Source organism: Priestia abyssalis, assembly GCF_002019595.1.
In the GTDB taxonomy this organism is placed as follows: Bacteria; Bacillota; Bacilli; order Bacillales; family Bacillaceae_H; genus Bacillus_BA; species Bacillus_BA abyssalis.
This window is the reverse complement of sequence record NZ_KV917369.1, coordinates 1,477,788-1,535,458: the sequence shown is the minus strand read 5'-3', so window position 1 is coordinate 1,535,458 and position 57,671 is coordinate 1,477,788. Positions and strand designations below refer to the sequence as shown.

Sequence of the window (57,671 nt, the reverse complement as noted above, 5' to 3'; positions counted from 1 at the left end):
CCAGATCTGTCGACAAGTGAACTTTCAGTGTGCCCCCATCTTTCATGGCCTCGATTCCATTTTTTAGCACATTGAGCAGCACTTGATTTAATTCATTTTTACTCCCTTTTACATATGCCTTTTGTCGAACGTCCAAGTCTATTTTAATATTGTTCGTAAGCAGCGCATAAGAGGACAATAGTTCTACAAGATTTGTCAAACATGATGTACAATCTATCTTCTCATTATGCTCCATATCAGGGCGGGCCAAGGAAAGATAATCGTTAATGATGAGCTCGGCCCGACTTATTTCACTGATCATTAGTTGTACATATCCTTTCTCGTCTTCGGATAAATTTTCCTTTTGTTGAAAAATTTGCAAAAAACCTTTTACGACCGTCATCGGGTTTCGGATTTCATGTGCTACAGAGGCAGCCAATTGTCCGATCGCATTCATTTTTTCAGCACGCTGCAGTTCTTTTTGCAGCTTTGTGCGTTCAATAATCATTTCCATCTCATCAATTGCTTTTTCAATTCCTTTTAACGGCTCTTTCGGCTTCACTTTTTCACCGAAGTGTTCCGTCGTTGCCGCTACTTGATCAAACAATATTTGCAATTTTTTCGTCATCTCGTTAAATTGCCAACTAATATCTCCAATTTCAGATTTATCGATTTGTCTCATGCGCACTTGGAAATTCCCCTTGCTTACCTGCTGTATTCCATTCAATAACTCTTTAAGGGGGGCCATTAGCTTTCTCAATCCCCAATCCTGGAAAAAAATAATAATGGTGAACAGCAGGATACAGCCGACAACAAGAGAGGCAATAAGCTTTCGCTGATACGTAGCTAACAAACTTGCATCGATGTCAATAGTAAATACGGCGGCTACTTTATTGCTTTCTTCCATTATGGGCACATATCCGGTAATCCATGTTCCAAATTGGTCCGTATATACTTTTGAATAGACAGGTTTCTTTAATGTAATGACTCTATTGTAAGCACCCATATACTCGGGGGGAGCTTCATAGATTCCCGTTTTTCCAAGCTCTTTTTCTACTCGTTCATTACCCGTAACTAGAACTCTTACACTTTCTCTGCTTGTCTGTTCAGCTGATAGTATAGACGCCATTAAATAGGAAGATTGATCTGTATTGATCATCTGAATGGATTTCTTTAATCGTTTAATGTAAGGGTCTGATTGGCTTAGAGCCTGCTCCGCCATTTTTATATCCTCGATAGATAGAGTGTTTTTCCATAAATTTGCCGTTCCTACCGCCTGATTGGATAGCACATCTTGAATGGCGTTCCTTTGGGTTTGATAACTGATATAGGCTGTCCCAAGGCCAACCAAAATAACGATGAAAGTGGAAAATAATACGGTTTTGTTAAATACACTTAAGTTTCGTAAATAAGTTCTCATTTCTCCCACCACTCAATCTCCTATATCTCTTCTCATTTTAAAATTATATCATATTCCCTAAAATTAGAAATATTTAACTATGTGAATACTCTCACCACTTACCTTACGGCTGAAGTAGGGGGACTCTGGGCAAAACTTTGATAGAGAAAAGCAAAGAGAGGTTGATCAAAGAAGGCCAACTAAGATTAACACTCATCTTTAGCATCCACAACAAAAAATCCCCTTGAACTAAGGAGATTTTCTTATTCCGCATAATACATAAAGCCAATAGCCCTATCCCTTGCAAAAAGGACTAAATCCATACAAAAAGAAGCCGGAAAGAAGATATAAGCAACATGTCTTCTTTCCAGCTTCTAAAATAAACCATCTATATCGGCCTTTAAACGAAGACCGATTGTACTATGCATTATGTTTTAAAATATCTTCTTTAAAAACCAGTTCATATTGTTTCCATTTCAATACTCGCTTTAAGTATTCTTTGAAAGAATATACTTTTTTCGGGTTCTGATTGTTGTAAATTTTGTTTATAAATGCCTCAAGCCGAATAGAAATCATGAATCGATAAGGGTTATCGTCCTCCAATACCGGAATTTCAATCACTTTTACCTTCTGTTCATTTAAATGTTTGAATTCTAGGCTTTTGAATAACAAGATATCAATCCTCTTTTTCACCCGTTTCTTTTATTATACCTCTATTCTAGGCTCGAATGTTGTCTTTTTATGTTAAGATTATATATTTTTTCACAAAAATCCTTGAACATAGGCAAAGAGCGCCTTGTTCAAGGATTTACGCCTTACGATTGGGTATTTAGATAAGCAAATGAAATAGATTGCTGTCTTTGTTAACTTCTGTAAACGGAAACCCTTTTTTGTTCAATCGCTCAATAAGCGAGAAGTAGTCTTCTTTATTTTTTAATTCAATACCGACTAAAGCCGGTCCGCTGTCTTTATTATTTTTCTTCGTATACTCAAATCGGCTGATATCATCATTTGGACCAAGAACCTCATCTAAAAATTCCCTTAATGCACCTGCACGTTGTGGGAAGTTTACAATAAAGTAATGCTGCAATCCCTCATAAATCATCGAGCGTTCTTTAATTTCCTGCATACGGCCAATGTCATTATTTCCCCCGCTAATAATGCAAACAACAGTTTTGCCTTTAATTTCATTCGCATATGCATCTAATGCAGCGATAGGCAATGCTCCCGCGGGTTCTGCCACAATGGCATTTTCATTATACAAAGATAATATCGTTGTACATACTTTTCCTTCTGGTACTACAACAATATCATCAACAATTTCTTTGCTGATTTCATACGTAATCGATCCAACCTTTTTAACGGCTGCCCCGTCCACAAAAGGGTCAATTTTCTGCAGCGGTACCACTTCGCCTTGCATAATCGATTCTTTCATACTCGGAGCTCCTTTAGGCTCCACTCCGATTAACTTTGTTTGAGGAGAAACACTTTTGATATATGTTCCAACACCGGAGATCAGCCCCCCGCCGCCAATGCTGGCAAAAACATAATCGATTTCCTCTTCACAATCATTCAGCATCTCAACCGCTACCGTCCCTTGTCCCGCAATGACGTCAACATCATCAAATGGATGAATGAATGTTCGGTTTTCCGCGTTACTGCACTCAATGGCTTTGTCATAGGAATCATCAAATGTATCCCCGATCAACACAATCTCCACATTCTCTTTTCCGAGAAATTGAACTTGATTGACTTTTTGTCTCGGTGTGGTGCTTGGCATAAAGATTTTCCCTTGAATGTTTAACTGTCGGCATGCATATGCCACTCCTTGGGCGTGATTCCCTGCACTTGCACACGCAATTCCGTTTACAAGTTCAGCTTCGCTTAGCTTTTTAATTCTATTATACGCACCGCGCAATTTGAATGAACGAACAGCCTGTAAATCTTCTCTTTTTAAGTAAACGTTACACTCATATCTTTCAGATAATAGATTATTTCGCTGTAAAGGAGTATGAATAACGACATCTTTAATCATTTGATTTGCAATCAAAATGTCCTCTAAATGAACTGCTTTTACTTTGTTTTCAACTTGTTGTCCCATATTCAACTTCCTTCCTCTGTTTTCCCTTATGATTTGTACATTATATCACGAAATAACATTCAATTAATTATTTTTTCTAATTTTTTAAACAATTATAAAGATATTTCAATCATTTTATCACTTGTTAGAGCGGGATAGAACTGTAGAATTAAGTAAAAAAAGAACGGCTCCATTAACATGAAACATCGTTTTTTGTTAATCGAGCTGTTCTTTTATTTAAGCGAGCTTTTCTCTAAATTCTGAATGATGGTTTCCCTGATAAAATGGGATAATTCTTTTCCATCCGTTTTTTCTTCTATATGTTTTACAAAAGGTTGGCCAACCATAACTTCTACATGGGCAGGCGTAAACCCAAACTTATTTTGTTCCATGATTTTATATGTACCATTAATCGTGACAGGAACAATCGGGACTTTCGCATCCAGTGCCATTCGCAAACCGCCAGCCTTAAATTCACCAACAGCTCCTCCCTTGCTTCTTGTTCCCTCTGGAAAAATGACAAGGGAATGTCCCTCTTTTAACGCTTTGGTACCCTCTTTAATGGATTGGACAGCCTGACGGCGATTGCTTCGATCAATGAAAATGCAATTCATGACTTCCATCCATTTTGGTACAAGCGGAATTTTCTTTACCTCTACTTTTGAAATAAACCCAAATGGCTTTTCAATTGAGCTCATCAGCACAGGAATATCAAAATTTCCTTGATGATTACTCACAAATAAAACCGGTCCCTCTGGCAAATTCTCTGCCCCTTTGACCGTCACGGTCGAACCGGTTAAGTTGACTAAATCTCGCGCCCACCGTTTCGGCACCTCATGGATTTTACGATCTCTTTCAGCTGTACTCATTGAACTCGGCAATGATTTGACTTTGCGTAAAGAAGGCAGACTGTATACTAAAAAACCGAAAAAATACATAAACCAATAAATAGAGCGTATCATGCCGTTCCTCCGAATTTCTTATATTCATCCCCAAACATGATCGGACATGAATAAGCAGCTATTCATGTCCGATACGTTCTTTGTCTCTATAAAAAGTGATTATTGCACCCGCTCATAGACAGTAAAAAAGTATGTGTAAGGGTTTTTCTCGTCTTTAATTCCTTCTGTCTTAGAAATCATGTTCCACTCACGCTCGTCCACGCTAGGAAAATACGCATCTCCCTCGAATTGTTCCTGAATTTCCGTCAAGTAAAGGCGATCCGCATGTGCCAATGTTTGCTCATATAAATGGGCTCCGCCGATAATAAATATTTCCTTTGAATCTTCATCCAAATGAAGAAGCTCCTCTATGGAATGGACAATAGATGCTCCCTCCACCTTGTAATCTTGCTGACTCGTCACAATGACATTCTCACGGCCGGGAAGAGGCTTGCCAATCGACTCGAACGTCTTCCTGCCCATGACGATGGCATGCCCCATTGTGATTTTTTTAAAATAGGCAAGATCTGCGGGCAAACGCCACGGCAAGTCATTATTTCTCCCAATTAAACGATTGTTATCCATCGCCGCAATCAATGAAATCATACGCTCACTTCTCCTTTAATGTGAGGATGTGCCTCATAATTGACGAGCTCAAAATCTTCAAACTTGAAATCAAAAATCGATTTCACGTCCGGGTTCATTTTCATTTGCGGCAACTCTTTTGGCTCGCGCGTCAATTGCAGTTTCACCTGTTCCACATGATTCGAGTAAATGTGCACATCGCCAAACGTATGAACAAACTCACCCGGCTCTAAATCACATACTTGTGCAATCATCATCGTTAATAACGCATATGATGCAATGTTGAATGGCACTCCTAAAAACACGTCAGCTGACATCATCTTCGATTAAGTTCGCTACACTTAACCCGCCTAACTTGGCTGCCCTATGTCACCATAGGGATGAGACTATATCACGATCTCTTTTAGAGACCCCTTGCATTTCGAATCCCCATCGCTTGGATTCTACTCCCATTATGGGATAGTCGTTCGGCATTTATTTATTCTTTGTATTAATGACTTTGTAAACTTCCGACTTATATTTCATTACATCACCTACAAAGAATAAAATTTAGCACGGGATTGTCTTTGAGAAAGAGTTTCCCCGTTTAGCAAGGTTTTCGATACAGATTTCTCTGTAAAGGCGCTCATTATTAACGCTGGTAAAGCTGACAAGAAAGTTTTCCATCTGCCACGTAAAACTGGAATAAACAGTGACATGGCGGCAATGCCATATTATCGACATCCGCTACATTCCATGCACTGACAATATGACGGCGGGAATCGGGATTGTTTTTAATCTGCTCAATCAAGTTGGACATCTGGTCAACATGGCCCCCATTCGCCGTCGGCCACGAGCGCCATTGGTATCCGTACACAGGGCCTAATTCGCCATTCTCATCAGCCCATTCGTTCCAAATCCGGACACCGTTATCCTGTAAGTATTTTACATTCGTATCTCCTTGCAAAAACCAAAGCAGCTCATGAATAATGCTTTTCAAATGGAGTTTTTTCGTCGTCACAACCGGAAAACCATCCTGTAAATTAAAGCGCATTTGATGACCGAATGTACTAATGGTCCCTGTTCCGGTCCGGTCTTCTTTCTTTGTTCCGTTCTCTAATACATGCTTGCATAACTCTAAGTACTGCTTCAACACACACACATCCTTTAATTAACGTTCTTTTCTATTTTAAACGAGATTACTTTTTTGGCATAGGGGGTGATTGTATATTTAAAACAGCTCATCCTTCCCGAGTGAGGGGAATATAGAACAATACCTTTTTCACCAAAATATAGTAGATATTTGTCCATATAATCAAGCTATATAAGTGAGGCAAATTGAAAAAAGCTCCTTAATAAATAGAAAAAAGACCTAAAAAGGCCTTTTTTAATTGAATACGATTGTCTTATTTTGATGAACGATGATTCGGTCTTCCAAATGCCATTTGACTGCTCTTGCCAATACGCTTCGTTCAATGGAACGGCCAATTTTCTTCAAGGATTCTACATCGTCACGATGGTTTACACGCTCAATCCCCTGCTCAATGATCGGTCCCTGGTCAAGCTCGTCCGTTACGTAATGTGATGTCGCTCCAATCAGCTTCACTCCGCGCTCATAGGCCCGCTCATAAGGTTTTGCTCCTACGAACGCCGGAAGGAACGAGTGATGAATATTAATGATGCGGCTTGGATGTGCAGCTACAAAGTTTGGCGTTAAAATTTGCATATAACGGGCCAGCACAATTAAATCGATTTTATAATCTTTTAACAACTGAAGCTGTTTAAGCTCCACCTCTTGGCGATTTTCTTTACTAGCCGGGATATAATGGAATGGAATGCCCAGCGATTCGACGACTTCACGTGAATCCTCATGATTACTGATTACTAGGGCAATATCTGTCATTAAATCCCCGCTTTGCCATTCCCAGAGCAGCTCCAGTAAACAATGAGGCTCCTTTGAAACAAAAATTGCTGTGCGCTTTACTTGATATCCATATGTGAAGTTCCATTGCATCTCGAATTTTTGAGCAATTTCTTGAAAATCGGCTTCCAACTTCTCTTCACGTTCTTTTAATTGTTCACATTCGAACTCCACCCGAATAAAAAATGTTCCGCCCTCAGGATTCGTAGAATATTGGTTTGATTCCACAATGTTGGCTTCATGTTCAAATAGAAATTGGGACACGGCAGCGACAATTCCCGGCTGGTCGGGACAGCTAATTAACAGACGGCCGCGGTTTTGGTAATTTTCTTGAAATGATTTGATTTTGTCTTGTATGAATGTGTTCATGAAGAAACTCCTCTTTTTTTCACTTAGTTTTCTGACTATTAAAATATTATAATCCATCCACTATCATTTTCAACCCTTCCTCTATACTTATAACAAAATAAGAGGATAAAGAAAAGACAGGATCCCTGCCTTTTCTTTATCCTCTCAAAAGATTTTTTTACGATCGCGTTCTTCTTTTAATATTTCGACCGCCTCACGGAAACGCTGTGAATGAATGACTTCTCTCTCCCTCAAAAACCGTAACCCATCATTTAAATCCGGATCATCAGACATATCGATAATCCATTGGTAAGTGGCCCTCGCTTTCTCTTCGGCCGCTATATCTTCATAAAGATCAGCAATCGGATCACCTTTTGCTTGAATATATGTAGCTGTAAATGGAACGCCGCCGGCATTTTGATAGAACAAGGCTGAATCATGATTGACATAGTGAGGTGCCAACCCCGCTTCTTTTAATTGTTCCGGTGTCGCATCTTTTGTGAGCTTGTAAATCATCGTTGCAATCATTTCAAGGTGAGCGAACTCCTCTGTTCCAATATCTGTAAGAAGACCCACTACTTTATCGGGAATCGTATAGCGCTGATTAAGATAGCGCAAGGCGGCGGCTAATTCGCCATCCGCTCCTCCGTATTGTTCAATTAAATATTTAGCGAGCGTCGGATTACATGTGCTTACCTTTACGGGATATTGAAGCTTCTTCTCATAAATCCACATAATATTCTCCCCTTCCTTCTATATTTGCCATGGCCATGGACTCGTTCCCCAGCTCCAATTAGCATCCGTATAACTGTTTCCATATTGCTGCAAAGGGCCAAATTTAGACTCGAAATCCCGCTTAAGCTGCATGCTCTGCTGTGCAAATTCATTAAATTGCTGCAAAGCCTGGTAATCATCAGGGTGCGTGTCTAAATAAAGAGTCAATTCCACCAGAACAAAATCAACAGCTTGAATTTCTTCTAAACGTTGATAATACTCATCAGGCAGCTGTTTCACACCTCATCCCTCCCTTTCCCTTTATACGGATTTTCGTAGAAATCATAAAAAGCGGGCCACAGCGTTCCTTTCATTAATGCCTCTTTCGGTGAAAACTGCTGTAAATTCGGAGGCTGGAATCCTATATAAAGCTGTGGAGGAGTCGAATAAAACTTGATTCCGATCGGTGGACATGGATCAAATCGACTGTGAAACGGTTTGTAAGCCTTCATTCGAGTAAACGTTTTTTTCTGTTTATCCGGCACGTGAAACACCCCTTTAAATAAAATAGACATTTATCCCGCATTAACGGGCAGCCAATCATGATGCAAAGCTTCACCAATCACAATGAAAATCAGATGTACAACCGTTTATTTTCATGGGAGTAAGACCTTGATTGACGGAAGATTCCTTTATATCACCTTATTCGTGGGAGGGTTGTCCACATACCAAAAAAGAGGGACCGAAAACGCTTGTGCATTTTCGGTCCCTCTTTTTTTCATATTTTATTCACATACGATGCAAAAGTTTTTTTGGCTGCTCCAGCACTTTTTGAAGAAAACGGTACGTATCAGGAGCCTTCTCTTTTAATTGATTTCTTGTTAGCTGACTCAAATAAAACATTGCGAACGTTTCAGCAAAGTATTCCTCTGGATACATCAGAAAGTAACCTTTGCCTGGAAAAAGCCTCTCTCTCTCATTTTGCCAGGCATTCAAAAAATCAGGGTGGGACCGGATTTCGTTTAATACGTATTTATCGATTGTATGAGCAGTCTCGTGAAGCTCCAAGTTTACCGAACCATGCCCTTTCCCTTTAGCACTGCTTCCAATTTTCACATAGACGATTTCTGACCCGCCTGCCCCCGGTACACCGTCCCATGTTGGTCCATTTTCGCTATACCCTCTCGGCTTGACACCTTTCAGGTGGGAGAAAGCGTATTGATCCGTCAACTTTCCAGTAAATAATTTAATGCGAAGCTGCTTTTCTGCCATAACCTTAAGAATAGACGGGTTGATTGCCGAAAGCGCTGTAACCATATTCATTGCTTCTTTCGCCTGAAATGCCTCTTTCGGCACATAGACAATTTCTCCCAATAAAGAAGCATTTTCACTTCGCTGAAACACAATTTCCCGAAAAATCGGACTTTCTTTTAAAGGAAATCCATCTTGTTCATACGAAGAGTACGTGACCGCAGGCAATAATAATAGAAGCAGCAATGAAAACAGCACGTATCTCTTTTTCATGATATACTTCCTCTCTTACTCTATCATTTTTATTATTGTATCATAGTAAATTAAAAGTAAGAGATTGTAATATTTAGAAAAAGAGGATGACTCAAAAGGACCAAAAAACAGCCCTTTTGAGTCATCCTCCTGAAAGGCCCCGTCATGAAAATCCATTAAAACCAGGGGATTTTGTGACGGGGCCTTTCGTAAACATCAGTTTTTATGATCGGTACGAAACTTATGGGACAGCTCCATGCTCCATTCTTTGTGGATCTTTAGTTCAGCCATTTTGGCGGTGTGTTTACATCCCAGTAAATGTTACCTAAAGGATAATGTTTTTGGAATTGATCCTCCCATGTATGATAATGGAAATTAAACCAATAACCGTCTTGGGGCGGATGATCTCGCCGTACATGAAAACGAAGCAAATCCTGGCCTGTTTCCTGGTTATAGACATGGAAAATCTTCTCGCCATATCCTCCTGCTGGCTTTTCACTAATCTGTAAATGGCGAAATTGTTCTTCTGGCCATTGGATGACTAAATCTGCAAGAACTCGTTCAATCTCTGGTAAAATGGCATCTTTAAATTCATCTTCTATGACCGGGGCAATTTTGGATCCGAATTTTTCCATTGACTGACGCTCCGCCTGTTCCATGGCAAAATGAACAAACGTCTCGGCGTCATAAACCGTTTCTTCCTGTCCATCCTCTTGTTCAGCTTCCAAGGCTTGTACAACGATAGGATGCGGATCATGTGGACGTATGTATCCTTCTTTTGATGATTTATCAGCTTTTACTTCATCAATGTATAAGTAACTGGGCGGCGTCACAAGCCCGAATGTACAAACCGTGATTAACGTAATTAACGTTTTTCGTAACCATTTTGGCATATGGTTTCATCCTTTCTAACCTATCTATCTTTGCCTCTATCATATTCTTATTTTCTTTAATGTTATATTAACACGCTTACATATTTTCAAGCCTTAAATTGATAAAATGTTCACAAACGTTCACAAATTTCTTTCCAGGTACAGCTGACACAAGATTTGCACTCTATCTCTCCCGTGCTATTCTGTTACGTCCCTTCTCTTTCATATTCCGAATTGCCTTTAAAAAAAAGAAGAAAAAAGCATATAAGGAAACTTGTTTTCTGCTTATATATATAGACGAGCTTAACGTAAAAAGGTTTCAAGCTTTTTTAAAATTTTAGAATAAAGACGACTTCTTTTGTGTACAGTTTAAATAGAAGAAAGACGGCCTGAAAGGAAGTGAATGAAAGCAGTGTCTACTGTTTATGTAGTTTCCAGTCTAGTATTGCTTATTTATTTCATTTTTTTAACCGTTACGGACTAGAAAAGCGGGATACATCATTTCTATACAAAAAACACTGCCGGTTTGGCAGTGTTCTTGTGCGCTCGTTATGCTTGATCTGTTTGAGGTTTTTTCATACGTGAAGAATCTTTCATGACAGCACCTGTTTCTGTAGTCGTTGTTCCTTGTCCCTGTACATTCGGTGCATTTAACTTTGATTTAGAATGATCTTTTTTCTGTCCAGCCATGTTGTCACCTCCGCTGTTAGCATTCCCTTCTCTTAGGAAAACTATGAAGGATAGCAATGGCCATATTAATCAAGTTCCATGACGCCAAAATGAAATTTAGCCGTTTTACGCCGATATACATTAAATCCGAATTGCTCAAAGCGCGGACTTTGCCAATGATCCTTTAAAACAATTCGTTTTTTGGCCACTCGCTTTGCTTCTTTTAAAACAGTCTCCGTTAACGTAGAATAAAGAGCCACTTGTCTTAATCCTTTAATTCCATTTGACTCTTCAATTTTTTCAGGGAACATCGGGTCAAAATAAACGACGTCAAAACTTTTATCCGGACAGCAGTATAAATACGTCTCATAATTCTGATTGACAATTTGAATGCGCTTCATCGCTTCATTCATTTCCGGTAAAGCCGTTTCCCATTCCAGCAGTCCTTGTTTTACAAGATACGCTAGAAAACGGTTTCCCTCAAGCCCGATGACTCTCCCCTCTTTTCCCGTTACAAGACTGGCAATAATACTGTCAGACGCCAAACCTAACGTACAATCGAGCATGCTCATACCGCTTGTTAATTCAGTTGCTTCTAAAAAGGGGTCTCCTTCTCCACTTACGATGCGTTTTGCACGGAACATCGCAGAGTTCGGGTGAAAGAACACAGGCTCCGTGCCGCCCTTTGCATGAATTTCCAATCGATTTTTCCCCACTACAAGAACGTCTGCTTCTACACGCTCCTGAATATCTTTAATAGCCTCTTTATTTCGCTCTATATAAGGTATATGCAATTCTTGAGCAACATTCCGTGCCTTTTCCATCATTTCTTTGTTCGTTCGTCCCGCTGTTGTGACAATCATATTTTCCCTCCTTAATGTCCGACCCTCACAGGTGTATGCGATGTAGAGGAAGTTACACAACGTTATGGTCAGACTTTCCGTCGCATAGAAAAAACCAGCACGGTGCTGAGTTTTTTTGACATGGTTTTATCATTTCCCGACAGAAAAATCCCACCTCAAGAAGTGTGCAGGGCGCAGCCCCATGAGTAGGTGGAAGATGAATGTCGGTAAGCGATAGCTTAAATCTTTGAATGAATCGAACAAACGTGCCATCTTATTTCTGTAGGTTGTTCTTTGAAAACTGAAGATATGAGGTTCTGGCAGGAAACGTCTTCCAGGTAAAATCTTCAACGTTCTAATCGCCTCCACATGCGCCCAAATGGCGAAAACCAAGCTAAAGTGGTGAGTCAACGTACAAGATATGAAAAGCTTTCACCGTAGGGACTACGGGCAGAGCCTGCTCCATAACTGGTAGATACACTTGTGTTCGCAGGAATCCCCCACTTCAAGCGTTAGCTAAGTGAGAGGTAGTTCAATTTCCAGTACTAAAGTATACTGTTTTCCTTGTAAAAAGTCCATGAACAGTATGTGACGTTCTTTTATGTAACTATTTTTTCTCTTTACCTTTCTGTTCTTCCATCTTGAATAGACCCGCAAAGGTAAAGACGTTGGCAGGGGCGTTCTTTGCCCCTGCCAACGTCTTTATGTGGATTCATATATTAGCAATGTTGATCGAATGCCGTCATAATGTTTTCAAAAATGGTTTCAATCGGCTGTCCTTCGATATCGTGTCGAGGAATGAAATGAACAACTTCTTTCCCTTTCAATAAAGCCATTGATGGTGAAGATGGCTCTATTCCTGTGAAATACTCACGCATTTTAGCTGTTGCCTCTTTATCTTGACCAGCGAAAACTGTCACGATATGATCCGGCTTTTTTTCTGTATGCAAAACAGCATGTGTCGCTGATGGACGAGCTAACCCAGCCGCACAGCCGCATACGGAGTTCACAACGACAAATGTAGTACCTTCTACACTTTCCATGAATTCTTCCACTTCTTCAGCCGTTGTTAACTCTTTAAATCCACCGCGTGTTAATTCCTCACGCATCGGCTTAACTAATTGACGCATGTATTCTTCATATGCCATTGACATAATCTGCATTCCTCCTATTTCCTTTGACGGTAAAAGCATACTACAAATCCATAAAATAATGCAACGATCTACTACTGTTTTCGAACCCTTTTCTAAATCGATCTATATATAGTCCATTCGACTCAAATCAACAGAAACAAACATATTTTGTCAAATCTCACTAGGATTATAGTAGAAAATATACTATGATTTGAGTATAAAAGGTTGTTCAAAAAGTCCGGGAAAAATGACCGTCGAATTTCGGCGTCAGCTTGTCTCTCCGCTACTCACGTATTAACAGCATACGCTCCGTTGCTCCAGACGGCGCTTCCTTGAACTTCTCGGTCCTTTTTGTCCTCCTTTTTGAACACATATTATAAGATATTTAACATTAGAGAGGATTTTTTCCAATGAAACGGGTCATTAGACCAAAAAAGCCTTTTTATGCAGTCTTAGGAACTATGATTTTAGTGACATTTTTTATTTTGTCTCCCAATAGCAGAAACGGAAACTCAAAAGAACAATTGTTTATCCACGCTTCTTCTTTGCCGCTGAAACAGATGTCTGAAGTCGAACAACTAAAAAAAGAGATTAATAGTATGCGGCAACAGACGTTTTTGTCTATTACTTTAGATGCTCATGAACACTATATTCAAAAACCCGTTTATCTTACATTCGATGACGGTCCCACAAAGGATACACCTTATATTTTAGATATCTTAAAACAATTCAATGTAAAAGCAACTTTCTTTATGCTGGACGGTCAGATGAAACGGTTTCCTGACATCACGAAACGTGTCGTAGAAGAAGGACATGCCGTCGGCTGTCACGGTGTTTCACATGATATTCGTAAAATATATGCCCATGATAGATCCGCTTTACAGGAAATGCAGCAGTGCAGCGAAACATTAAAGGCCTTTACAAATGTAGACAGCTCGCTTATCCGTGTTCCTTTCGGGAGTGTACCTTATTTAAAAGAACCGCATCGATCTCAATTGAAACAGGCTCGCTTTCAACTATGGGACTGGAACGTGGACAGTGAAGATTGGAACTCAAAAACCCCCGCTCAAGTCATTCATAATGTCTTGCCTGCGTTGAATCGTTTAGAACGCGAAGGAAGAACACCCATTATCCTATTTCATGATAAAGAAGTCACAGTTCACTCGTTAAACGAGATTCTGACGTTCACTCAACAATCCGGCTACCAGCCTATTCTCATCTCAGAAGCCATGCGGCCAATGGAATTTCGTGTCCGTTGAGGAAAACCCAAAAGGCGAAAATCAGTCCTTTTGGGTTTTCCTCATGGAAGGCCCCCTTGAAAATCCAGCAAATCAAAGATTTTGTTACGGGGCCTTCCACTAAAAATTAGTTGTGTTAATCTATTATAGCCTTATGGATCAGCTTCTTCTTTTACTTTCTTGACTCCGTCATCTGTTTCCACACGGAACCTTTCGCTTCTTCTCCGCCTTCAATTCTCGCAATTGCCATTTTAACTTGCAGGCTCACTTCAAACTCAGAATCATGTTCTGCTTCTTTTAAAGCAGGTAAAGCGGTCTTATCTCCGACTTCATATAAATACATTGCTGCTCGCCATCTGACTAGTTTGTTTTTATCCTTCAACGCTTCACACATCTCTGGAATTGCTTCCTCATACCCCAAATCCGACAGGCAATCACCAGCGGTACGGCGAACCGTTACCGATTTGTCTTTTAGGGCTTTATATAAATAAGGAAGGACCTCTTTCGTTTCCAGCATCCCTAAATAAACGGTAGCTAATCGTCTGATTGAAGCTTTTTCGTCATGAAGGGCTTTTTCCAATACCGGTAAGTCGTTAACCGCCGGATTCATTTGTTCTAAATGGGCATATCGCTTTGACCAATCCTCTTCGTCTAACATCTCCGGCGTTACATCATATGATTGACGGGGCTGAATGTTTTTTTCGCCTTCTTTTTCCTGTTTCGCTGCGTTCACAAGCCGATCCAAACGATCTTGCGGATACGCAGCAGCAAGTTCATCGACTACTTCCTGGCCAATATCTTTTAAGTCGCCGTAACGCACGCCTTGCTCTTTCCACTTACGCTCTAATACTACATTATCGGACAAGGCTTGCATCTCGACGATCGCTTTTTTAAAACGCTCTGGCAGTCCGAACCGCTCCTCCGTTAAATCATCGGTCAATTTTACCTGCATCGGAATGTTTTTGAACATTTGCACAAACACCTTCACTTCACCAAAATGATCGTTCACTGTGTTTGGCTCGCCGTTCGTTTCAGAAAGTTCTTCTCCGAATGTGGAGCGTACTTGCGGTAAAATTTGTTTCCAGTCATATTTGGCATTGCGCTCTACCGCTAAAAAATCAGCGACGTGGTAAACGCCTTTTACGCCTTCAATCTTTAAAATATCTTGAATGACGGGAGGAGCTCCCTCGGCGTTTTTTTCATTATAATTGTTGCTTTTACCGCCGGATAATTCTTCGTCTAAATTAATTTTCATTGTATTTGGACTCGGAGTCGGCTCAATGGATTTAATTTTCATGCTGACGTCTCCTTTTCTCTTATGATTAATAAATTGTAGCATATATCAAAATTTCAAGTCTAACACGGTGATTAAAGAAAAGCGCAAACACCCTGTCCAGCCCCTTCATACGCTACAAGCTGGAACTGAACATCTCTGCATTTAAAACCTTGCCTATTAAAAAAGGATGTCCGCTCACAACAAAAGCATGTTGATTTCGGACATCCGTAAAACACGAAAGATAGGGATGTTAACTTATGGATCAGCTCTGCATTTCTTCCACAATTTCAGACAATTCTGCCCAGCGATCCATCATTTTGTTCAATTCTTCATTCGTTTGTTCTTGTTCAAGCGTTAAGTTATGCGCTTTTTCATAGTTGCTTCCCGATGCTTCGATATCGGCAGCAATTTGTTCGAGCTTTTCCTCCAGCGCCGCGATTTTGTCTTCGATTTCATCCCACTCACGCTGCTCATTATAAGACAATTTTCGTTTTTTCGGCTTGTCTGCCTGCTGTGGTTTCTCTTCCTTCACTTTTGGCATCGCTTCGGTTTTTGCCTGCTTTTGAAGCCTATCTTCCAAATAATCGGTATAGGCGCCAAAATACGTCGAGACCGCGCCATTCCCCTCAAACACCAACAAATAATCCGCTACTTTATCCAAAAAGTACCGATCATGTGAAACCGTCAATACAACACCCGGAAATTCCTCCAAATAATCTTCCAATACCGTTAACGTCTGCGTATCCAGATCATTCGTCGGCTCATCCAGTAAAAGAACGTTCGGCGCCGTCATCAACAATTTCAATAGATAGAGACGTCGTTTTTCTCCCCCTGACAGTTTACGAAGCGGTGTCCCATGTGTATGAGACGGAAACAGAAAACGTTCAAGCATTTGTGAGGCCGACAACGTTTTCCCATCTGTTGTATGAATGACTTCCGCCGATTCTTTAATGTAGTCAATCATGCGCTGGTTCAAATTCATGTCATCATTTTCTTGTGTGTAGTACGCGATTTTAACCGTCTGCCCTGTCTCGACCTCCCCGCTGTCCGGATGGATGCGGCCTGCAATCATGTTCAACAGGGTTGATTTTCCGCTGCCATTGGAGCCGACAATCCCAATACGGTCACTTTTTTTCACGATATGGGTAAAGTCTCTTAAAATGACCTTCTCATCATAAGATTTATATACTTCTTTAAACTCGAACACTTGCTTTCCTAATCGGCTTCCTGCCAGACTCATATCTAACTTTTCAGATTGGGATTTATCAAGCTTCGTTTCTAATTGTTCAAAGCGCTGAATTCTCGCTTTTTGCTTTGTGGTTCGCGCCTTGGCTCCGCGGCGGATCCATGCGAGTTCATTTCGGTATAAGTTGTGCAGCTTCGATTGGGTCGCTTGCTCTTGCTCCTCCCGGATTGCTTTCGCTTCCAAAAAAGCACCATAATTCCCTGTATAACTGTACAATGTTCCTTTATCCAGCTCGAAAATGCGATTGGTCACCGCGTCCAAGAAATAACGGTCATGCGTCACAAGAAGAAGCGCTCCTTGATAGCGTGCCAGATATTCCTCCAGCCATTTGACCGTTTCATAATCAAGGTGGTTCGTCGGTTCATCCAAAATGAGCAAATCCGGTGTTTCAATTAATACTTGGGCAAGTGCTACCCTCTTTTTCTGACCGCCGGATAGCTCCCCCATCTTTTGGCGCATGTTCGTAATGCCAAGCTTTGTTAAAACCGCCTGGGCACTTGAATTGGTTTCCCATGCATTCATAACATCCATTTTTTGCTGGAGTTTATATAATCTCTCTTGATATTCTTCATTTACAGAATCTTGTTCCAGATCATATAAAGCAAACTCATAATCTTTTAATAACCTGAGCAGAGGGGTGTCCCCGCTGAATACTTGCTCGATCACCGCAAGATTTTCATCGAATTCCGGCTGTTGTGACAAGTAGCTGACGTGATAATCTTTTGAATGAGTTATGTCACCCGAATCGGCAAATTCCAATCCCGCGATGATTTTTAAGAGAGTAGTTTTACCGGTTCCGTTCACCCCGATTAAACCGGCGCGTTCCTGGTCCGAAATCGTAAACGTAATATTTTGAAAAAGCTCTTTTTCACCGTATGTTTTCGTCACGTTTTCTACCGTTAACATCTTCATTGCCAACCATTCCATTCTTTCATAAATTGTTGTAAAAAATGCTCCATGTATTCATGGCGTTCTCCCGCCAGTCGCTTAGCTGTATTCGTATTCATCAAGTCCTTAAGCTTCAATAGCTTTTCATAAAAATGATGAACCGCCGTACTTTTCCCCTGTCGGTATTCTTGTTCGGTCATCGTTTCCCGTACTGATACATCTTTGTCATACATTAAATGCCCTTTTGCACCGGCATACATGAATGTGCGAGCAATTCCAATTGCCCCAATTGCATCGAGACGATCCGCATCTTGAACGATTTTCCCTTCGAGTGTACTCATTGGAAGGCGGTTTCCTCCTTTAAAAGACATTGTCGAAATAATATGTATGACTTGTTCTGTCACTCTAAAAGCGATTCCTTGTGCGTTCAGCCATTCCTCCAGCTCCTGATAGGCGGCTTCCACGTCCTCGACCACTTTATCGTCTACTACATCATGAAGCAAAGCTGCGAGTTCAATGATAAGGGAATCTCCGCCTTCTTGCCTCGCTATATAAAGGGCATTATCCCGCACTCTTCGTATATGTTCCCAGTCATGGCCGCTATGATCATGAGCAAGTTTCTCTTTTACCCATTTTTCCGTTTGCCATATGATTTCATGATTCATGCTCAAACCTCATTCTCTTTTTAAAGTTCAACGTTATTGTATCATGAAAGAATCATTTATTGGAGACATAGCGGATAATGGTTTGGCCGCTGGCAGCCAGCAATTTAAAAAGAGACAGGACTCTGTCTCTTTTAAATCAATGCTTCAATTTCCTTTTCCAGGTCAGCCGGTGAAGTCTGGGGAGCAAAACGTTTTACGACTTCTCCCTCTTTATCCACTAAAAACTTCGTGAAATTCCATTTGATTCCTTTTGACCCAAGGAGACCCGGAGCTTCGCTTGCTAAATGTGTAAATAACGGATCCGCATGGTCGCCCTTGACATCTACTTTGGCAAACATCGGGAAGGTCACCCCATAGTTCAGCTCACAAAAAGATTCAATTTCTTGCTCGGAACCCGGCTCTTGCCCTCCAAATTGATTGCAAGGAAAGCCCAATATTTCCACGCCCCGGTCTTTATACTTTTCATACAATTCTTGAAGACCTTTATATTGCGGCGTGAATCCGCACTTGCTTGCCGTATTGACCATGACGAGTACTTTTCCTCTATATTGCTCCAGAGACACTTCTTCTCCTTTAATCGTCTTAACAGAATATGAATAGACGCTCATCTTTTCTTGCTCCTTCCATGAGCAAACATACCGAAAAACATCCGCCCGGCTGCATACTTGCTCCTTTTCCTCTATTGTAAATGGCTTTGACGAAAAAGCAAAAAAGAACGCTCTTAGGCGTCACTTATCTGTATTCATTCTTTTATTCCATATTAACAGACATTAAGATCCACACAGATAGAAGTTTCCTTTATCCATGTCCATGATTAAATTTCTGAATCGTCTCCAACATATAATCAACCATTTCAATGATGTCATCTACTTGGTCTTCATAAATATAGCGGTTAAACTTAATCTTCATTTCATTTTTATACTCATTTGTTCCGATAAGATGACTGACTCGCTGTTCAATCATTCTATCTGCTCCCCAAATGGCCCTCAGTTGTTTCTCATAATTCGCATATTGTATGTCGGTAAACTTACTCATTTGCGATAAAACAAAATCAATTTCAATTAAACACCCCGGTTTTACTTGTTTGTTTCCGGATAATTCAGCATGGATATGATCGATATGGGTTGTTAATAGTAAGGAAGCCACTATCGCACTCGTTTGTTGAAAAGAAATGCGGTATACACGAGAAAAGCGCGCAAGATCGACGTAATCTTCACGATTTACGACCGACACATGCCCCTCTAAATCAAGGTCATACACTTCCCCTTCAATCACTACTTTTAAATTATCAAACACAATGGGATCAAACATTTTTATCGTTCCTTTTCCTTTTCTTCTATGTATGAAGCATAATCAAACAGCTAATCATTTGCAAATTCTTCAATCGGCACATCAAAAAAGAATCAATTTTCCAAATAAACATGATTGCTTAATTTTCTGTATATTTTTATAATGGATATATTATTTTACACGCTACGTATAGAAGGAGGTTTTTCTAGTGCCCATTAATATCCCGCGCGAACTGCCTGCCAAAACCATTTTAGAAAATGAGCGGATTTTCGTCATGGATGATCTTCGAGCCGTTTCTCAAGATATCCGTCCATTGAATATTGTGATTCTTAACTTAATGCCTGAAAAAGAAAAAACGGAAACACAATTGCTGAGATTACTAGGAAACTCGCCTCTTCAGGTGAATATTACATTGTTATATCCAGCAACACATGAAACAAAAACGACAAGTCAAATCCATCTTGATCAGTTTTACAAAACCTTCAATGAGATTAGACATCGCAAGTATGACGGCATGATCATTACAGGCGCACCTGTCGAACAGCTGCCTTTTGAACATGTCGACTATTGGCCCGAGCTATCCGAAATCATGGATTGGTCAAAAACGAATGTGACCTCTACTTTACATATTTGCTGGGGAGCACAGGCCGGCCTGTACCATCATTTCGGAATTGAAAAATATGATTTACCCGAAAAATGTTCCGGAGTTTTTCGCCATCACTTGCTTGATGAACCGATTAAACTGTTGCGCGGATTGGATGATCAGTTTTGCTCTCCTCATTCACGTCATACGGATATCCATAAGGAAGCAATCGAACAGCATCCTGACTTGATGCTGCTGTCACATTCCGATGAAGCGGGTGTATACCTTGTCATGTCAAAAGATGAGAGGTTCATCTTCATTACAGGACATCCGGAGTATGATGCTGAAACATTGCAGCAAGAGTATATCCGCGATATCCAAAGAGGCATGGATGCGCAGGCACCTGTACATTATTTTCCTGAAAATGACCCCAACAATAAGCCAATCAAAACATGGCGCTCCCATGCGTACTTATTGTTTATGAACTGGTTGAACTATTACGTTTATCAAGAAACTCCTTACGTTTGGGAGTGAGAGGACCGCTGCAATCCCGCAACAAATTCTTCACCCTAAAAAACCTTTAAACACCGAAGCCTTACTGCCCGATAGAACGAGATAAAAATGCGACCACACCTCATCTATCAAGGTGTGGTCTTTTTTGTTTATATAGTTTGTCCATGTAATTCAAAGAATAAAAACCATTAAATGAAACTTATTTCTTTTGCAGCATAAACACCCACATGAACGTCAATGATTGCTGCAGTTCTTTTGGCAAACTCCCCAGCAGCTTCTCATTGACTCCACGTTTATAAACGCCGTGGCCATCCCTAACTGTCCATCCGTTTTCCATTGCCAGCTGCTCAAACTCCCACGGCATCATCGTGTTCATGATGACCTTTTCTGCATAAAGACGGCGGTAGCTGTTCACACGAGGATGTGCAGTGGGACCTAATATGCCCACACAGGCATGTCCTTTATCTTTTACGATTCGCTTTAATTCATTCAAAGCATCAATCGGTTTTTCCGTCCATTCCAATGAGTTGATGGCCATGACCGCATCTGCGGACTTTTCTTCTAACGGAAGGTTCGTCAAATCTCCTTGTACAAACGTTAAGGAATCTAGATCAGTTCTTGCCTTCGCCTTTTCAATCATCTCATTCGATAAATCGACGCCTGTGACACGATAACCTTTCTTTGCCAATAAATAAGACCCGAGGCCGTCGCCGCATCCTGCATCCACAATAAAACTTCCTTTTTCTATGTATGGTTCCAAAAACGGAATAATTGTTTTTCTGCTTCCTTCTATCCACATTTCCTCGCTGTTTTTATTCCAAAAGCCCGCTCGGTCATCCCATTGTTTCCTTGCTTCTTCATGCCACTCGAAATTGCTCATTGTCTATCTCTCCTTTCCATGTAGTGTATTCGCCTCAGTCCCTCTAAATCCTTTTCATGCATAATTTAAGGCGGAGAATCTCAACCTAACGTTGAAAAGGAGGGATCACTCTTTATGGATACAAAAGAAACATTTATTGCCGTTCGAAAAAATGCTGACGGTGATTTGAAGGAATTTAAAACATCATCAGGACGCATTTTAACGTACGAAGAAGCTCTCCAGCAAGTACAGTCGGGAATGATTGAAGGTGTCAATACGTTTACCGGCAAAGACGGTGAAACGTATATTCGCAGCAATCCTGACAGTGATCGCTCAAACAATTTAGATTCTTTGCCAACCTTCGAAGAGGAGTGAGTTCATCATGACGAAAAAATATAACCGCGGAAGCCAGAATCAAAGCAACCCGAAATTACAGCATCAACTAGTAGAGATGGGTGCGGAAATCACAAGCGGGGACAACAGCAAGGGCAACAAGCACAACAAAGATCAAAACGATAAAACTGAACTAAGAGGGTGACGAAAAGGTTTAAAAAACCTTTTCGTCACCCTCCTGAAGGACCCGTCATCACGATCCAATAAAATGAAGGATTTTCAGTGACGGGTCCTTTCAGAAAAAAATGTTGTTGCATATTCAAGGCATAGGGAACAGCCATTTGAAAAGATTGCCACTAAGATGTAAGAAAGCGGCAAAGTATCTTTATGATTCATTTCCATTGTAAAGAAGAAAAAATATGGACCGTCAACTGATGAATGGGCCTATTTCACTCATAATATTGGTACCGAACAGATAAAATCCTCCCAATACAACGAGCAGTAATAAGTAGGCAGCCAAACCGAGCCATTTTTCTTTTGTCGTTGTTAAATAATATGTTTTTAGCTTTTCAACTTTTTTCTCTCTCTCTTCAATCTCTTTTTGGATATGGCTTAGCTCTTCATAATCTTTATCCCATTCGTCCTCGTTCTCCAATACACGGACCAATCGCTGATACTGTTCTTTCTGGAACTGCAAAAGCGCTTTTTCTTTTTTCTTGTCATCCTGGAGGAAAGGAAAATAAAAGGATTTCGTCTCTTCAGATTTGAGTAGAACCTGCTTTCCTTTTAATCGATAAGCAGTTGCCATTCGTTCTTTGTATTCGCTCCACTCGGCAGAACGAATCGGTTCATATACACTTTTATTCTCTTCCATCGATCCATAAACCGATTGCGCCTCTTCCAAAATGGACAGCTCTCCTTTTGTGACGGAAAGTTCATAGTTTTCCCGTACGCGCTGCCACCATGTAATAAGCCCGATGATAAAAATCAATACCAAAATCGCGCTCGGATCGATAATCATGAGCGGAATCAAAGCAAGAAGTCCAACAAACCATATTTTCGTAGACAACACGGTGACAATCCGGCCTCCATCAAGCGGAGAAACAGGGAGAAGGTTAAACAAGTTCAACAATGCCCCCAATCCGACGACCATTCCCCAAAAAGGATCGTGTGTCCATAAATACAGGGGGACCGCAGGCAAAAAGGACAATAAACCAAACAGCGGCCCTCCATACGCAATGTACGCTTCATCTTTTGCATTTTTCGGCAATTCCTTCATGCCAATTACCGCTCCCATGAACGGAATAAATACAGCTGGAGAAGTTGCGATGCCTTTTCTCTTCGCCGCAACCAAGTGACCCATCTCATGAACGAATAAAAGATAAATGAGGGCTATCCCGAATTTCCAACCGTAAAGCATGGCATATGCACCAAAAGATATGAGCATCGAAACTAAAGTTGATAGCTTCGCAAACTTAAAGAGTGCAAGAACCCACTTCAGCTTGCTCGCCAATAATAGCAAAAGCGCGATAATTCCCGCAGTATTCTTTTTTAACACAGTCATATTCTATGCTTCCTTTCTATGTATTTCTTGATTACTTTACGAACGAACGGGCTGGAAAGTTTCATAAAAAAAGCTGGGATTGAAGGTGCACCATACACTCTTCAATCCCAGCTTCCTTCATTTTCGCTTACGTTGAAAAATCAAAATAGTTACGCTTCAATAAACGCGGCGCAGCCATAAGGGCTTCATGCGTCACACTTTTTCCGAGCTTTGTTGTATCGATTAAAAACAGCTGGTCCTCAATTTCTTTGACCGTTTCATCCGTTTGATACGTCATTCCGCATTCCAAACAATGAATGGATGGTGTGTCCTGAATTTCAATCGCTTTCGTTCCGTCCGGAAGCTCCCAATAAACCGTGCTGCTCGTTTCACGCGCCGTATCAGATTCGCACCATTGACAAGTCACCATTATTCCTCCTTCGCTCCTGCTGTTTCGTACTTACTCATTTGCGCCTGGAATTTTTTCTCTTTTAATTCATCGCGTTTGTCGCGCTTATCCTTTAAAGAGCTGTGCTCCGGATTTTGAGTATATGTTTTACGGCGATCTAAACGCTTCAAGCCTTCCGGAGTAAGATTGAATTTCGTATCGTCGATAATAGAAAGGACACCATTGCTTTCAAATTTTTCAAATACTTCTGGATACACCTTTTTGTAGTAGTCTTCCGCGCTGCCCGGCTGATAATTTTGCGGCTCCGGATAAGAGGTAATCACACCTTCAAAGTTACGCAGTACAACCTTATTTGCACTTTGAGAAATGATGTAGTTAGGTTGTAACGGAATTTTACCGCCCCCTCCAGGCGCATCGACAATGAACGTCGGCACAGCGTAGCCGGATGTGTGACCGCGAAGTCCTTCCATGATTTCCAATCCTTTGCTGATTGGTGCGCGGAAATGGCCAATTCCTTCCGATAAATCACATTGGTAAATGTAATATGGACGAACGCGAATTTTGACAAGATCATGCATAAGCTGTTTCATGATTGGTACACTGTCATTGATACCCGCTAAAATAACCGCCTGGTTACCGACCGGTACACCCGCATTTGCCAGCATTTCACATGCGCGTTTTGATTCTTCGGTAATTTCGATGGATGTATTGAAATGCGTATTCAACCAAACTGGATGGTACTTTTTCAAGATGTTACAAAGGTTTTCGGTAATACGCTGCGGGAACACGACAGGTGCTCTCGTACCGATGCGGATAATTTCCACATGCGGAATTTCACGCAAGTTCTTTAAGATATATTCTAAAATATTGTCATTAATAAGGAGACCGTCTCCTCCAGAAATTAAGACGTCGCGAATTTGCGGGTTAGAAGCGATGTAGTTGATCGCCGTGTCCAGTTGTTTTTTCGGTACACCCATTCCGATTTGACCGGAGAATCGTCTTCTTGTACAGTAACGGCAATACATTGAACATTGGTTTGTCACCAGGAACAACACGCGGTCTGGATAACGATGTGTTAAGCCAGGTACCGGAGAATCTTCATCTTCATGAAGCGGATCCTCTAAATCGTATCGCGTTTTGTGCAGTTCTTGTGAAATCGGTACGGACTGCATGCGAACCGGACATCTTGGATCGTCCGCATCCATTAGCCATGCATAATACGGCGTGATGTTTAATGGGATTGTTTTTGTGGAAATTTTAACGCCTTCTTCTTCCTCCGGTGTTAAATTGACGACTTGCTTTAACTCTTCCAAGCTTTTGATGGTATTCGTCAATTGCCAAACCCAGTCATTCCACTGCTCTTCCGTTACGTCCTTCCAAAGCTCGAACTCTTTCCAATGTCTTTTTGGTTTGTATAAATTGTTTCTCATTACATACCCCTCCAAAATGTTTTTATTTTTTGATTGACCGTTTTAAATCTTTTCTCCCCTTATTGAATATCCTCTATAAAACAACTCATTATGAAATAGAGTACTCCATATAATAGCGATCTTCTCCCTGGCCAAACTCATTGACTCTTGTCTCTTTCACTGCAAATCCAGCTTTTTCATATAACTTGACTGCGGCAGTATTTTTTGTGCTGACTGTCAAACAAACTTTCTTAAATCCGTCTTTCTTTAAAATGGGAAAGATTTCATCGAGAAATAATTTTCCAATTCCCTTTCCTTGCTGGTCTGAGCGGACATAATAGCCGAAAATATAGGCTTTGTGAATATCATGGTAATCTCTCATTAATTCACAAATAGCGATTGGCCTTGGATCATTTTGCTGCCGATATTGAATGATTTTTCCATACCGGACCAACGGAACAAGTGTCTGCTCATCAATCGCTCCTAACCCTGGAAACGCGTCTTTTTCAAGTTCCATCATCATTTTTTGCTGTTCTGGGCTCAATGAGGTCGGCACTTCGACATAATAGGATTTGTTCACTGTTTCCATTTTTCTTTCCTCCTCTGTTTTACCTTGTAGTCAATGTCATCTAACGGCCATATCGGTGTTGGAATGTAACGATATGTAAACGTCGTTAAACGATTCGACGCCACACCGGGCGCATCCACATAAATGATGCGTCCGACAATCGGTTCAAAGGCTGCCCGAAAATGGTTTTTTGCCTTGAGTCCAAGAATTCTTTTCGTCGACGGCTCAAGACCGATGTGACGGAACATTTCCGGATCATTAGCTGACATCGGCCTCCCGATAAGCAAAACATCCATTTCGCCGACACGAATATGTGCCGCTCCTTTTAAATCAACCCTCAAATGCTGATTGAACGGTCCTGAATTGTGAAATACACCGTCTGACAGGGCCACAACCGTCGCTTCGACACAAACCGGCTCCCCAAACTCAGGCGATATTTTTCCCCCAAGGGCCAGTGAAACCTTATTTCCGGCTCCCGCCTGGCGGCAAACCTCAATCGATTCCGGATCGTAAAGCCCCCCAAACAGCGAGTTCGGAATGTTTATCCTCACCATTTCCCGCAGCAGTTCTGTCGTATCCCCGCTGCCGCAGCTTAACGGATTATCCGAGATGTCGGCAAGCACGACTGGCTTGTCATCTGCAATCGACATCGCCAAATTCAGGCCTTCTCTTACATCCGGCAAATCCATGATAAATTCTTCTCTTACATTCCAAAACAAGGATGCCATCTTTCGGGCTGTTTCTTCTCCTTTTTGCGAGTCGAGCGCAATCACAAGTACACTCGCTCCAACCATCGGAATATCCGAGTATGGAAACCCGCCGAAGACGGACACATTACAGATGCCCTCTTCTTGTTCAGCTTGTTTCGCCCACTCTATCATTTTATGCATCGGTCCTTCTGCCGTTCTCATGTTGATCGAAGGCGGCATCATCGGCAATTTTTCAAAAGAAGCGTAATACTTTACCCCCTCTTTTAATTGCTTCAATAAAGCGGCCGCGGCGTGAACGCCTTGCTCATACATATCAACATGCGGATATGTTTTAAATCCAAAATGAAGCGGTGTGTAATCAATCATTTTTTCACTTAAATTCGCGTGCATATCTAGAGTGGTTGCAATCGGGACATCTGGACCGATGAGCCCGCGAATTTTTCCCAGCAAATGCTCTTCAGGATCAAAGAGGTGCTCGACGACCATCGCTCCATGAAGGGCGAGCAATAAACCATCCAGCCTTCCTGCCTCCCGAATGGATTGCAGCATTTGTTCTTCTATGATGGTATATGCCTCCGTAGATACGACACCCGATGGAATGGCAGCGGCACAAAGAAGCGGTACGATTTCGACATCCTCTTCTTGCCTCAGCACATCCAAAAACCCACCCACTTCCGTTTTCGTTCCTGTATAGGCATCATAAATCTCATCGCCTATGAAATAGCCTTCATTTCGGAACTGTTCGATTTCCGTTTTCATCGGACTGAAACTGTGGGATTCATGGTAAAAGAATGCTATACCGATACGATAACTCTTCATGCGATCACCCCTTGTGGCTGTTCAAAAAGGACGTCTTCCTTGATTCAGCCCTTTTTGAACACACATTTTGCATCAATCATCAATAGTTCGTATAAATCGACTTCCACTCTGTCATGACATCAAATGCGTGATGGGACACTTCTCGGTGACCGTTTCCTGACATTTTCATACCGCCGAATGCGACACCCATTTCGGCATTGGACGTGCCGTTATTGATATAGACAAGTCCACTTACAGCCTCTGCTGCAGCACGGTTGGCATAATGAAGGCTCTCTGTATAAATAGAAGTGGATAGTCCGTAAATCGTACCATTATTCACTTCCATCGCTTCTTCATATGAATCTACTTCAATAATTGCAAGAACCGGACCGAATATTTCTTCCTGTGCAATTGTATGGTTACGTTTCACATTTTCAATAATGGTCGGCTCATAATAATAGCCGCCCAATTCTTTGACACGCTGACCGCCTGATACCACTTTTCCGCCTTCTCCAATTGCGGTTTCTACGTACTTTTCTACGGTATGAAGCTGTTCTTCATTCACGAGAGGGCCAACTTGGTTCCCTTCTTCAAGGCCGTTTCCTATTTTCATAGCTTTCGTTAGCTGTACAATTTTTTGGACAAGCGGCTCCTTGACCGAACGCTCGACGATTACCCGGCTTGCTGCTGTACAGCGCTGTCCTGTTGTCGTAAATGCAGATTTGACAATTCCGTCAGCCGCTTTATCTAAGTCCGCATCTTTCAGCACGATGACTGCATTTTTTCCGCCTAATTCCAGCGAAATGCGTTTTAGCGTTTTGCTGCTCATTTCAGCCAGTGTTTGGCCGACTTCCGTTGAACCGGTAAACGAAATAACCTTTACATCAGGATGCTCGGCAAGTGTTTGGCCCACCGTTCTCCCTGAACCGGTAATTAAGTTCACGACCCCTGCCGGTAACCCTGCTTCATCGAGCACTTCGATAAAAATTTTTGCTGATAACGCGACTTCCGAAGCCGGCTTCCATACCACAGTGTTTCCTGCAATGAGTGCCGAAAAGATTTTATAAGAAGCAAGCGCCACCGGGAAATTCCAAGGCGTAATACACGCCACGACTCCGAGCGGCTCACGCACCATTCTGACGTTTCGATTCGGAAAACCGGCAGGAACGGTTTCACCGAAAAGGCGTCTTCCCTCTCCTGCCATGTATTGAGCAGTGGCGCTGACCACTCCGACCTCACCCAGCGACTCAGCCAGCACTTTCCCCATTTCCATCGTCATGACACGAGCCAGCTCTCCTTTACGTTTTTCAAACAATTGGGCCGCTTTCGCTAAATAAGCTGCGCGCTCTGGAATCGGCGTGTTTTTCCATTGTGCATACGCCTCATTCGCTTTTGCTACCGCTTCGTTCACTTGCTCCACTGTGGCAGCTGCACATGTGCCGACCAGCTCCCCCGTCGCCGGATTTAAACTTTCAAAGTAAGACTGGTCCGGATCGCTTACCCATTTTCCATTTATATAAAGATCTCCTTGGAGAATCTCTGTTTTGATTTGATTAGACATAAATGCGGCCTCCTTTTCTTCCTAATTTCAGGGAAACGTCATTTAGTTCCCTGATATCGTTTCTGACATGACATCTTCTAAAATCGTTAATCCTTTATCCAACACATCTTCTTGAATATTCAGCGGCAGCATTAAACGAATCGTTTGACCGCTGACGCCGCAGTTCATAATCAGCAAGCCATTCTCCAATGCCTTCGCTTTAATTTTCGGCACGAATGAAGCGGCAGACTGCTGATCAAATTCGATTCCGATCATCATCCCTACTCCGCGTACCTCTACAATACCCGGTAAATGTCCGACCGATTGTTGAAGGCGGCCGACAATCTCCGCACCGAGTCGGGCGCTTCGTTCAACCAATTTTTCTTCTTCGATCACTTCAATATTCGCCAAGGCAGCCGCGCAGGAAATCGGATTCCCGCCAAATGTAGAACCATGGCCTGCCGTCGGCCATTTTTCATGAAGCTCACGGCTTGCCACGATGGCACCAAGAGGCATTCCTCCTGAAAGCGCTTTTGCCAGCACTAAAATATCCGGAGTCACATTCGCATGCTCTGCCGCGAACATTTTGCCTGTACGGCCAAATCCTGTTTGTACTTCATCGAAAATAAGCAAAATGCCATGTTCTTCCGTTATTTTTCTTAACGCCTGCAAGAAACTTGGCGGTGCTGGATAATAGCCTCCTTCACCCATGACCGGCTCAATGATGATGGCTGCGACACGGGAAGGATCCACTCGTAAATCAAACAATTTTTGAAGCTGATTTAAACAATACTCTTCCACGTCATCTTCTTGAATGTTTTTCAATTGGCTCGGGTACGGGTATGGAACGTGGTGCACTTCACCTAAAATCGGTTCATAATAACGGCGGTATTTCGAGCTTGATGCCGTGATGGCCGTTGCTCCCAGCGTCCGGCCGTGGAACGATCCTTCAAATGCGATGATGGCCGGTCTGCCTGTAGCTGCTTTCGCTAATTTTAATGCACCGTCAATCGCTTCAGCACCTGAATTGGAGAAAAAGACTGTATCCAAATTTCCCGGTGTAATTTGTGCAAGCTTTTCGGCCAAATTAGCTGCCGTTTCATAATATCCGTAGTTCAATCCAAGATGAATCAGGTTTTCTGCTTGTTTTTTAATCGCTTCAACCATTTTTTCGTTCGTATGACCGACCGCATTAACAGCCACTCCTGAAACGAAATCGATATATTCATTGCCATCTGTCGTCCAAAACTTGGCACCGTGTGCCTTATCAATCACAAGTTCCGTTACTCTCGTCATGACAGGCGATAAATGTTTACGCGCTTTTTCTCTGATTTCTTCTGTTTTATTTTGTAATTTCATATGTCTCATCCTTTCTTAAGCGACCTTTAAATAAGATCAGCGATTCGTCCAGCATTCTCACAATCTCATCTAATTCCGGTTTGGTAACAGTTAAAGGAGGACTGATGATGAGGTGTTCTCCCTTTATTCCATCAATTGAGCCGGTACCCGGGTAAAAAACCGCTCCAAGCTCCATTGCAATAGCATTCAACGTTTCAGCGGCTTTTTCAGATGGATCAAACAGCTCATCGCATTCGCGATCTTTCACAAGCTCGATTCCGATTAAAAGCCCTCTTCCTCGGACATCGGATATATAGGAATGTTTTTTCTTCAGCTCTAAAAGCCGGTCGAACAGGTAGTTTCCTTGCTCCTTTACGTTTTCAAGCACCCGCTCATGCTCATACACATCCAATGCGGCAAGACCGGCAGCGACAGCCACGGGATGCCCGCTGTATGTGTAGCCGTGGACGAATTTTCCGTCGCTGTTTTGAGTGAGTCCATCAATTAACCGGTCATGGACAATCATTCCGGCAAGCGGGGCATAGCCAGCGGAAACCCCTTTTCCGAACGTGATGATATCTGCTTCGATTCCAATTTGTTCGGTTGCGAAGTTCGTACCGGTGCGGCCAAATCCCGTCATGACTTCATCGATAATCAAGATAATGTCATAACGGTCACACAGCTCACGAACCTTTTCGAAATACCCGGGCGGCGGCGGCACCGCGCCTTGTTGGCTTCCGACAATCGGCTCGGCGATGAATGCCGACACATTCTCAGGACCAAGTTCTAAAATGACTCGTTCAATATCCGTCACACACGTCCAGTTTTGCTTCGCCAGGCAATCATCTTGTTGACGGTTATATGGACATCGGTGACAGTACGGAGAATACACATGGGCATAGTTTAAAAGATTGGGAGTGTATACATGTCTTCTTTTTACGTCTCCCCCTGCTGATAAAGAGCCGATTGTATTTCCGTGATAAGATTGCCAGCGCCCGATTACCAGGTGCTTTTGCGGCTTTCCGGCATCTCTATGATATTGTCTTGCCAGCTTCAAAGCACTTTCATTTGCCTCTGAACCTCCGGTTGTAAAATAAACTTTGTTTAAACGGCTTGGAGCCATTTTCCCGATTTTTTCAGCCAGTTCATGCAGTGCTTTTGTTTCGAAGCGCATTGTATGGACAAAAGCCGCTTTTTTGGCTTGCTCTGCCATCGCTTCTCCAATAGAAGCAATCCCATGGCCTAAATTCGCTGCAACGGCCCCGGAGCAAGCATCCAAGTATTTTTTCCCTTCCTCATCCACAAGGTAGACTCCTTCCCCATGTGTGATGATCGGGTACTCTTTTTTGAAATCACGATGAAATACATAGTCTTTTTTTATTCCGTCCATCTTTCCACCACCATCGCCATTCCTAATCCGCCCGCCACACAAATCGTCGCAAGACCGTATTGCCGCTTTTGTTTTTCAAGCTCGTGACATAACGTCGTCACGATTCTTGCCCCTGAACACCCCAGCGGATGCCCTAAGGCAATCGCCCCTCCGTTGACATTCACATTATCCCCTTTCAAGCCCCACTCTTTTAAGCAGGCAAGGCTTTGGGCAGCGAACGCTTCATTCAATTCAATCAAATCGATATCTTCTAAACGAAGTCCCGCTTTTTTCAATGCTATTTGAGAAGCAGGCACCGGCCCGATTCCCATCTCTTTCGGCGATACACCCGTCGCGGCAAAGGAACGAATTCTTGCCATTGGAACAACTCCAAGCTGTTTCGCCTTTTCTTCGGACATCAACAGCAGCATCGATGCACCGTCATTTCTGCCAGAGGAGTTTCCTGCTGTTACCGTTCCATCCTTTTGAAACACCGGCCTTAGTGTTGCTAATGTTTCAATGTCCGTCAACCTTGGATGTTCATCGATCGCAAAATGACTAATTCCCTTTTTTCCTTCTTTTACCGGAACCGGAATGATTTCATCTTCAAACAGACCGAGTTCAATCGCTCGTTTCGTTTTCAGTTGGCTCGCATAGGCAAATTCGTCTTGTTCACTGCGGCTGATGTTATATTTTTCAGCCAGCCACTCAGCTGTTTGCCCCATCGTAAAATGTCCGTATATGTCCTCAGGCTGCGATTTCGGCTGACTTTCGGTATTGGAATCATAGAGCGTCATATCTCCCATCTTTAGGCCAAACCTTGTGCCGACCGTATAATGGGGTGCCTGTGACATGCTTTCCACTCCACCCGCTAATACGACATCCGACTGCCCCGTTAAAATGGACATCGCTCCGTTCACAACTGCCTGCATGCCTGAACCGCATTGGCGATGGACCGTATAAGCGGAAATTGACTCCGGAAATTGGGCTTTCAATGAAGCCACCCTCGCAATATTGGGGGCATGTGCGCTCTGTTTCGTTTGACCGACGATCACTTCATCTACAATATGGGCACCATGACCGGAAGATGAAAGATTATTTTTCATAAGAAGAGATACGAGCTCTTCGGGCAGTGTATCCGCCAGTGCTCCCCCGTATTTGCCGATGGGAGTCCGGAATGCATTCACGATTACAACCATTATGCTGTCACCTCATTGCTTTTATTGAATGTTTCAGCTACATAAAATGGTGCATCCGTTTTCTGCTGAACTTCTTCAAGAGAAACTCCTGGTGCCAGCTCAGTAAGAAATAATCCCTCTTCCTTCACCGCAAATACTGCTAAGTCGGTAATAATTAAGTCAACTGCCCGCTCTGACGTAATCGGATAAGTCAATTCTTTGACAATTTTAGACTCGCCCTTATTTGTCGTATGCATCGTTGTCACGATGACCTTCTTAGATCCTTCCAATAAATCCATTGCTCCTCCAACACCAAGAACACTTTTTCCAGGTACGGCCCAGTTCGCGATTCGCCCCTTTGCGTCAATTTGCAGCACTCCGAGAATCGAAACGCTCACATGACCTCCGCGAATCATCGCAAAAGAAGAAGCGCTATCAAAAAAGGAGGAACCCTCTAATACCGTGACAGGCAGCTTTCCAGCATTGACAAGGTCTCGGTCAATGTGTTCTTCATCTGGTGTCGGCCCTACTCCGAGAATCCCATTTTCGGAGTGTAAAAAAACTTGCACATCTGATGGAATGTAATCAGCCACCAGCGTAGGAATTCCAATACCTAAATTGACGATATCTCCATGCTTTAATTCCTTTGCGGCCCTTGCCGCAATATATCCTTTTACATCCATGCTAGTTACCTCCCTTCACTACAATAAAATCAACATATAAATGCGGCGTCACAATTTCTTCAGGAGAAATATCGCCGACTTCCACGATTTCATCTACTTCTGCAATGACTAATTCTGCAGCTGTCGCCATCATCGGATTAAAATTTCGTGCCGATTTACTGTAGATAAGATTTCCGAGACGATCCGCTTTTTTCGCTTTAATTAAAGCGAAATTCGCCTTCAGCGGCTCTTGCAGGACATATTTCTTGCCATTAAGCGTGCGCTCTTCTTTGTTTTCAGAAATTTTCGTTCCGACGCTGACCGGTGTATAAAACCCTCCGAGTCCAGCACCTCCGGCTCGAATGGCTTCAGACATCGTTCCCTGCGGCAAAAGTTCCACTTCTAATTCTTGATTCTGATAGGCCTTTACCACTTCCGGATTGGATGTGAAATAGGAACCTATCGCTTTTTTCACTTGTTTTTGCCTGACTAATACGCCAAGCCCTCTTCCCGGTTCTCCAAGGTTGTTACTAATAATCTCCAAGTCTTTCACTTTTTCTTGAGCCAATGCTGCTACTAAATTAAGAGGGCATCCTACAAGGCCAAATCCCCCCACCATAATTCGTGAGCCGCTTTTAATTTTTTTTACAGCTTCCTCGCATGTAATCAGCTTGCTCATCTTCCATTCCCTTCCTCTCCATATTCTTATGGTTTAACAGCTTGGATACATAAAAAACCGAGCAAAACATGTATCCTTCATAAAGAATGTCACAGTAACGAACATTCCTCATAAAGAGTTCATGTCTGCCCGGTTTTAATAAGACCATGGGAAGAGGTTATCCTCCCACTTTATTATAACCAAACGTTATGTATTCTTTTGCTTCACATTATCCCAGTATCGTTGAACTGCAGCTTGAAGGGCCACAATGATTGCTTGCTGGGAAGGAGCGAAATAAAAGCTTTGAATGCGTTCAATCAACGGCTCCACCCCATCCTCGAGACAGTAGCCTATCAGCAGTTTTTGAAAATAATTTTTGGTTAACTCTGTTACAAATGTGAATTCGGCGCCGACGATTTTATGTTGTTTCAGATCCACCTCTAGTACAATTCCTGCATGCTTATACATTTCATACATGGAAGTTCCTTGTGGAGCTTTTGCATATCCTGTAACAATTACGGTGTCCAGTATTTGCATGCCCCTAAACCTCCTTTCAAAAACCAACTGATCATTTTCCATTTCTAACTCGATTATATGGGTCAGAAATGGGGATGTCAATACATAATATTCTAAATTTTCAAAATAAGTGACATTTCGTCATGTTTCACCAGTAAACGCTTTCAGTTATACATTAAAGTCTGAAACTCTATTAATGATACATTTCTCCTTTTTGCACTAAATTCCTTCACAAACGATAATTTTTTTTGTTCCATTACAACCCGTTGATTTAAAATTTCGACTTCAGACCCCACGGACTTGCGTCTCTCCCATAAGTCATAAGCAGGCCGCAAAAATTATTTCTTTACCGAAAGGACCCGTCACTGAATCCTTGGTTTTACTGGATTCTCGTGACGGGTCCTTTCAGGAGGCATCCTCTAGTTCAAAGAACAGGCATCCTCTTTTTTTGATAATATAGCTTCCATTGAGGGAACGCAATACCGAGCAAAATAAGGACAACCCCCATCCATTGAAGCAGCGTCACCGTCTCTCCTAATACAACGCTTGACATAAAGACGGCCATCGGAAGCTCTGCCGCTCCCAAAATCGTTCCTAATCCAGATCCGATTTTAGGCACGCCTATCGCAAAAAATAATGTCGGAATGAACAATCCGAATAACCCGAGCAGCAAGCCGTACTTCCATAACCCTTCCTGAAAGGTGCCATCGACAAGAAATGAAGGCCGTAAAATAAGAAAGGCAGAAAGGAATGAGCCTGTCGCAATGAACGCACTTCGATTCAAAGACGGAATTTGGATTGATACTCTGCCGCTAAAGAAAATAAATAATGCAAAAGTTAAAGCAGATAAAAGCCCAAGCACAACGCCTTTTATATCCAAATTGGCTTCACCATGTTCAAACACCGCTCCTGCCAGAAGAGTCCCTGCCGTTAATATTCCAATCGAAACAAGTTTTTCCCGTGATGGAAAAGCGCGTTCAACAACGGCTTCCAACACTACTCCAATCCACGTAAACTGAAATAAAAGAACAATCGCGATCGAAGCAGGAATGGTTTGAAGTGAAATATAGTAAAAAATGCTCGTCATGCAAACAGTCAAGCCGACCAGCATCAACTTCACAATAGCTTTTCCATTTACTTTTATTCTAGAAAAACACAAGACCGCGAACCAAAGCATTAAACAGCCCAAAAAAAGTTGGCTCCCAATGACCTCACTCGCTATAAACCCTTTTGCATACGCCAATTTCACGAAAGTAGATAAAATGCCATAGCTGCATGCACCCAAAAAAACCAATATGATATAAAGCATAACAAAGACCTCTTTTTTCTGTAAAATTAACCTCTGTTATTCTATCATATTTCATCGATATTAATCATATTGTTGAATGGCTTGTTGTGCTTCTTGCAAATGCCTGAGATGTTCTTTCGCTCTTTTTAATCTTTTTTCCTGTTCTTCATCCATATCATGAGATTGTGCTTGATGCAATGCCTCTTGTGCGAGTTGCAATTGCAGCTGTGCCCTTTGCATCCCCCTTGGAGTTACATTGGCCTGAAGGTGCCCTACAGCATCATCCGCTTCTTCTACTGCATGGATCGCTTGCTGAAACTCTTGGTTTTGCTCCATATTCGTCCATTCTCCTATCCTCATTCATTAATTTTCCCGGATTTTCATACGCTTAGAATTCCCAAATTCACTGTTTACTATTCCTTTAAAAGCAGGGCTTATTGTCTATCGGAGCGGGACCACTTCAATTTTCAGTCGTACAACTCCATCGCTCTGAATAGAATGTACGAGCAGTTTTGGTTTAATCAAATGAAAAGTAAGACGGGGGTTATACTCATGAGTGTATTTTTAAGCTATATCTTTCTAGGTTTATCATTGGCGGCACCAATTGGACCTGTAAATGCCGCTCAACTCGATAAAGGCATTCGTAAAGGCTTTCTGCATGCATGGATATTCGGGCTGGGAGCTGTGGCTGCGGACGCCATATATATGATGGTTGTATATTTAGGTGTCGTCCGGTTCCTTGACACCCCCTTTATGCAAACTTTTCTCTGGCTTTTTGGCTGTTTCGTATTGACCTATACAGGCATAGAAAGTTTATTGAAGGCCGGCCAAATTGAAACAGACAGCAAAAGAAGAGACGACTCCCATTTTAAGTCATTTCTTTCTGGTTTTTTCATGTCCATCTCCAATCCTTTAACGATTCTCTTTTGGCTCGGCATTTACGGATCTGTTCTCGCTAAAACCGCTTCATCTTACGGTACCAGTCAGCTTGCTTTGTACAGCACAGCGATATTGATCGGGATTCTCACATGGGATATAACAATGGCAAGTGTGGCAAGCGGATTCCGCAGAATGTTAACCGCTAAACTCCTTACGGCCATTTCCCTCTTTTCCGGCCTTTCCTTGATTGCATTCGGATTTTACTTTGGCTTGCAGGCCGTTAAAGTATTGGTACAGTAGAAAAGACAGACACCTGCCGTTCTCTCTTCCCTTTTGCCGTTTCAAAAACAGGCAGGAAGCTATATTAACGTTCCGCTTTCTTCCAGACAGCCTGCATTTTAAAAACGACCAAGCCAATAATGACAACAAATAAAAGGCTTACCCAAAATCCCGGACGGCTTGTTTTTTGTAATAAAGTGCCGCTGACTGCAAGCGTTATCAACATCATGCCTAAAATGCGTTTTGCTTTATCCCAGTTTGTTAGCTGAAGCAGCCTGCCTGAAGACAACAAAATAAAGAACCAGTTATATAACAGCATAAGTCCTGCCGCTGTCGTCATATATTCATAAATTTTTCCCGGTATTAACAAAGCCAAAACAACAGAAGAGGCAAGCCCTGCCGCTGCGAGCCCTATTGCCGGCCATGGCGGTCTCTCCTTGCCCGTTTCTCTTTGACTTGTTTTTTTCTTTTTAGCGAAAAACGATGGGGCATCGCCTTCTTCAGCCAACGTAACGAGAAGGCTCGTTACCGCAAATAAAGAAGCAGCCATTGTGGAAAAGCCCGCAATAATTAATGCACCATTAAAAACATGAGGGAAAAAATCCAGATTGTATGGTTCCAATGCAATGACAAATGGACTTTCTTTCGTATTGAAAGAACGCCATGAAACCATAACTACTGCCAGCCCTATGGACAAAACGTAAATAATCGTCAGAAGGATCAGCATGATTTTTCCTGATTTCGGCGCATCTTCTTTGTTTTGAAGATTGATGGCCATTAATGCCATAATCTCAATACCCCCAAAAGCGTAAAATGCATAAATAAGAGAAGACAAAAAACCTTTAAAGCCACGCGAAAAAAGCTCATGGGCAGTATCGGGGATTTTTAGATCAGGCTCTCTTCCATCAAGAACTCCAAAAAGAGCCAGAAGTGCAATAATGATAAACATAAGAATGGCTGACACTTTTATAATGGCAAATAAGTTTTCTACCCGCTCAAATCCTTTTGTGCCTGCCAATACGACTATAAGACCCAGTACGGCATATCCAGCCGCAAATACCCATAGCGGCAGATTCGGAAACCAAAACCGCGAAAAAATGGACAGTGCCGTCAACTGGCTTCCGATAATTAATATTTCTGAACTCCAATATACCCATCCGCAGCTAAACCCGGCCCAACGGCCATATGCCTTTTTCGCATAAGCACAAAAAGAGCCCTTCTGCGGATCGGAAGCAGTCATTTTGGCAAGCGCATCAAATACAAAATATGTACCGATAGCAGCTAACATAAAAGATAGAACGACGGCAGGCCCCGTCATTTTTATGGCTATGCTTGATCCGAGGAAATAACCCGTTCCGATAATACAGCCTACTCCGATTAAGGATAGCTGCCACCATTTCAAGCTGTTCTCTCCCTGTCCCCCGACGCACCCCATTTTACTCATTCACTGATTCCTCCTTTTGTCTCGCTTTATTGTTCGATACACGCTGGTCGTTTATGTATTCAACCATCTCATTCAACAGGTTGGAAAAATAAGCAAAGGCTGAAAGGAAAACGAAACGACAGAGAAAATCATCTCAGCGCTTATGCTTACTCCAAACGGTGTTCAAACGATTCGTACATGGGACTACCTTCTTGCTGCACTGAAATATATATAAAACATTGTAAATAAAAGAATGGGGTGTATACGTTTTTTGTATACACCCCATTCTTTACACATAAACCGTTGGCAAACAACGTGCCTTACTTATCGTTGAACAAAAACTTAATTTTGTCTTCTGCCCATTCCAGTTTCGCATCAAACGTCTTCTCGCCTTTTTTAAACCCTTTAATCAAATCCGTTTTTCCATCTTTAAACAATTTCTTCATATTCGCTTGTGAAATCGTTTTTCCTAAAATCTTTTTAGAAATCGTAAAATCACACTTTGTAGCAGAATAATTGGCGCATCCGTAAAATGTGCCTTTATCCACGACATCCCCTTCGCACTTTTTGCATTTCCCGACTTTTGTTCCGGTCGTTTTCCCCTTTTTCCCGCCTTTTTGTTTTTTAAATTCGCTGAGGTCAAACCCATCGAAAGACCAGGTTGCACTTTGAGCCGTCGCATCTTCAATCAATTTAGTGGACAATTTCTTCGCCTGCTCCATGAATTCTGTAGGAGAGGCCTTTCCTTCTCCGATTTCATGAAGGCGCTGCTCCCACTTGGCCGTCATTTCCGGCGATGCCAAAATGCTTGTACCTATTGATTCAATAAGCACCTTGCCTTTATTGGTCGCAAATACTTGATTCTTTTTTACATCAATGTATTTCCTGTCTTTTAACACCCCAATAATCCCTGCCCGTGTTGCCTCTGTTCCCAATCCTTCGGTTTGGTTCAGCACTTTTATCAGCTCTCCGTCTTCCAAATGTTTACCAGCCGTTTTCATGAGCGTAATCAATTGACCTTCAGTGTAACGTTTTGGAGGCTGTGTTTTACCGGCCTTTACCTCCGCTTCTTGAACAATTCCTTTTTCGCTCTCTTGCAGCGAAGGCAAATCTTGTTCATCCTCTTCGGACTCTTGATCTTTCTCTTTCTTGCCGCCATATATGACTTTCCGCCACCCTTCTTGTATTTGCTCTTTTCCTTTAGAAAGAAACGTAGCTCTGCCCTCAACCAATGTGTGGATTGTTGTATAATCAAAGATCGCTTTATCATAATGGGCGGCGATTAACCTTTGAACAATCAACGTATATATTTTCTGTTCCTCTGCCGACATTTTTGCCGGATCTGTCACTTGCTCGGTCGGAATGATGGCATAGTGGTCTGTTACCTTCTTTTCATTTACATAGCGTTTATTATTGATAATTGATGGAAAAGGCAGCGGAAAGTATGATTTAAACTCATCCAGCTGACTGATTTTTTGTAAAATCTCCGGAAACATCGCGGCTTCTTCCCTCGTCACATAGCTCGAATCTGAACGAGGATACGAAATGATGCCTTTCACATATAATTTTTGAGCGATTTCAAGCGTCTTTTGCGGAGAGAACTTGAACATTTTGTTGGCTGTCGCTTGCAAGGAGGATAAGTTGAACAGAAACGGGGGCTGAAATTCTTTTCGTTCCTTCTCGATCGAATCGATTGCTGCCTCCTTCCCTTTACAAAACTGCATGATTTTTTGAGCCATCGCTTCTTCATTCAGTCGTGTTTCTCCATCTTTATGCCATTTACCTTTATATACTTTCCCGTCCATGTTAAACGTAGCCAGAATCTCCCAAAACGGTTCTGATTTAAAGTTTTCAATTTCTTTCTCCCTTTTTACAATAAGAGCAAGAGTCGGGGTTTGGACCCTGCCTGTGGAAAAAACATCTTCGATTCCTTTTTGGCGCAAAAGCAGCGTATACGCACGGGAAGCATTCATTCCGACAAGCCAGTCCGCACAAGCTCGGCTTAATGCTTCGTGGTAAATCGGCTTCGTCTTCTTTTCATCAAGCAGCTTTTCAAAGCCTTCTTTGACTGCCTTTTCCGTTAAAGATGAAATCCAGAGCCGTTTCATCGGCTTGCGGGCACCGCTTAGCTGAATGATGGTCCGGACAATCAGTTCACCTTCGCGCCCCGCATCGCCTGCGATGATAATCTCGCTTACTTCCGGTCTTTTTAGCAACTCTTTGACGACGTTGTACTGCTTTGCTTTCGCCCTTGTTACCTTAAATTGAAAGGAATCCGGAATCATCGGCAGTGCGTTCATCGACCAGCGCTTCCATTCCGCTTTATATTCCTCCGGCTGCTTCAGCTCACATAAATGTCCGATTGCCCATGTCACATATGCTCCTTTCGGGAACAAGGCATGGGGCAAAATTTCAATATATTCTTTATGTCGTTTCATTTGAAAAGGAGCGGCTAGTTTCGCCCCTTGGTCTGGTTTTTCAGCTATGATGACTTTCATTTTTAATCTCCTAATAAACTCATTATTCTACAGCTCTGTTAAAACACATAATATGGATAACAACAAAATAGCAGATAGCGAAAAAGATAAATGCTTCGTTATCTCCGACTCTGCGCACGCAATAAACAGATATAAATGTTTATTTTAATAAACTCTGTGTATGTATCTCTGCTGTTTGGTTTTTAATCTACATTTGAATTATAGAATAATACGGAAAATACATCAAAAAATTGTGATACGTTTTCCAGCTCCAACTACTCCTTATCCCGCTCGCTATCCAGATGAATTGAAAAAACGAAAAGGAGCTGCCGCAGCAACCCCTACCTTAATACATTATGACATAATTTTTTACCACTTTCTGAATCCTAATAATTTTTCTCCTAACTCGGTCAGGACAGCACGATTATACTTGGTTTGTTCCCAGTTTCGCGGATCTCCAGGAAATGCCTTGCCGCTTGGCGGGATTCTTTCGCTCCAAGACGAGATTCTCGTTTGACGCAGCGCCTCGTTATGCTCCTGTGCCGGGAACATCGAGATATATTGGGCAAGACGCGGCTTTGATGAGTGGTTTGGACGGATGCCGTGTGGCTGCATGCTATTGAAAATGAGCAAATCGCCTGCTTTTGTCACTACTTTCGTAGGAGTATAGCCTGTTGTATCAGGTTTGTGCGGGTCTCTGTCAGCCGGCTGTGTCTTGACCCACTCATCAAAATCTCTGTACAATTCCGGAATACACTGGAATCCGCCCATCTCTGTATCTGTATCAACAAGGGATAAAACCCCCTGTACGTTGACCGGAATCGGATCTAAAGATGTATCTACATCCCAGTGGATAAAACTTTCATACTCATGACCCGGCCTTAATGGAAGATTCAGATTACATCTGTCAATGCTTGCCCATAATTTTTCTGTTCCCCATATATCGACAAAGGCATTATATACTTTCTCGTACATACGGTTATCCCATAAGTATTGATGATTATATAACTCTACCATTCCGGTATTCATCAATTCTTTCATTTGAATTTCGCGTCTTGGAGCTGTATACCAAGTCGAAGGATCATTCGGTTTTTTTTCTTCAAATTCCCAAATTAATTCAACCAACCGGTCAATATGCTCTTTCGGAACCGCTTCCTTAATCACGACATATCCGTTTTCTTTCCAAAACTTCCAATCTTCTTCACTCAATACTCGCAATGGCTCATGATTGACGCGTTCATTTAATGGAATTGTAATCTCAAGAATGTTATTTAACACTTTTTCGCTTTTCATTTTATGTTCCTCCCTTTAATTAGATCAATCGTTATTTAACTTCTACATCTACAACAGCGACATCCGCTACAATTTCTTTAACGAGTTGAATAGCACTCAAATGATCAGGATGCAGCTGATAAGCAGCCAGCCTTTCACGATTTGCAAACAGCATCCTCATCCCGAATTCATAGTTGGCAAATTCATGCTCGACCGTCGTATTCAATCCTGCGGACACAGCTTCCAGGCCCGCTATTTTCCCTTCAAGAGAGTGGAACCTTTGCACTAGCTCCCTTTTCTCTTCTTCCCCAGTTCCTTCTTTAAATGTGAAGAAAACAAGATGTTCGATCCGTGTTTCCATTGTATCCCTCCCTCGCTGAATAATTAATGACTGTCTACAAACTTCATGTCATGAAAAAATTGATGACCAGTAAATTATCGTACGCCCGCTGATTGCGTAAAGAGAGAATCAAGCATTTGTAAATGATCAGGTCCCAACGTAATTCCAGAACCTAAGCAGCTTTCCTCAATCTGGTCCGGCCGCTTTGCTCCGATAATAACAGAGGGAACATGCTCCCAGCGCAATGTCCAAGCGATTACGAGCTGACTGACTGTGCACCCGCAGCTTGCAGCGATAGGCTTTAATTGGTCGACCCGTTCTAGGCTTTGACGCAATTGATTTTTTTGGAAAATATCCTCCTCACTTCGCCAGTCTCCCTTTTCAAATTGAGAGATTTCTTTAAACTTTCCAGTAAGAATGCCCCTTCCAAGCACTTTATAAGGAAGAATGGATACTTCGTTCTCATAGGCATGGGGAATAACTGTGTTCTCTGCAGTCCGATCTAGTAAATGATATTCGATTTGATTGGAAACAATCGGCATGCATTGACTTGCTTCCTCAATCTGTTCAACCGAGAAATTAGACACTCCTACATAACGAACCTTTCCCGAATCGACGAGCTTCCGCAACGCCTCCATCGTTTCTTCAATGGGTGTATCCGGATCAGGCCAATGCAGCTGGTAAAGATCTATTTTATCTGTCTTCAACCTTTTTAGGCTGTCCTCACAAGCACGAATGACATAATCGGCTTGCAAATTCCGCCTTAAATTTCCTTGATTATCCCATTCCATTCCCACCTTTGTAGCAATAATCATGTCCTTGAAAGAAGAGGTGACGAAACGTCCTACCAGCTCTTCTGCATAACCAAAACCATACATATCCGCCGTATCGAAAAAATTAACACCCATTTCAATGGCGCGGAATATAGTGTTTTCGGAATCCCGTTCATCGACCTTCCCCATCCCATGACCGGAAATTGGCCATGTGCCAAAACCAATTTCTGATACTTCCAGATCGGTTTGTTTTAATTTTCTATATCTCATATACTCCTCCCGCTTCATTTATTTCTAATTCCCATCAGCCGTTTCAGGCTCATCACAACCTTTCAAAGAAATCACGGCTTTGATCAACGGAGTGTTAATAGAAGTGATAATACGCCCTTTGACTACAATAGCCGCATTGAATGTTCTTCCCCGGGATTTTTTTGACATGAGGAAGATATAGGGTCTTCAATACATGAATGACATGTTTCTGACAACAGAACATAAGAGTCCCCCTTTTCATCTTCCAGGAATCTTTTCCATGATAAAATCATGACTCATCTTAATTGTCTGTAAAATCTTCAATATTTTCCTTGCTTACTAGTTGGAACGGAACAAAATTGTCTTTCTCCACTTTTTCTCCTTTTGCGGCTTTCAGTCCAACTTCAATTCCAAGCCTTCCTTGTGATTCCACATCCTGGAATACAGTCGCGGAAAGCTCTCCCGACTCAACTGACTTAAGAGCATCTGGAATGGCGTCAATTCCAATTACTTTCGTTTCATTTAGTTTTCCTGCTGCTTTCAAGGCTTTTAGTGCACCTAATGCCATTTCATCATTTTGACCGATAATGGCATCAAGCTTTTGTGTCTGCAGCCAGTTTTCCGTTAAGGCCAATGCTTCCGCCCGGGACCAGTTCGCGGTTTGTTCAGCGACTACTTTCATATCCGGATAGTTTTTTAGAACCTCATAATTCCCTTCCGTTCTATTAACCTCGGCTGATTGGCCGTTCGGACCATGAATAATTGCGACATTTCCTTTTCCTCCCAACAAGTCCGCAATATGCTGCATTTCGATTTTACCGGCTTCAATATCGTCAGATCCCACATGTGCCGTCACTTTGTCGTCATTTGCGACAACGGAAAGAATCGTAATAATCGGAATTTTAGACGCAGACGCCATCTCTACAGCCGGAGCACTTCCATTTTTATCAACAGGGTTAAGAATGATCGCATCGACATTTTGATTAATGAAGTTTTCAACCTGGCTAATTTGATTTTCAGCTTTTCCTAAACCATCTGATTCTACTAATTTAATACCTGAATCTTTTGCATTTTTTCGTAATGACTCTTGAAGGGCTACAATGTACTCATTTTGAAGATTCTGGTAAGACACCCCTATTGTTACCTGCCCGTCACCTTCTTTCGAATCACTGGTTGCCTTTTCATCTGAACAGCCTGTTACATATATAAGCATCATGATCATTAATACAGATAACCACTTTACTTTTTTCATTTAAACTATTCCCCCATTTTTAATGAACTTTGTGATGGAAATCTTCAATATTATTGATGGTTCTTTTTATCAATTAGAACCGCAATGACAATAATTGCTCCTTTCAAAATTTGCTGGTAATAAGAAGAGACATTTAATAAATCAAGCCCATTATTCATGACACCGATGATAAGCACGCCCATCAGGGTTCCAACAAGACTGCCCACCCCGCCAAATAAACTTGTGCCGCCAATGACAACGGCTGCTATTGCATCGAGTTCATATCCCTCTCCTAAAACAGGGGAACCTGACATAATCCGTGAAGAGAGCACGATTCCTGCAATGCCTGCTAGTAATCCGGCAAGCGAATAGACCCCTATTTTGATAAGTGTTACATTAACACCAGACAACTTGGCAGACTGTTCATTCCCACCTGTCGCAAAAACATACCGGCCAAATACCGTAAAGTTAAGAAGTAAAATTCCAACTATCGTAACCGCAAGGAATACAATGACTGGAATCGGAAGTTTCAAAAAATAGCCGATACCGATATAGTTATAAGCATCGCTAAGCCCAATGACTGGACGTCCATCCGTATAAACCATGGCCAGCCCTCTGGCCGCTGTCATCATTCCTAGTGTCGCGATAAAAGGCGTCACTTTCCATTTCGCAACCATCACACCGTTTACAACACCGCAGCTCAACCCGACCAACATTCCAAGGAGAATCGGGATATAAAGAGCATGATCATGATCGACTTGGGCAAAACTCGTCGCTACAACGGCGGAGAGCGCCATAATTGATCCGACGGAAAGATCAATTCCACCCGTCAGAATCACAAATGACATTCCGATGGCGATAATGCCAATGATGGATACTTGTCTCAGTATGTTCAAAATATTGGACGTCGTTAAAAATGATTCAGAGGTAAACGATAAAATTAGAAATAACACAGCAAATGCCACATAAATTCCGTATTTCGCCAGTAAGTTTCCTGCTTTCCCGCCATTCATCTCCCATTTCGCTTTTACAAACGGACCCAATACACTTTTGGCTGCTTCTTTTTGAACGCTCATACCACTTTCTCCCCCTTCATATATCCCGTACAGCATGCCATGATTTTTTCTTGATTAAACTCTTCTCGCAGAAACTCCCCTGTCACTTTTCCCCCACTCATAACAGTGATGCGGTCACACATTCCAATTAATTCCGGCATTTCTGAAGAAATCATAATGACAGAATTTCCTTCGTCGGCAAAGTCTTGAATGATTTTATAGATTTCTGCTTTTGCGCCAATGTCAATTCCCCTTGTTGGCTCATCTAAAATCAGAATTTTCGGATTATTTAAGAGCCATTTCGCAATCACAATCTTTTGCTGATTTCCTCCGCTTAAATTTTTAACGAGCATATCTCTCGTTGGCGTTTTAATTTTAAGTGTCTTTATTTGTTCATCTACAGCCTGGCATTCTTTTTTTCTGACAATAATCTTATTGAACTTGGCCATTTTCGATAGATTCACTAAACTGATATTATCTCTGACCGTTCCCGCTAAATTGAGCCCTGTTTGTTTTCTATCCTCTGTTACTAATGCAATCCCATTTTGTATAGCGTCTTTCGGATGCTTATGGACGACCCGCTTATCATCGATATAAATATCGCCGCGGTCAGGGGGATGAATGCCGAATATGCTCTCCACCACTTCTGTCCTTCCTGCTCCAACCAATCCGGCAATGCCGAGAATTTCTCCTTTCTTAACAGAAAGGGAAACGCTTTCAAATTTACCTGCTAAACTTAAGTTTTCCACTTTCATAAAGACATTTTTAATAGTAGGAACCCTCGTTTGAAATACTTCTTTCAACTCTCTTCCCACCATGAGGGAAATAAGCAGATCATCATTTAAATCAGAAGCTTTCCGGCTATCTACATATGTACCATCTCGTAAGATCGTAATCTGATCAGCAATTTTAAAAATCTCATCCATCTTGTGTGAAATATAAATAATGGATTTGCCCTGTTCCGTGAGCATGTTAATGATAGCAAACAGCTTTTCTACTTCCCTGTCCGTAATCGCTGAAGTCGGTTCATCCATCACAATGATATTGGCATCGTTCGAGAGCGCTTTCGCAATCTCGACCATTTGCATATCAGCGACAGAAAGAGCAGACATTTTCTTGCCTGGATCAAGCTGTATATGCAGACGCTGCAACAGCTCAAAAGCCATTTCTCTTTGCTTCCTTTTGCGAATGAGGGCGGTTCTCCCAAAGCGAGGTTCCCTTCCAAGGAAAATATTTTCTGCGACCGTCATCTCAGAGATAAAGCTCAATTCTTGATGGATCATGCTGATTCCACGGTGTAAGGCATCACGCGGATCATGGAACTCGACTTTCTCGCCATTCAAAAATATTTCTCCCTCGTCCGGTGTGTAAATTCCCGCTAATATTTTCATGAGTGTCGACTTTCCCGCCCCATTTTCTCCCATCAGAGCATGCACTTCGCCCTTTTTCACATTTAGAGAAACGTTTTCAAGGGCTTTCACTCCTGGGAATGATTTGCATATATCTTTCATTTGAAGAGCATATTCTCCCCCTTGATTCATTCCATTTCTTTGTTCTTCCAACTCCATCTCCTCTTCCTTATTTAAGTTTGAAAATTCAATCTTATTTGAATTCAATATTAAGCTTATCGCTATGCCTATACAATAAACTATCTTGTTATCCTCATAAAAAAACTATCATATCTTGCTGTTGGATGGAGTTTAAAAGATATAAAAGGGTGGGACAAACAGTTCTCAAAACATGAAGAAAACCTCGCAAAACATTGATAAATAAAGCTTTTGAAAACCCTTATAACGAAGAAGGTATCAACATCTTGCTCTTCTTCACAAAAAACTATCATATCTTGCTGTCGTATGTAGATATAAACTGCCGTATCATATAGACTAAAAACAAGAATCTTTTCAAAACGAGAGACGATCCAGCAGCAACTATGTCCATAAGAACAGCCAATCATAAGGATGGGAGGTCATTATTATGAAAATCTTATTAAACAAAAATTTTACACATACTCTCCCTGAAAGAAACTGTATGAATGAAACCATAAATTTCAAAAACCCCCCCTTTCTTGTTTACGCTGGACAAATCAGCGACAATCCTCATTGGAGGTTTTCGAGTCATAAACATGATGATTTAAGTGAAATTATTTATATCAGTGAAGGAGAAGGAACGTTTATTATTGAAGGGAAAACTTACGTGGCAGCAAAAGGGGATATCTTGATTTACAATAAAGGGGTTATACACGAAGAATGGTCCAACCCTGAAAATCCGCTTAAAACTTATTTTTGCGGGATAGCCGGCCTGTCAATCGAAGGACTAAAAGACCTTCACATCATTCCTTCAGATGTTGAGCCTGTCATTCGCCGAAATAAATATTCTGCTAAAGCAGAAGTATATATTTCTGAAATATTTCAAGAGTCCGCTCTTCAAGCCGACGGATATCAGGTTATTTGCCAAAACTTGCTTACATCCTTAATCACCGTAGTCATTCGTATTATTAAACTGCAAAATATAAATGCTTCCTCTGAGAAATCCGACTCCCTGTCCCATCAAATAAAGGAATATATCGATAAACACTATACAAAAAATATTTCTTTAAACGACTTGGCAGATACACTTTTTGTAAGCCCTTACTATCTTTCGCATGTGTTCAAAAAAGACATGAATCTCTCACCCATTCATTATTTAATCACAAGAAGAATGGGTGAGGCCAAAAGGCTGCTTGTCTCGACAGATATGAAAGTGAGAGAAGTTGCACAAATGGTGGGATATGATAACCCGAATTATTTCACTATGTTATTTAAAAAATTTACTGGTGAATCTCCTAAAAAGTTTAAAGAAAAGCATACAAAAAAGTTAATTTATCATAAATGAATCATTCAAAAAGGGATGCCTCAATACAAGGCACCCCTTTTCATCAGTCACCGTTATTTTATTATGCAGAAAATCTACTCATCAACCTGTTAGCATCAAGAAACTGGCTTATTATTTTAAGGGTTACTTTTCTACCACTTCATCCTCATGAGCCGGGAAATGGAGCAACACTTCTTCACCTCATTCATGAATCACGTCTTCAACCGGGCGCTCACTGTCGAACAAGGGAAAGAAAAGAGGATTGGCCTCTTATTTCGCTTTCTTCTCCAACGCACCAAGCCATGCTGTCAGCAATACTGCACCAAACACCATCATTCCGCCAATCCAAGGTGTATGGATCAACCCGATGGAATCGACGATCAAGCCGCCGACGAACGCTCCAATGGCAATCCCTACGTTAAACGCAGCAATATTCAAAGCAGAAGCCACGTTTACCGCTGATGGAACATAGCGCTCTGCAAGATTCACGACTAACACTTGGAGGCCAGGGACATTCATAAATGCCAATAATCCCATAAAGAAAATGGTAATGGTTCCAACGACTTTCAATGGTGCTGTAAAAGTTAAAATAACTAAAACAATTCCTTGAAATACAAACATCCAAAATAATGCTTTCACCGGATTTTTATCCGCTGCTTTTCCTCCTACTGTATTTCCAATGGCAACAGCAATACCATACACCAACAAAATGATACTGACGGCACTTGGAGCATATCCTGTAACTTTTTCAAGAATAGGTGCTAAATATGTGAAAGCCACAAACGTACCGCCATAGCCTAATGCTGTAATGGCAAAGGCTAAGAGAAGGCGTCCATTGCCCAACACCTTCAACTGATCACCCAATTTCGCAGGAGGCGCTTCTTTCAAATTTTTCGGAACTAAAATGGCACTGGCAATAATCGCTACTACACCGAGTAAAGCTACACACCAAAAAGTCGCTCTCCAGCCAAATATTTGGCCGATAAATGTTCCTAATGGTACACCTGTCACCGTAGCGACGGTTAAACCCGTAAACATTAATGCAATAGCACTTGCACGCTTATGTTCGGGAACAAGATCGGCTGCGATCGTTGAACCGATTGAGAAAAAGACACCATGTGAAAAGGCCGTAATAATACGTGCGACCACTAATAATCCAAAGCTTGTTGACATAGCCGCTACGGAATTACCTGCAATAAAAATGACCATTAGCAGCATAAGCAATGTCTTTCTGCTCATTTTGCTTGTTACAGCTGTTAAAATCGGGGCACCGAATGCTACCCCCATCGCATATCCAGAAATTAATAAACCGGCCAATGTAATCGAAATGTTTAAATTATCCGCAATGGACGATAATAATCCGACCGGAACGAATTCTGTCGTTCCGATTCCAAACGCACTAATTGCTAAAGCCAGCAGGGCAGGGGTGCCTCCTTTGTTCTCTTCCGCTTTTGTTTGACTATGTGAAAGTGTGTTCACTGAAAATCCTCCTTAAATCTCCTATTTTTTTCTTCACTATCATTCCGCCGCTGATTAGATCAGGCGCCTTTACATATTCACTAACGGGCGGCCATGAATGTGATGATGAAGCATACAAATTATATTGAAAAGTACGTACTTTTTTGTGAGATAGGTACTTTTCGGTAACCTACATAGTTGATGCTCCTTACGACGATATGAACCTTTACAGGCCGTTGAATCATCAACTGATTGCCATTATGACTCATATCCAACTCTGTGAGAAGTACGCACTTTCAAGTAATGTAGGAACCTGCAGGTGATACAGGCACCAAAAAGTTCCCTTCAGCCTGTGTAAGCTTTTTCCTTGATGAAGTACTGGGGATCTGTTGAATAAAAAAGAGAAAAGTCCGGGCAAACCCACTGCCCGGACTTTTCTCTTACATGCCTCTATTTATTTTTGTAAAAAACCCTTGAAACCATCAACCCTGCAAACCCCAGCGCAATAAATAAAATGGCCCGGATGAATAACGGGATATATGGGATATCCAATAACACCAATTTTAACAACGTAAGAATCAGAAGCACTACCCCAATATATTTTGCTTGTTTGTTTTCTTTTATCACTCCCGCTCCAATCGAAGAAAGAGATAGCAAAAGCCATACAAACGTCAAGATCAAGCGCTGGCTGTCATCGCTCATATGATCGATGCAAGCTAACGTGAATTGGGTTGTAAAGATAAGGAACAGAAGCGCAAATACAGCGCTGCTGATGGTAACAAAAAAATCTCGCTTTATATTTTCATGTATACATATAAGTTTCGCTCCTGCCGCAAACGTAATAAGCAGCACGATCCAATCAAGCGTCTCCATTGAAAAAGCTTCGTAAATGACTCCTTCACCTAATACCGTCAATCCTGCAGCAGCGTATATAAACAGAGAGATTACTTTCTTCAATATATTTGGATATTTGAACGAAGAATAATATGCCGCTGTTCCCTGTATTATTAACAAGCTTGTAACGAACTGTTCATCTACTGCATGAATAATGAGAAATGCGGTTAAAACAATGAAATGGATGTGGAACATCGGCACTTTTTCAGAATCACTTTTCCTTTTATACGAAAGAGCTGCATAAATCAATATGAATGCCAGTAAAAAAAACGTAGTATATCCCTCTGTAAATGTTCCATTCACCCATGCATAGGTGATCAATAAACTCGCCAATAATGTGTTGGCTTGGGCTGACACTTGTTTATTTGTTTTAACAAAATAATACAAGATCAAGACATATTGAATGATAATGGGAATAGCAACTAAATAGTCCTGTATAATGCCTCCCGCGAAACTGTAGAAGAAGAACAACGCCATATTCAACAAAATAGAAGAGCCATAATAAACCTTTCTATAATCGAAGCGAACAGCGAGCGATAAAAACCAGACATACAAGAATGTTTCATACCCTAAAAAAACATACGGATTAGGTGCTTCGCTCTCGATTAAGAAAGGAACGAGTACACCGCCAACCATGCTGATGATGCCCAATGTTTCAGATTTATATGTTTTTGTTAAAACTAGACCCGCCATAATCCATAATACATTCAACACAAAAGCAACAGCCGGTCCTACCATTCCATATAACGAATGCATCGCAAATGTCGTGAGCATAAGCATCGGAATGGCTCCGCCTAATAAGACATGGCCAAACTTTTTTCGTTCCTGCTTCATCTGCTTATGGCCAACATATAAAAGCAGGCCCGATGCCATAAAACCAAGAGCGATTTTAACCGGTTTATTAATGAGGCCATAATCCGAAGCGGCTTTAAATCCCCACAATACACCTATAATGAGCACAAAAATAAACAGGCGGGGCATCCACACTTGAAGCAAGAGTTTTTCCCAATCAATGGGTACTGGATCTTCGTTTCTTCTTTCACCTGGATTAACCTGGCTTTTTTTGGGTACTCTGCTGACGACAACCTTTTCGGGTTTGATGTTTGATTTTACTGTTTGTTGAATGCTTTGTTCATTTCCTGCATATATGCGCCTCTCTAATTGATGAATTCTAAGTTTCAGTGTATCGACTTCTTTTTCTAAGCTTTGTACTTTTTCTTCCAGTTGATTTTGATCTGACATCCACACCACCCCCTCCATAATTTACCATTATTTTCAAAAGCGTCAACCATTTTCTTCAGCAAAACGGATTGACTCTCCCTGAATTCCTTAATATTACCATCGCTTTTCATCCTTTTGTTTCTGACGCCTTATGTAAACTGCTTAAAAACCAATCAATTACAAATGCTATATAGTAAATATTATATTCTTCATCATTTTTTGTTTCTTTTATATGAAAAGCTAGTAAAATGGACAATATGCATATTTAGTAAACGAGGGTGGAACATGTCAAAAAAGAACATATTGTTAATTTATATTTTCTTCAGTGTCGTGTGGGTTTTTCTTACAGACGATTTAGTGCTTCTAGTACGCAATGATATCGGTCTTCTTTTAATGTGGCAAAAAATTAAAGCCATCGTTTTCATCATATTATCAAGCATCTTTATTTACTACCTTATTATCAAAAAGGAAGAGTTTCAAACCGTCCAGGAAGAAAAAGAGAAGCTCCACACCCTTATTAATTCAATGGTGGATTTCGTCAACTTCAAAGATGGGGAAGGACGCTGGATTGAAGCGAATGATTTTGGCTTGAAGCTGTTCCAGCTGGAAAATGTGGCGTATAGAGGCAAAAAAGATTCAGAGCTCGCCGAGTATACAGATTTTTATCACGAGGCCTTGCTTTATTGTGAAAGTTCAGATGAAGAGACATGGAAAGCTCGAAAAATCACCCGAACAGCAGAAGTCATTCCATTGCCTGAAGGTGGAGAAAAAACGTTCGATACGATTAAAGTTCCGCTATTTCATAAAGATGGAAGCCGCAAAGGACTTGTCGTCATCGGAAGGGATATTACAGAACGAATCATGATTGAGAGAGAGCTGTCTGAAAACCAACAACGCTATCAGTCTTTAGTCGACTATAATCCTGAACTGGTGTATATGGTAGACTTACATGGAAATTTGACCAATATGAACCCTCAATTTGAAAGGATTACAGGTCAACCGAGAAGCGCCTATATGGGAAAATCCATTTTGGAATTTGTCACAGAAAAAGACCGGCAGCAAGTAATCGACGCTTTTTGTAAAGTGATTCGAACCGGAAAAGCGCAAAACAACGAAGAAGTTGAAATTATTCGCGCCGACGGCAAACACATTATTTTAGCTTGTACTATGGTTCCAATGGTGATTGATGATCAAATTGTAGGTGCCATCGGCTACGCAAAAGACATTACCCAAATAAAAGAAACAGAAGAACGCTTAAAAAGAACCGAAAAACTTTCGGTTGTAGGGGAACTCGCCGCAAGCGTGGCACACGAAATCCGGAATCCGCTCACTTCTCTGAAAGGATTCGTGCAATTAATGGAAGGCGATGATCCAACGAGACAAATGTATTATAAGGTCATGTTGGAAGAACTCGATCGAATCAACGAAATTGTCAGTGAATTTTTAATGTTGGCCAAACCTCAGAAGTTGGTATTCAAACAATCGGATTTGGTCCATATTCTAAAATCGGTTATGTCCCTGCTGGAATCGCAGGCAAATCTTTACGGTGTTGAAATGTCTCTTGAAGTAAAACAGGCACTGCCCCACATCGAATGCGAACCGAACCAATTGAAACAATTGTTTATCAATATCATTAAAAACTCGATTGAAGCGTCTTCTCAAAATGTAAACGTTGTTTTGGATATAAAAGGCTCACAATATGTTTCAGTAAAAGTGGAAGATAACGGGTGCGGCATTTCTGAAGAACGAATGAAACATTTAGGAGAACCTTTTTACTCTTCTAAAGAAAAAGGGACAGGCCTTGGTTTGACAGTTAGCTACCGCATCCTTGAATCGCACAGGGGCCGGATTCAATTTGAAAGCGAAAAGTATGAAGGAACCGTTGTCGAAGTACTGCTGCCCTTTAATAAGGGCTAAAATTAACAAGAACAACAAAGGAAACTTCCATCGGTGGGGGTGTTCCTTCATATCCCACCGATGGTTAGCTAGGCCCGCACGATGCGTGTCACACAGACGTTGCCGCAGGACGCGGCGATTGTTAGTCTGTGTTCCTTTAATCGGGCTTTTACGAGGTACGAATCCCGCTCTCATTGTAGCGGCTATTTGATGCCCGCTTCGGCCGTAAACATTTTTATGTCTGTATCAATCGTTCCTTTTACGCCTATTGGAATGGCGATATTAGGGGAGCAATGCCCGATTTTAAAGCCTTTCATCGTTGGTTTTAAAATCGGCTTAAGATAATCTTCTAATACATAATCAAGCGTCCATGAATCCTTTCCTTCTTTCGGTACGCAGTTGTTAAAATCACATACAAGAATGCCTGCTGCATCTGTTAATTTCCCCGCCATTTTCAACTGGTTCAACATCCGATCCACTTGATAAGGTTCTTCATCAATTTCTTCGATAAATAAAATCTTCTCTTTTGTATCTATTTCAAAAGGTGTTCCAAGCGTACTCACAAGCAACGATAAATTACCGCCGATGATTTCTCCTTCAGCTTTCCCCTCATTCATAACTTCCAATGGAGAAATGGCTTCTGTGTACTTGATTGGCGCAGCGAAAAACAATTGTTTAAATGATTCTTTCGTTAAATCATGCACCTCCTCTACACCAATATCAGAACTTAACATAGGACCATGAAATGTCACTAATCCTGCTTTTTGACGGATGGCCGTATGTAAAAAAGTAATATCACTGTACCCCCAAAAAATTTTAGGGTTGTTTTTGATAAGATCATAATTCAGCCGGTCTGCAATTCTTGCTGTTCCGAACCCGCCCCGGGCACAGATAATTGCTTTGATCCCTTCATCAGCGAACATTTCATGTATATCCTCGATACGTTCTTCATCTTTTCCCGCTAGATACCCATTAAGAGAATTTACATGCTTTCCAACCTTTACCCTTAATCCAACCTCTTCTAAAAAAGGAATGGCATGCTTCAACTTTTCCATATCAGGAGGACTTGCAGGTGCAATCACCCCTACCGTATCCCCTTTTTGTAATCTTTCCGGCTTTATTGTCAATAAATCCGTCCCCTTTCTCTCACCTCTTTTCTCATATATATGAATTTTGCTTAGTTTTTTTCCAGCTACTTCATCAAGACTTCAATATTTCGTTCCATAACGTTTTTTGTTCGTATCCCCTTAAATCTCCATTATCGCTTAAAATATCCTGTACTTCACATGAGTGAGAGAATTTAACTAATAATAATTTAGAAATTTTATCAATGAAAACGTAATAATTGGAAATAATAAACATGGTGCAGAAGAAAAATTCCTCTTTATTTTTTCGACAAAAAACGATATATTACTACAAGAGACGTTGGATGTCAGACGACGATGTTTTGGTATCCAAAACTATTTTTATTTAAAAGGTGGTATACTATGAACTTTGCTTGGGGCTTACTCGGGGTTGTATTCGTTTTCATCGTCGCTTTTTTATTTTCAAACAATAAAAAAGCCATTAATCCTCGCACCATTTTAGCAGGGCTTGGATTACAAATTTTATTTGGTCTCATCGTATTAAAATGGGGACCTGGGCGGGCTGCGCTGCAAGCCGTTTCAGAAAAAGTGCAGAACGTGGTGAATTATGCCTCCGACGGGGTTGGGTTTCTATTTGGAAGTTTAGGTGATGCATCACAACCCACCGGCTTTATCTTCGCGTTCAATGTACTAACCATTATTATTTTCTTCTCTTCTTTAATTGCTGTTTTATATTATTTAGGAATCATGCAAATCGTCATTAAATTCATTGGCGGTGCATTATCGAAGCTTCTAGGTACTGGGAAAGCAGAATCATTGTCTGCAGCAGCGAACATTTTCGTTGGACAGACAGAAGCTCCCCTTGTGATCCGTCCATATATCGGAAAGTTAACTAATTCTGAGTTATTTGCTGTAATGACCGGTGGGCTTGCCTCTGTTGCAGGTTCTGTTCTATTCGGTTATGCCGCATTGGGGGTACCGATTGAGTACTTGCTTGCAGCAAGCTTTATGGCCGCTCCTGCCGGTTTAATCATGGCTAAAATGATCATGCCGGAAACAGAGAAAAAAGAAGTAGATGAGCTCGTTGAAATGGAAAAAGACAGCGAGACGGTTAACGTCATTGACGCTGCAGCCCGCGGGGCGTCTGACGGATTAAATCTCGCCTTAAACGTCGGTGCTATGCTTTTAGCCTTCATTGCAATTATTTCCTTATTAAATGGAATGCTCGCAGGAATCGGTAACTGGTTTAATGTTGAAAACATGACACTTGATACGATTTTAGGATATGCTTTTGCACCGGTTGCCTTTTTGATTGGCGTTCCTTGGAGTGAAGCCGTTACAGCTGGGGGATTCATTGGACAAAAGATTATTTTAAATGAATTTGTCGCTTATTCTTCTTTTGCACCTCAAATCGATAATTTATCAGATAAAACAGTTGCCATTATCAGCTTTGCGCTTTGCGGATTTGCTAACCTTTCTTCATTGGCCATTCTTCTTGGCGGTTTAGGCGGAATGGCACCAAGCCGTCGTTCGGATATTGCTCGCTTAGGCGTGAAGGCAATCCTTGCCGGTACTCTTGCTAACTTATTGAGTGCTACGATTGCTGGTATGTTCTTTTAATTAAAGAGTATGACCCAAAAGGGCAAAATACGGCCCTTTTGGGTCATACTCCTGAAAGGCCTCGTCATGAAATCCCAATAAAATCAGGGGATTATGTGACGAGGCCTTTCAGTAAAAATCGTTTTTTATGATTTATCCCGCCTGGTCCTCTTCTCTTGATGCGTTATACATAAACGGTTTTTCAATAATATGCTGGACAAATACAGTAACTAAATCATGTTTTTTTACTTCTGCTACAATTAAACGATTTGGTTCAGCCACTGTAAAACTTGTTCCATCTTCAAAGGATAAGATACGTTCACCAACAGATAAAATTTGCTTATAAACGCTATCTTTTTCTTCTTTAAAGGACTTAGAAATGGCAGAAGAAAACAAAATAAGAATTTCCTGATCTCCCATTTTACCACGAAACATGTCAATCAACTCCTCTTGAGCTTCTACTTAAAGTATTCACCATTTTTCTATGAAATACCTTCTATTTTTCGTAAACGCTTATGTTGAAAATATATAGAAAACCTGGAGGATTATTGATAACAGAGTCTTTCACATATAATTCAGACTGTTTCATTCGTTACGTTAAAAAAGGGGGTTTTTACCTTGACGCTCTCATAATGATTGTTGTATATTTAAGACAATCATCTAGCTGAATATTATGTGAATATACAATTCGATGATTGCGTCATGAACGACTTATTCGCTGTACACTCTGCTAGTTGATAATACAGTTTGTAAGCGGTTCAACAGGACTGCGAAGTATTTAGGAGGATTCAGGAATATGCAAAACGGTAAAGTAAAATGGTTCAACAATGAAAAAGGTTACGGTTTTA

55 protein-coding genes and 2 pseudogenes (2 of these 57 cut by a window edge) are annotated in these 57,671 nt (G+C 41.5%); 9 read left to right on the top strand and 48 right to left on the bottom strand.

Annotation, left to right across the window (positions count from 1 at the left end):
- The 16 genes and pseudogenes from BK575_RS07125 to BK575_RS07050 form a co-directional block, all read right to left on the bottom strand.
- On the bottom strand, positions 1-1,399 hold the 5' portion of the coding sequence (locus BK575_RS07125; RefSeq protein ID WP_078414683.1) for a sensor histidine kinase. It extends 248 nt beyond the left edge of the window; only the first 1,399 of its 1,647 coding nucleotides appear in the window; the start codon lies at positions 1,397-1,399; its stop codon lies off the left edge, out of view.
- A gap of 399 nt (positions 1,400-1,798) precedes the next feature.
- Positions 1,799-2,050 carry a DUF2535 family protein gene (locus BK575_RS07120; RefSeq protein WP_078409705.1) on the bottom strand — a complete coding sequence of 84 codons (252 nt, stop codon included), beginning with the start codon at positions 2,048-2,050 and terminating at the stop codon, positions 1,799-1,801.
- Positions 2,051-2,207: 157 nt separating this feature from the next.
- Positions 2,208-3,479, bottom strand: coding sequence for a threonine ammonia-lyase IlvA (gene ilvA, locus BK575_RS07115; RefSeq protein ID WP_078409703.1), 1,272 nt, complete (start codon positions 3,477-3,479; stop codon positions 2,208-2,210).
- A gap of 212 nt (positions 3,480-3,691) precedes the next feature.
- The gene (locus tag BK575_RS07110; RefSeq protein ID WP_078409701.1) at positions 3,692-4,420 is read right to left on the bottom strand and encodes a lysophospholipid acyltransferase family protein; all 729 of its coding nucleotides are present in this window, start codon (positions 4,418-4,420) and stop codon (positions 3,692-3,694) included.
- 99 nt (positions 4,421-4,519) lie between these two features.
- Positions 4,520-5,005 carry a dihydrofolate reductase gene (locus BK575_RS07105; protein ID WP_078409699.1) on the bottom strand — a complete coding sequence of 162 codons (486 nt, stop codon included), beginning with the start codon at positions 5,003-5,005 and terminating at the stop codon, positions 4,520-4,522.
- A pseudogene (gene thyA, locus BK575_RS07100) lies at positions 5,002-5,298 on the bottom strand (thymidylate synthase); the annotation flags it as partial. The gene BK575_RS07105 and the pseudogene thyA (BK575_RS07100), both read right to left, overlap by 4 nt.
- A gap of 320 nt (positions 5,299-5,618) precedes the next feature.
- A pseudogene (thyA, locus tag BK575_RS07095) lies at positions 5,619-6,116 on the bottom strand (thymidylate synthase); the annotation flags it as partial.
- 234 nt (positions 6,117-6,350) lie between these two features.
- Positions 6,351-7,253 (bottom strand): formyltetrahydrofolate deformylase, encoded by a 903-nt coding sequence (gene purU, locus BK575_RS07090; protein ID WP_078409697.1) that lies wholly within the window; start codon positions 7,251-7,253, stop codon positions 6,351-6,353.
- A gap of 144 nt (positions 7,254-7,397) precedes the next feature.
- On the bottom strand, positions 7,398-7,967 hold the full coding sequence (gene cotJC, locus BK575_RS07085; RefSeq protein WP_078409695.1) for a spore coat protein CotJC: 570 nt from the start codon (positions 7,965-7,967) through the stop codon (positions 7,398-7,400).
- An 18-nt stretch (positions 7,968-7,985) separates the two neighbouring features.
- Positions 7,986-8,246 carry a spore coat protein CotJB gene (locus BK575_RS07080; RefSeq protein WP_078409693.1) on the bottom strand — a complete coding sequence of 87 codons (261 nt, stop codon included), beginning with the start codon at positions 8,244-8,246 and terminating at the stop codon, positions 7,986-7,988.
- Positions 8,243-8,458 carry a spore coat associated protein CotJA gene (locus BK575_RS07075; protein ID WP_078414682.1) on the bottom strand — a complete coding sequence of 72 codons (216 nt, stop codon included), beginning with the start codon at positions 8,456-8,458 and terminating at the stop codon, positions 8,243-8,245. The genes BK575_RS07080 and BK575_RS07075 overlap by 4 nt, the downstream gene beginning before the upstream one ends.
- Before the next feature lie 277 nt (positions 8,459-8,735).
- Positions 8,736-9,470, bottom strand: a complete 735-nt coding sequence (locus BK575_RS07070; RefSeq protein ID WP_078409691.1) for an anthrax toxin lethal factor-related metalloendopeptidase — start codon at positions 9,468-9,470, stop codon at positions 8,736-8,738.
- A gap of 257 nt (positions 9,471-9,727) precedes the next feature.
- Positions 9,728-10,342: a YpjP family protein gene (locus tag BK575_RS07065; protein WP_078409678.1), complete on the bottom strand. Its 615-nt coding sequence runs from the start codon at positions 10,340-10,342 to the stop codon at positions 9,728-9,730.
- Positions 10,343-10,870: 528 nt separating this feature from the next.
- Positions 10,871-11,011 carry a YuzL family protein gene (locus BK575_RS07060; protein ID WP_078409676.1) on the bottom strand — a complete coding sequence of 47 codons (141 nt, stop codon included), beginning with the start codon at positions 11,009-11,011 and terminating at the stop codon, positions 10,871-10,873.
- A gap of 65 nt (positions 11,012-11,076) precedes the next feature.
- Positions 11,077-11,853: a class I SAM-dependent methyltransferase gene (locus BK575_RS07055; RefSeq protein WP_078409674.1), complete on the bottom strand. Its 777-nt coding sequence runs from the start codon at positions 11,851-11,853 to the stop codon at positions 11,077-11,079.
- Between the two features lie 698 nt (positions 11,854-12,551).
- A complete protein-coding gene (locus BK575_RS07050) occupies positions 12,552-12,986 on the bottom strand; it encodes a BrxA/BrxB family bacilliredoxin (protein ID WP_078409672.1) in 435 nt (144 codons plus the stop codon).
- 389 nt (positions 12,987-13,375) lie between these two features.
- On the opposite strand from BK575_RS07050, the gene BK575_RS07045 reads away from it, so the two are divergent.
- Entirely contained in the window at positions 13,376-14,224 is an 849-nt protein-coding gene (locus BK575_RS07045; RefSeq protein ID WP_139367981.1) for a polysaccharide deacetylase family protein, read from the top strand.
- A gap of 151 nt (positions 14,225-14,375) precedes the next feature.
- Here the strand turns inward: BK575_RS07045 and BK575_RS07040 are convergent, their stop codons facing one another.
- The 5 genes from BK575_RS07040 to BK575_RS07020 form a co-directional block, all read right to left on the bottom strand.
- Entirely contained in the window at positions 14,376-15,500 is a 1,125-nt protein-coding gene (locus tag BK575_RS07040) for a conserved virulence factor C family protein (RefSeq protein WP_078409670.1), read from the bottom strand.
- 241 nt (positions 15,501-15,741) lie between these two features.
- Complete coding sequence (locus tag BK575_RS07035; protein ID WP_078409668.1) at positions 15,742-17,637, bottom strand: ABC-F family ATP-binding cassette domain-containing protein; 1,896 nt, start codon at positions 17,635-17,637, stop codon at positions 15,742-15,744.
- Positions 17,634-18,278, bottom strand: coding sequence for an HD domain-containing protein (locus BK575_RS07030; RefSeq protein WP_078409666.1), 645 nt, complete (start codon positions 18,276-18,278; stop codon positions 17,634-17,636). Before BK575_RS07030 ends, BK575_RS07035 begins: the two co-directional genes overlap by 4 nt.
- Before the next feature lie 131 nt (positions 18,279-18,409).
- Positions 18,410-18,886 (bottom strand): glutathione peroxidase, encoded by a 477-nt coding sequence (locus BK575_RS07025; RefSeq protein ID WP_078409664.1) that lies wholly within the window; start codon positions 18,884-18,886, stop codon positions 18,410-18,412.
- A 190-nt stretch (positions 18,887-19,076) separates the two neighbouring features.
- On the bottom strand, positions 19,077-19,589 hold the full coding sequence (locus BK575_RS07020; RefSeq protein WP_078409662.1) for a hypothetical protein: 513 nt from the start codon (positions 19,587-19,589) through the stop codon (positions 19,077-19,079).
- Between the two features lie 187 nt (positions 19,590-19,776).
- Between BK575_RS07020 and metA the strand changes: the two genes are divergently transcribed.
- On the top strand, positions 19,777-20,685 hold the full coding sequence (metA, locus tag BK575_RS07015) for a homoserine O-acetyltransferase MetA (protein WP_078409660.1): 909 nt from the start codon (positions 19,777-19,779) through the stop codon (positions 20,683-20,685).
- Positions 20,686-20,863: 178 nt separating this feature from the next.
- Here the strand turns inward: metA and BK575_RS07010 are convergent, their stop codons facing one another.
- The gene (locus BK575_RS07010; RefSeq protein WP_078409658.1) at positions 20,864-21,544 is read right to left on the bottom strand and encodes a class I SAM-dependent methyltransferase; all 681 of its coding nucleotides are present in this window, start codon (positions 21,542-21,544) and stop codon (positions 20,864-20,866) included.
- Positions 21,545-21,658: 114 nt separating this feature from the next.
- On the opposite strand from BK575_RS07010, the gene BK575_RS07005 reads away from it, so the two are divergent.
- Positions 21,659-21,898 (top strand): DUF3892 domain-containing protein, encoded by a 240-nt coding sequence (locus BK575_RS07005; RefSeq protein WP_078409656.1) that lies wholly within the window; start codon positions 21,659-21,661, stop codon positions 21,896-21,898.
- Between the two features lie 7 nt (positions 21,899-21,905).
- Positions 21,906-22,061 carry a hypothetical protein gene (locus BK575_RS28390; RefSeq protein WP_162831925.1) on the top strand — a complete coding sequence of 52 codons (156 nt, stop codon included), beginning with the start codon at positions 21,906-21,908 and terminating at the stop codon, positions 22,059-22,061.
- A 222-nt stretch (positions 22,062-22,283) separates the two neighbouring features.
- On the opposite strand, the gene BK575_RS07000 is transcribed toward BK575_RS28390, so the two are convergent.
- The 14 genes from BK575_RS07000 to BK575_RS06935 form a co-directional block, all read right to left on the bottom strand.
- Positions 22,284-23,420, bottom strand: coding sequence for a site-2 protease family protein (locus BK575_RS07000; RefSeq protein ID WP_078409654.1), 1,137 nt, complete (start codon positions 23,418-23,420; stop codon positions 22,284-22,286).
- Between the two features lie 127 nt (positions 23,421-23,547).
- Positions 23,548-23,826, bottom strand: coding sequence for a YokU family protein (locus BK575_RS06995; RefSeq protein WP_078414680.1), 279 nt, complete (start codon positions 23,824-23,826; stop codon positions 23,548-23,550).
- Between the two features lie 2 nt (positions 23,827-23,828).
- A complete protein-coding gene (kamA, locus tag BK575_RS06990) occupies positions 23,829-25,238 on the bottom strand; it encodes a lysine 2,3-aminomutase (protein ID WP_078409652.1) in 1,410 nt (469 codons plus the stop codon).
- A gap of 88 nt (positions 25,239-25,326) precedes the next feature.
- Complete coding sequence (locus tag BK575_RS06985) at positions 25,327-25,806, bottom strand: GNAT family N-acetyltransferase (RefSeq protein ID WP_078409650.1); 480 nt, start codon at positions 25,804-25,806, stop codon at positions 25,327-25,329.
- Positions 25,794-27,314 carry a M81 family metallopeptidase gene (locus tag BK575_RS06980; protein WP_078409637.1) on the bottom strand — a complete coding sequence of 507 codons (1,521 nt, stop codon included), beginning with the start codon at positions 27,312-27,314 and terminating at the stop codon, positions 25,794-25,796. Before BK575_RS06980 ends, BK575_RS06985 begins: the two co-directional genes overlap by 13 nt.
- A gap of 79 nt (positions 27,315-27,393) precedes the next feature.
- Entirely contained in the window at positions 27,394-28,854 is a 1,461-nt protein-coding gene (locus BK575_RS06975; RefSeq protein ID WP_078409635.1) for an aldehyde dehydrogenase family protein, read from the bottom strand.
- 42 nt (positions 28,855-28,896) lie between these two features.
- Positions 28,897-30,192, bottom strand: coding sequence for an aspartate aminotransferase family protein (locus BK575_RS06970; protein ID WP_078409633.1), 1,296 nt, complete (start codon positions 30,190-30,192; stop codon positions 28,897-28,899).
- Positions 30,176-31,561 (bottom strand): aspartate aminotransferase family protein, encoded by a 1,386-nt coding sequence (locus BK575_RS06965; protein WP_078409631.1) that lies wholly within the window; start codon positions 31,559-31,561, stop codon positions 30,176-30,178. The genes BK575_RS06970 and BK575_RS06965 overlap by 17 nt, the downstream gene beginning before the upstream one ends.
- On the bottom strand, positions 31,549-32,739 hold the full coding sequence (locus tag BK575_RS06960) for a thiolase family protein (protein WP_078409629.1): 1,191 nt from the start codon (positions 32,737-32,739) through the stop codon (positions 31,549-31,551). Before BK575_RS06960 ends, BK575_RS06965 begins: the two co-directional genes overlap by 13 nt.
- The gene (locus tag BK575_RS06955; protein ID WP_078409627.1) at positions 32,739-33,401 is read right to left on the bottom strand and encodes a 3-oxoacid CoA-transferase subunit B; all 663 of its coding nucleotides are present in this window, start codon (positions 33,399-33,401) and stop codon (positions 32,739-32,741) included. The genes BK575_RS06960 and BK575_RS06955 overlap by 1 nt, the downstream gene beginning before the upstream one ends.
- Before the next feature lies 1 nt (position 33,402).
- Complete coding sequence (locus BK575_RS06950) at positions 33,403-34,059, bottom strand: CoA transferase subunit A (RefSeq protein ID WP_078409625.1); 657 nt, start codon at positions 34,057-34,059, stop codon at positions 33,403-33,405.
- Between the two features lie 186 nt (positions 34,060-34,245).
- Complete coding sequence (locus BK575_RS06945) at positions 34,246-34,575, bottom strand: DUF3870 domain-containing protein (protein ID WP_078409623.1); 330 nt, start codon at positions 34,573-34,575, stop codon at positions 34,246-34,248.
- A 403-nt stretch (positions 34,576-34,978) separates the two neighbouring features.
- Positions 34,979-35,863: an EamA family transporter gene (locus BK575_RS06940; RefSeq protein ID WP_078409621.1), complete on the bottom strand. Its 885-nt coding sequence runs from the start codon at positions 35,861-35,863 to the stop codon at positions 34,979-34,981.
- Between the two features lie 60 nt (positions 35,864-35,923).
- A complete protein-coding gene (locus BK575_RS06935) occupies positions 35,924-36,178 on the bottom strand; it encodes a hypothetical protein (RefSeq protein ID WP_078409619.1) in 255 nt (84 codons plus the stop codon).
- 216 nt (positions 36,179-36,394) lie between these two features.
- Here BK575_RS06935 and BK575_RS06930 point away from each other — a divergent pair, with 216 nt between their 5' ends.
- Positions 36,395-37,021, top strand: coding sequence for a LysE family transporter (locus BK575_RS06930; RefSeq protein WP_078409617.1), 627 nt, complete (start codon positions 36,395-36,397; stop codon positions 37,019-37,021).
- Positions 37,022-37,085: 64 nt separating this feature from the next.
- Here the strand turns inward: BK575_RS06930 and BK575_RS06925 are convergent, their stop codons facing one another.
- The 8 genes from BK575_RS06925 to BK575_RS06890 all read right to left on the bottom strand — a co-directional run bounded on the left by BK575_RS06925 (position 37,086) and on the right by BK575_RS06890 (position 47,382).
- Complete coding sequence (locus tag BK575_RS06925; protein ID WP_078409615.1) at positions 37,086-38,444, bottom strand: amino acid permease; 1,359 nt, start codon at positions 38,442-38,444, stop codon at positions 37,086-37,088.
- A gap of 299 nt (positions 38,445-38,743) precedes the next feature.
- Positions 38,744-40,921 (bottom strand): DNA topoisomerase III, encoded by a 2,178-nt coding sequence (locus tag BK575_RS06920; RefSeq protein ID WP_078409613.1) that lies wholly within the window; start codon positions 40,919-40,921, stop codon positions 38,744-38,746.
- Between the two features lie 348 nt (positions 40,922-41,269).
- Entirely contained in the window at positions 41,270-42,193 is a 924-nt protein-coding gene (locus BK575_RS06915; protein ID WP_078409611.1) for a phytanoyl-CoA dioxygenase family protein, read from the bottom strand.
- Between the two features lie 31 nt (positions 42,194-42,224).
- On the bottom strand, positions 42,225-42,533 hold the full coding sequence (locus tag BK575_RS06910; RefSeq protein ID WP_078409609.1) for a Dabb family protein: 309 nt from the start codon (positions 42,531-42,533) through the stop codon (positions 42,225-42,227).
- Between the two features lie 74 nt (positions 42,534-42,607).
- The gene (locus BK575_RS06905; protein ID WP_169907615.1) at positions 42,608-43,555 is read right to left on the bottom strand and encodes an aldo/keto reductase; all 948 of its coding nucleotides are present in this window, start codon (positions 43,553-43,555) and stop codon (positions 42,608-42,610) included.
- A gap of 280 nt (positions 43,556-43,835) precedes the next feature.
- Positions 43,836-44,786, bottom strand: coding sequence for a substrate-binding domain-containing protein (locus tag BK575_RS06900; RefSeq protein ID WP_078409605.1), 951 nt, complete (start codon positions 44,784-44,786; stop codon positions 43,836-43,838).
- 50 nt (positions 44,787-44,836) lie between these two features.
- Positions 44,837-45,841, bottom strand: coding sequence for an ABC transporter permease (locus BK575_RS06895; RefSeq protein ID WP_235867326.1), 1,005 nt, complete (start codon positions 45,839-45,841; stop codon positions 44,837-44,839).
- Positions 45,838-47,382, bottom strand: a complete 1,545-nt coding sequence (locus BK575_RS06890) for a sugar ABC transporter ATP-binding protein (protein ID WP_328589487.1) — start codon at positions 47,380-47,382, stop codon at positions 45,838-45,840. Before BK575_RS06890 ends, BK575_RS06895 begins: the two co-directional genes overlap by 4 nt.
- Before the next feature lie 412 nt (positions 47,383-47,794).
- Between BK575_RS06890 and BK575_RS06885 the strand changes: the two genes are divergently transcribed.
- Positions 47,795-48,691, top strand: a complete 897-nt coding sequence (locus BK575_RS06885; RefSeq protein ID WP_078409603.1) for an AraC family transcriptional regulator — start codon at positions 47,795-47,797, stop codon at positions 48,689-48,691.
- A gap of 249 nt (positions 48,692-48,940) precedes the next feature.
- Here the strand turns inward: BK575_RS06885 and BK575_RS06880 are convergent, their stop codons facing one another.
- A complete protein-coding gene (locus BK575_RS06880; protein WP_078409601.1) occupies positions 48,941-50,149 on the bottom strand; it encodes an MFS transporter in 1,209 nt (402 codons plus the stop codon).
- 429 nt (positions 50,150-50,578) lie between these two features.
- Complete coding sequence (locus BK575_RS06875) at positions 50,579-52,264, bottom strand: DUF2339 domain-containing protein (RefSeq protein WP_169907614.1); 1,686 nt, start codon at positions 52,262-52,264, stop codon at positions 50,579-50,581.
- Positions 52,265-52,528: 264 nt separating this feature from the next.
- Here BK575_RS06875 and BK575_RS06870 point away from each other — a divergent pair, with 264 nt between their 5' ends.
- Positions 52,529-54,160 (top strand): PAS domain-containing sensor histidine kinase, encoded by a 1,632-nt coding sequence (locus tag BK575_RS06870; RefSeq protein WP_078409597.1) that lies wholly within the window; start codon positions 52,529-52,531, stop codon positions 54,158-54,160.
- Between the two features lie 182 nt (positions 54,161-54,342).
- Here BK575_RS06870 and BK575_RS06865 read toward each other — a convergent pair whose 3' ends face one another.
- Positions 54,343-55,266 (bottom strand): S66 peptidase family protein, encoded by a 924-nt coding sequence (locus BK575_RS06865; RefSeq protein WP_078409595.1) that lies wholly within the window; start codon positions 55,264-55,266, stop codon positions 54,343-54,345.
- Between the two features lie 360 nt (positions 55,267-55,626).
- On the opposite strand from BK575_RS06865, the gene BK575_RS06860 reads away from it, so the two are divergent.
- Positions 55,627-56,844, top strand: coding sequence for a NupC/NupG family nucleoside CNT transporter (locus BK575_RS06860; RefSeq protein WP_078409593.1), 1,218 nt, complete (start codon positions 55,627-55,629; stop codon positions 56,842-56,844).
- 132 nt (positions 56,845-56,976) lie between these two features.
- Here BK575_RS06860 and BK575_RS06855 read toward each other — a convergent pair whose 3' ends face one another.
- Entirely contained in the window at positions 56,977-57,258 is a 282-nt protein-coding gene (locus tag BK575_RS06855; protein WP_078409591.1) for a hypothetical protein, read from the bottom strand.
- A gap of 361 nt (positions 57,259-57,619) precedes the next feature.
- Between BK575_RS06855 and cspD the strand changes: the two genes are divergently transcribed.
- Positions 57,620-57,671: the start of a cold-shock protein CspD gene (gene cspD / locus BK575_RS06850; RefSeq protein ID WP_028396624.1), read on the top strand. 149 nt of this gene lie beyond the right edge of the window; 52 of the gene's 201 nt are visible here — the first part of the coding sequence; it begins with the start codon at positions 57,620-57,622; the stop codon falls past the right edge of the window.

Bases quoted from the DNA above. Each gene is read 5' to 3' on its own strand.
- BK575_RS07105 (WP_078409699.1), bottom strand. From the start codon at position 5,005: ATGATTTCATTGATTGCGGCGATGGATAACAATCGTTTAATTGGGAGA.
- BK575_RS06900 (WP_078409605.1), bottom strand. From the start codon at position 44,786: ATGAAAAAAGTAAAGTGGTTATCTGTATTAATGATCATGATGCTTATA.
- BK575_RS07065 (WP_078409678.1), bottom strand. From the start codon at position 10,342: ATGCCAAAATGGTTACGAAAAACGTTAATTACGTTAATCACGGTTTGT.
- BK575_RS07030 (WP_078409666.1), bottom strand. From the start codon at position 18,278: ATGAATCATGAAATCATATGGCAAACGGAAAAATGGGTAAAAGAGAAA.
- BK575_RS06970 (WP_078409633.1), bottom strand. From the start codon at position 30,192: ATGAAATTACAAAATAAAACAGAAGAAATCAGAGAAAAAGCGCGTAAA.
- BK575_RS07040 (WP_078409670.1), bottom strand. From the start codon at position 15,500: ATGAAAATTAAATCCATTGAGCCGACTCCGAGTCCAAATACAATGAAA.
- BK575_RS07000 (WP_078409654.1), bottom strand. From the start codon at position 23,420: ATGACTGTGTTAAAAAAGAATACTGCGGGAATTATCGCGCTTTTGCTA.
- BK575_RS06860 (WP_078409593.1), top strand. From the start codon at position 55,627: ATGAACTTTGCTTGGGGCTTACTCGGGGTTGTATTCGTTTTCATCGTC.
- BK575_RS07045 (WP_139367981.1), top strand. From the start codon at position 13,376: ATGAAACGGGTCATTAGACCAAAAAAGCCTTTTTATGCAGTCTTAGGA.
- kamA (WP_078409652.1), bottom strand. From the start codon at position 25,238: ATGAGAAACAATTTATACAAACCAAAAAGACATTGGAAAGAGTTCGAG.
- BK575_RS07020 (WP_078409662.1), bottom strand. From the start codon at position 19,589: ATGTTTGATCCCATTGTGTTTGATAATTTAAAAGTAGTGATTGAAGGG.
- BK575_RS06975 (WP_078409635.1), bottom strand. From the start codon at position 28,854: ATGTCTAATCAAATCAAAACAGAGATTCTCCAAGGAGATCTTTATATA.
- BK575_RS06940 (WP_078409621.1), bottom strand. From the start codon at position 35,863: ATGCTTTATATCATATTGGTTTTTTTGGGTGCATGCAGCTATGGCATT.
- BK575_RS06920 (WP_078409613.1), bottom strand. From the start codon at position 40,921: ATGAAAGTCATCATAGCTGAAAAACCAGACCAAGGGGCGAAACTAGCC.
- BK575_RS07010 (WP_078409658.1), bottom strand. From the start codon at position 21,544: ATGAGCAATTTCGAGTGGCATGAAGAAGCAAGGAAACAATGGGATGAC.
- BK575_RS06895 (WP_235867326.1), bottom strand. From the start codon at position 45,841: ATGAGCGTTCAAAAAGAAGCAGCCAAAAGTGTATTGGGTCCGTTTGTA.
- BK575_RS28390 (WP_162831925.1), top strand. From the start codon at position 21,906: ATGACGAAAAAATATAACCGCGGAAGCCAGAATCAAAGCAACCCGAAA.
- BK575_RS06960 (WP_078409629.1), bottom strand. From the start codon at position 32,739: ATGGTTGTAATCGTGAATGCATTCCGGACTCCCATCGGCAAATACGGG.
- BK575_RS07005 (WP_078409656.1), top strand. From the start codon at position 21,659: ATGGATACAAAAGAAACATTTATTGCCGTTCGAAAAAATGCTGACGGT.
- cotJC (WP_078409695.1), bottom strand. From the start codon at position 7,967: ATGTGGATTTATGAGAAGAAGCTTCAATATCCCGTAAAGGTAAGCACA.
- BK575_RS07070 (WP_078409691.1), bottom strand. From the start codon at position 9,470: ATGAAAAAGAGATACGTGCTGTTTTCATTGCTGCTTCTATTATTATTG.
- purU (WP_078409697.1), bottom strand. From the start codon at position 7,253: ATGAACACATTCATACAAGACAAAATCAAATCATTTCAAGAAAATTAC.
- BK575_RS06945 (WP_078409623.1), bottom strand. From the start codon at position 34,575: ATGCAAATACTGGACACCGTAATTGTTACAGGATATGCAAAAGCTCCA.
- BK575_RS06950 (WP_078409625.1), bottom strand. From the start codon at position 34,059: ATGAGCAAGCTGATTACATGCGAGGAAGCTGTAAAAAAAATTAAAAGC.
- BK575_RS06930 (WP_078409617.1), top strand. From the start codon at position 36,395: ATGAGTGTATTTTTAAGCTATATCTTTCTAGGTTTATCATTGGCGGCA.
- BK575_RS06935 (WP_078409619.1), bottom strand. From the start codon at position 36,178: ATGGAGCAAAACCAAGAGTTTCAGCAAGCGATCCATGCAGTAGAAGAA.
- BK575_RS06885 (WP_078409603.1), top strand. From the start codon at position 47,795: ATGAAAATCTTATTAAACAAAAATTTTACACATACTCTCCCTGAAAGA.
- BK575_RS07055 (WP_078409674.1), bottom strand. From the start codon at position 11,853: ATGATTGTCACAACAGCGGGACGAACGAACAAAGAAATGATGGAAAAG.
- BK575_RS07050 (WP_078409672.1), bottom strand. From the start codon at position 12,986: ATGTCAATGGCATATGAAGAATACATGCGTCAATTAGTTAAGCCGATG.
- BK575_RS06955 (WP_078409627.1), bottom strand. From the start codon at position 33,401: ATGGATGTAAAAGGATATATTGCGGCAAGGGCCGCAAAGGAATTAAAG.
- BK575_RS06905 (WP_169907615.1), bottom strand. From the start codon at position 43,555: ATGAGATATAGAAAATTAAAACAAACCGATCTGGAAGTATCAGAAATT.
- BK575_RS07110 (WP_078409701.1), bottom strand. From the start codon at position 4,420: ATGATACGCTCTATTTATTGGTTTATGTATTTTTTCGGTTTTTTAGTA.
- BK575_RS07025 (WP_078409664.1), bottom strand. From the start codon at position 18,886: ATGAGCGTCTATTCATATTCTGTTAAGACGATTAAAGGAGAAGAAGTG.
- BK575_RS06925 (WP_078409615.1), bottom strand. From the start codon at position 38,444: ATGAGTAAAATGGGGTGCGTCGGGGGACAGGGAGAGAACAGCTTGAAA.
- BK575_RS06965 (WP_078409631.1), bottom strand. From the start codon at position 31,561: ATGGACGGAATAAAAAAAGACTATGTATTTCATCGTGATTTCAAAAAA.
- BK575_RS07060 (WP_078409676.1), bottom strand. From the start codon at position 11,011: ATGGCTGGACAGAAAAAAGATCATTCTAAATCAAAGTTAAATGCACCG.
- BK575_RS06875 (WP_169907614.1), bottom strand. From the start codon at position 52,264: ATGTCAGATCAAAATCAACTGGAAGAAAAAGTACAAAGCTTAGAAAAA.
- BK575_RS06855 (WP_078409591.1), bottom strand. From the start codon at position 57,258: ATGTTTCGTGGTAAAATGGGAGATCAGGAAATTCTTATTTTGTTTTCT.
- BK575_RS07075 (WP_078414682.1), bottom strand. From the start codon at position 8,458: ATGAAGGCTTACAAACCGTTTCACAGTCGATTTGATCCATGTCCACCG.
- BK575_RS06910 (WP_078409609.1), bottom strand. From the start codon at position 42,533: ATGGAAACACGGATCGAACATCTTGTTTTCTTCACATTTAAAGAAGGA.
- BK575_RS06980 (WP_078409637.1), bottom strand. From the start codon at position 27,314: ATGAAGAGTTATCGTATCGGTATAGCATTCTTTTACCATGAATCCCAC.
- ilvA (WP_078409703.1), bottom strand. From the start codon at position 3,479: ATGGGACAACAAGTTGAAAACAAAGTAAAAGCAGTTCATTTAGAGGAC.
- BK575_RS06985 (WP_078409650.1), bottom strand. From the start codon at position 25,806: ATGGAAACAGTGAACAAATCCTATTATGTCGAAGTGCCGACCTCATTG.
- BK575_RS06915 (WP_078409611.1), bottom strand. From the start codon at position 42,193: ATGAAAAGCGAAAAAGTGTTAAATAACATTCTTGAGATTACAATTCCA.
- BK575_RS06870 (WP_078409597.1), top strand. From the start codon at position 52,529: ATGTCAAAAAAGAACATATTGTTAATTTATATTTTCTTCAGTGTCGTG.
- BK575_RS07035 (WP_078409668.1), bottom strand. From the start codon at position 17,637: ATGAAGATGTTAACGGTAGAAAACGTGACGAAAACATACGGTGAAAAA.